Consider the following 56,517-nt stretch of genomic DNA (forward strand, 5'->3'; position numbering starts at 1 on the left):
GAGCTTAAAGTGGAGTCAGCCGAGGCCGATATGCGAATAAACCGACGGGTCAGTGAGTTACTGCGAAAAGGGCAGATTTCATCAATGATGGCGACTTCCTTACTGAATGACTCGAAATATGCACAGGATTCAGCAAATAAGTTGATTTCTATTACACAAACTTTGCTGACGACGCATAATGAAAGAGTCACTGAAGTGGTTCAGGAAGTGATGTTAAGCCCAGAGGAAGTTGAGGAGATCAGCCGCTCGCAGAAACCTTAAGGGAATACTATGAAGTTTAAACAACTCCGTGAAGCGTTTAATACCATGATGGATCGCCTGAATGATGAAGATGGCGAGCGCGTTGAAAAGTCAGAGCTGCGTAAGCTACGGATTGCGCTGGTTGAGAAAAAAGCGCATTACCATCGTAAGCTGAGAAAGAGTATTAATCTGGCGCGTCGCGATACGATCGAGGGCAAGCTGGAAGTGATTCGTGCGCAGCTAAAAAAGGTTAAAAAGCTGGAGCGCGAACTCAACTAGTTAGGCGTGTAACTGCGAGCAACCCGAAAGCCGAAGTTCGGACGACTGGTTGCTTTATCGGCGAACTCCCGGTTGGCGGAGCGAATATCTTGCCCACGGCTGTTCCAGGCACCACCCCGTAATACTCGCACATTAATATCTGCACAGAGCTCAGTCCATGCGCTGCCATCGTTTGGCGCAAATGTATACGTGCGGTGGGAGCAATCCTCTATCCACTCTGCCACATTGCCCGCCATATCATGCAGAGCGAATTCGTTTGCTGGATAGCTGCCAACTGGCGCGGTATGGGTCCAGTTATTGTATTTGGCTTCGGCGCTGTAATTGGCATGTTTCGGGTCTGGCTGGCCACCCCAATAAAAAGCTGTCGCTAGCCTGCCGCGTGCTGCATATTCCCATTCGGCTTCGCTGGGTAGCCGGTACTGTTCGCCCAGTTGCAGGCTTAGCCAGTCGATATAGGCATGCGCATCTTCCCAGCTAACACAAGTCACCGGAAACTGGCTTTCCTGAGTGAAGCCTGGTGTGCGCCAGTTAGTTTGGCGTTGTTCAATTGGATTTGGAGAGTGGTTGATGGCATTGATTTGGCCGCAACCCTGACCATTGGCTTCGGCGGTGGTTTTGTAATTAGTGCTTTCGACAAAGTATTCAAATTGGCTAACCGTGACTTCGTGCTGCGCAATATCAAAGGGCTCGATGGAAACATCATGCGGTGGGTATTCATCACGTTTACAACCAAGGCCATTATCCCAGCCGGCGCTGCAGCCCATGGTAAATCTGCCAGCAGGCATGGGGAGCATATTGGGGTATTTGTCGGGTGCTTCGCCTGGTTTTGCAATACGGTAATCGCCGTTGTTTAGCCGTGAGTTATCAAGGTTGGCCGTGGCTAAGGCCGTTGGCGAGTCTTGCTCATCGGCCACTAATAGGTAGGTAAAGATAACCACCGATGCACCAACTAGCGCGCCAAGTAGATAAGGCATGAGTTGCCCCAGTCTGTTTGGAGATGCGCGTTTATGGATAGCTTGGCTCGCTTGCCGGTAAATAAGCCTCGATTGCTCTGGAGAAATATCATTGCGAATATCATCCAGGGCCAGCGATTGAATCGCTTTATCCTGATCGCGTTTAATCAGATAGCTGCGAATCATGTCGGCTTCGCGTTGGGCATTATCGTTTTCTTCAGGTGTTAGCTCGCCGCGCAGAACTTTTTTCCAATGTTCCGCTTCTTCCTGCGTAATTAGCTCTTGTCTAACATCCTTATCGGTCATTACAGTCCTGAACTCGTCCTGAGAAAAGCGTTGTTAGCTTATATACCGCAGTAGCTTATCAGAACTCCTGTTCAAAAACCTTATGTTAGATTGTAATTAATTATTATTTTCGGGCTTGTTTTAGATGGTTCTGGAGAAGCGGAGCACCTGATTGTCTTTGTCCTGCAGTTGAATGGCTAAGTAGCGATCAAACGTCATGGCAATATTGCGTAAGAAATAACGTCCTGCATTGCTAATACTAAAGCGCTCCGCTTCCTGATGAATCAGGCCATCTTTTTCAAAATGAGAGAGCTTGTAGAGCTCATCATTAAAGTACTCAGCAAAGTCGATTCCAAACTCCGATTCAATCGGAGCATAGTCCACGGTTTGCTGGCACATAATCTGCTGAATCACGCGTGCGCGAATCATGTCATCCTTGCTTAGGCTGACGCCGCGTTGGATGGGTAATTCACCCGCATCAAGGTGCGCATAATACTCAGGCAATGAGCTGGAATTTTGGCTGTAAGCATTGCCCACTTTACTAATGGAGCTAACGCCAAGTCCGATTTGGTCACATTCGGAATGCGTGGCATAGCCTTGGAAATTGCGCTGCAGGCTGTGATTTTTCAGTGCGATTGACAGCGAGTCGCTGGGGCGCGCAAAGTGATCCATACCAATATGCACGTAGCCCGCATCGGTTAAAAACTCGATGGTGTCGCGGCTAATGGCTAAGCGCGTGTCACGGTCTGGCAGTGACTTAGGGTCAATCAGTTTTTGAGCGCGAATCCGGTTAGGCATAAAGGCAAAGCCGTAAATGGCAATGCGATCGGCGCCGGAGTCCACGACTTGTTGCAAGGTGTCACGGAAGCTTTCGCGGGTTTGGAAGGGTAGGCCTGCCACCAAATCTACTGAAATGGATTCCACACCGCTGGAGCGCGCAGCATCAAAGACGGTATCGACTTGTTCACGGCTTTGTACACGGTTAATGGCATGCTGCACTTCGGTGGTGTAATCCTGCACGCCAATGCTGATGCGGTTAAAGCCCAATGTCGCGAGCTCGTTAATATCGGTGTAGCTGGCAAAGCGCGGATCGATCTCAATACTGATTTCTAAGTCTTCCGGATAGCTTAAGTGGAAGTGGCGCGCGATCATGCTCAGCAATTCGCGGTGCTGTTCCGTGCTTAGGAAGTTCGGTGTGCCGCCGCCTAAATGAATTTGAGTGACTAAGCGGTCGGAGGCAAATAAGCGGCTTTGCATTTCGATTTCACGAAATAGGTATTCGAGGTATAGCTCGGCCTTATCCGGATTTTGCGTCACAATTTTGTTGCAGCCGCAGTAGTAGCAAAGCGAGTGACAAAAAGGAATGTGAATATAGAGCGATAGTGGCCGCGGAATCAGCTCGTCATTGCTGTTGCTGGCATGGCGAATGTAGTCCTGCTGACCGAAATTACCCACAAACTCGGGCGCAGTCGGGTAGGAGGTATACCGTGGACCTTGCGTATCGTATTTTTCTAGCAGATCAAGATTAAAGTCCAGTGACATTAGAAGTGCCCCTATGCGCTCAAAATAAAGGCTTATGCTACTGTTAAAGGGGATTGGCTGGCTTTGATGTAAATCAATTTGTTGGAGCTTGTCTGAAATGATTGCTTATTTTCTTGTCTACTTGTGCTGCTTGTGCGAATCTCAAGACTGATTACCTGAACTATGGAGCGAGATAAATGATGGCAAATTTCAAGACCCTATTGGCCTCCTTCGTATTGCTTTTCGTGTGTGTACTTAATGTACAGGCTGAAGATGCTGAAAGTGTTGTGGTAGTTGAGATTGTTGTCAGCGAGTTAGATGCCGATGCTGTGGCCAGTACGATTTCGGCGCCTGTCGAGGTCTTGATGCGCAGTTTGGATGGGGTGAAACTGATCTCCGCAAAATCCAGCGATGGCGAGGCGTCCATTAGTGTGAGTTTCGGGCCGACCGAGAACGCCACGAATGATGCCGTGGAACGGGTACGCAATGCCTTGGAGGGCAACCTTGGTCAATTGCCGGACAGCATTACCAGCTTTTCGGTTAGCTACTCAGCTGTAATTCAAAACCAGATTCGAGCCGTTCCGCCGCGCTCATTTGCCGGTCGATATTTAGGCAGAATTGAGAGTTCAAATGAGTTTTTGCCGATTATTACCGTCTTCAATAAGGCCTCTAACCCTGCGACGGGGACTTCTGCTGGCCTGTATTACATGAGTGAACCAACGCGTCTGATCAATGGCCGTTTGACTAACTGTACCGATAGCCGTGCGCGTGAAGTAAAGTGTCGCTGGCAAGACCGATACGGAAGCGGCGATGTAACATTCGGTTTTAACGGTAATTATTCAAGCTTTGAAGGACGTTGGACCGTGAAGGGTAGTGAAGGTGAGTTCGCCTGGAGTGGTTTTAGTGTGAAATTGCCGGCTGAGTAATTACCCGACAAAACAGTTTTGATTGGCGAAAAATTCATGTATTCGATATATAGTTGACTAGTAAATATAAGTATTCAAAATGTAGATAGATGGTATATTGTATCGCGAATATAAGATTAAGTTTATTACTCTACTTATTTGGAGATGGAAGTATGAAAAAACGTTTAACGCTGATTGCTAGCGCATTCCTGAGCATGGGGCTAATGGCTTCAGCTTCTGCTGAAACCCTGAAAATGGCCTACGATGCTGACCCAGTCAGTATGGACCCTCAAGAGCAGCTTTCAGGTGGAACTTTACAGCTTTCCCATATGACTTTTGATCCGTTGGTACGTTGGGCAAAAGACTTAAGCTTCGAGCCTCGCCTTGCTGAAAAGTGGGAGCAGGTTGACGACAACACTATGCGTTTCTTCCTGCGCAAGGGCGTAAAATTCCATTCTGGTAACGAGATGACAGCCAAAGACGTGCTGTTTACCTTTAACCGTTTGAAAGAATCCCCAGACTTCAAAGGTATCTTTAGCATCTTTAAAGAAGCTAAAGCGGTTGATGACTACACGGTTGATTTGGTTACCGATAAGCCATTCCCATTGGTACTAAACAACGCGACTTACATCTTCCCAATGGACAGTGCTTTCTACGAAGGCATGGATGAAAACGGTAAGCCGAAAGATGCCATCGTAAAAGCGGGTGATTCATTCGCATCACGTAACTCATCCGGTACTGGCCCATTCACGGTAACAAGCCGCGAGCAGGGTGTAAAAGTTGAGTTTGCTCGTAATCCGGATTACTGGGATACCGAGTCAAAAGGTAACGTGTCTAAAATCGTTCTGACACCGATCAAAGAAGATCCAACTCGTGTTGCAGCACTGCTGTCTGGCGATGTGGATTTCATTGCACCGGTTCCACCAAACGATCATGAGCGTATTAAGGCAAGTGATAAAGTTGATCTGATCACCATGGGTGGTACACGGATTATCACGTTCCAGATGAATCAGGAACGCGTTGAAGCATTTAAGAACCCTAAAGTTCGCTTAGCGGTTAACTATGCAATCAATCAAGTGGGTATCGTAGACAAAATCATGAAAGGTTTTGCGACGGCATCTGGCCAGTTGAGCCCTGCAGGTTACTTGGGTCACAACGAAGCATTGGTTCCACGTTATGATGTGGCTAAAGCGCAAGAGCTGATGAAAGAAGCAGGCTATGAAGATGGCTTTAGCGTGACGATGATGGCACCGAATAACCGCTACGTGAACGATGACAAAATCGCTCAGGCAGTGGCTTCTATGCTGGCAAAAATCAAGATCAAAGTTGAGCTGAAGACTCTGCCAAAAGCACAGTACTGGCCCGAGTTTGATGCGCGCGCTGCTGACATGATGATGATCGGCTGGCACTCAGATACTGAAGATAGTAATAACTTCTTCGAGTTCCTGACTGCATGTCCAAACAAAGAGACTGGTGCTGGTCAATACAACGCAGGTAACTACTGTAACCCTGAAGCTGACAAGATGATGGCTGAAGCGAATGCAATTGTTGATCCTGAAAAGCGTGCTGAGATCATGCAGAAGATCGAGCAAATGTTGTATGACGATGGTGCCTTCGTGCCGTTACATTGGCAGAACCTGGCATGGGCTGCGAACAAGAAAGTGGACATCGAGCCAGTGCTTAACGTAATGGATTTCCCATACTTGGGCGATCTGGTTATCAAAAAATAAGATAGCCACACAGTCAGTTGGGCTTGCCGTTATGACATGGCGGCAAGCCCTTCGATAATCGTTTGTTGTAACAACAGTGGCCTCACTACTCTGTGAGCGGCCTTCCCCAAATTCAAAAGATAGTATTTCAATGATTGCATTCTTGCTCAAGCGGTTGATGCAAGGACTGGTCGTGATGTTCGTTATCAGCGTGATCAGTTTTTCCATTCAAGATAATCTCGGTGACCCGCTCCGGGATCTGGTGGGACAGTCCGTCTCCGAAGAAGAACGTCAACTCATGCGCGATGATATGGGGCTTAACGACCCGTTTTTTGTGCAGTACTGGCGCTTTGCCAAAAAGGCCGTACAGGGCGACCTTGGCACCTCCTACTTTTTTAAAGAACCTGCTTTAGAAGTTATCGCGAAAAAGCTGCCGGCCACGCTGGAGTTGGTGTTTGGCGCGACAATTATTATTGTGTGTTTATCGGTGCCGCTCGGTGTGTTCACCGCCATTCACCCCAAACACTTCGCCTCCAAAATTATTATGGGGATCAGTACCGTCGGTATCTCTGTGCCGGTATTCCTGACCGCCATCGGACTCATATACTTATTCTCAGTTGAGCTAGGTTGGATGCCATCCTACGGGCGTGGTGAAACCTATCAGATCACTGAAAACTGGGACACGGTACTGCTGACGGCCGATGGCTTGAAGCATTTGGTGTTGCCATCCGTCACGCTGGCTTCGATTATGTTGCCGTTGTTTATTCGACTGATTCGCTCTGAAATGATGGAAGTGTTGCAGTCGGAATACGTGAAATTTGCCTGGGCTAAAGGGATTTCACCGAAGCGTATCTACTTTCTGCATGCTTTGAAAAACACCATGCTGCCGGTTATTACGGTGGGTGGGGTACAGATTGGAACCATGGTGGCTTACACCATTTTGACTGAGACCGTGTTTCAGTGGCCGGGTATGGGCTTCTTGTTCCTGGAAGCTGTTAACCGTGTCGATACCCCATTGATTGTGGCGTACCTGATTGTGGTCGGGGCTATTTTTGTGATTACCAATACCTTGGTTGATCTGATTTACGGTTTGGTTAATCCCACCGTCAAACTGATAAAGCGGTGAGGCGATGAATACTATGAGTGATAACACAACAAAGAAAGCGGCTAAGCGATTGGTCGGTGAACGCCCGAGCCGCATGAAGCGGTTCCTTGGCTCGCACTTTTGGCACAGTTTCAAAACTGACCGTGTGGCACAGATTAGCTTCCTGCTGTTTTTGACCGCCGTGATCATGGCGTTGTGCGCGCCGATTCTAGCGCCATTCGACCCTTATGATCTGGCTGCCATCGACATTATGGATTCGGAAATCCCGCCAAGTTGGAAAGAGGGCGGCGACTCACGATTCTGGCTCGGTACGGATGCCCAAGGCCGTGATATGTGGTCGACCATTTTATATGGCACGCGCCTCTCGCTAATGATTGGTATCTGTGCGGTAATGTTGCAGGCCTTTCTGGGCATCATTTTTGGCTTGGCCGCAGGCTATATCGGCGGTCGTGTCGATAGCGTGTTAATGCGTATGGCTGATATCCAATTATCGTTCTCTACTTTGATGGTAGCGATTATTGTCTTGGCGATTTTCCAAGCGAGTTTTGGGGCAGAGCTGTATCAGGAGCTGGCAGTAATTATGCTGGTACTGGTCATTGGTATTGCCGAGTGGCCGCAATATGCGCGCACCATTCGTGCCTCGGTATTGGCTGAAAAAGAGAAGGAATATGTGGATGCGGCACGCGTGATGGGTTTGCCATCGCCACGCATTATGTTCCGCCACATTTTGCCCAATACCTTGTCACCGATTTTGGTGATCTCCACGGTGCAGGTCGCGAATGCGATTATCTCTGAGGCGTCTTTGTCGTTCTTAGGCTTGGGTATGCCGGTGTCGCAGCCGTCATTAGGCTCGCTAATTTCCAGTGGTTTCGCGTATATCCTATCAGGCTCTTGGTGGATTTCAGTGATTCCCGGTGTGATTCTAATCGCCATTGTATTGGTCATGAATCTACTCGGTGACTGGCTGCGTGATGTGCTAAACCCCAAACTGTACAAAGGCTAGGAGAGACTTATGCCATTATTATCGGTCAATAATCTCGAAGTGCAGTTTGCCCTGAGACAGGGTGCAGTGACGGCACTGCGGGATATCTGTTTTAAACTGGAGCGCGGTGAGCGCTTGGGTGTGGTGGGAGAGTCAGGTGCCGGAAAGTCGGTACTGGGATTCTCGATTATTAACTTGATTAGTAAGCCCGGTGCGATCACGCATGGCGAAGTGGTTTACGAAGATCAAAACCTTGCAGTGATGGATAACAAGCAGCTGCGCAGCATTCGCGGTAATCGCATTGCCATGATCTTTCAGGACCCAATGATGACGCTGAACCCAGTGCTCACCATTGGTGCTCAGATGGTTGAGTGCTTACATGCGCATCGCAAGATTAGCAAAGCGGAAGCGCGTGCGATTGCTTTGGATAAGCTCAAGCAGGTGCAAATTCCCTCGCCGGAAACGCGTTTAGATCAGTATCCGCATGAGTTATCCGGTGGTATGCGCCAGCGTATTGTTATCGCGATTAGCTTGCTGCTCGACCCTGATTTGATCATTGCGGATGAGCCGACTACGGCACTGGATGTGACGATTCAGGCGGAGATCATGGATCTGATTCTCACTTTGTGCAAAGAGCACAATGTGGCGCTGATGCTGATTACGCATGACTTGGGCGTGGTGGCAGAAGTTACTCAACGCACCATGGTGATGTACGCCGGACGCATTATTGAGGAAGGCCCGACGCAGGAAATTATTCACAATGCGCGCCATCCTTATACCCACGGTTTGATCAATGCTTTGCCGGAAATGACAACGCCTGGCCAACGCTTGAATCAAATCCCGGGCTCTATGCCATCGCTGCAATCGATTCCTGATGGCTGTGCGTTTAGAGCGCGTTGCGATCGTGCGATTGAGGTTTGTAAAACGCAGGTGCCGGGCTTACAACTCCAGCAAGATGTCAAAGTAGCCTGTCATTTGTATAGTCCGGAGAATGAGGTGCCACATGGGTAATTCATCCGCGCCATTAGTTGAAATTAAAAATCTGCACAAACGTTTCTCAATCTCTGGTGACTTTTTAGATCAGATCAAGTTTCAGGGCGGGCGTCTCGTTCGTAAGCAGGAATTTGTACATGCCATCAACGGTGTGACCTTGGATGTTAAGCCCGGCGAAGCCTTGTGTATCGTGGGTGAGTCTGGCTGCGGAAAGTCGACTGTCGCGCGTAATGTGATGGGTTTGCTAACACCGAGCGAAGGTGAAATTCATTACCGTGGCGAGCGCATTGATCACTTAAGCGCTAAGGAACTGCTGCCGTATCGCCGGAAAATGCAGATGATTTTCCAGAACCCTTACGCCTCGCTCAACCCGCGGATGACCATTAACAAGACGCTGCAAGAGCCGATTCGTTTTCACAATCCTAGTTGGAGTGAAGATGAGGTTAAGGACAAAGTCGTCGAAGTCATGGAGTCGGTCGGAATTGACCCTGGCTGGGGCGTGCGTTTCTCGCATGAGTTCTCCGGTGGTCAGCGTCAGCGTATTAGTATTGCGCGGGCCTTAGCGGTCGACCCTGAGTTCATTATGGCTGATGAGCCGATTTCGGCGCTGGATGTGTCGATTCAGGCGCAAGTGCTGAACTTGCTGATGGAAGCGCAGGAAGCACGTAATCTTACCTATATGTTTATCACGCATGATTTGTCGGTGGTTGAGCACTTTGGAACACGGGTTGCTGTGATGTATCTCGGTACGGTGTGTGAAGTGGCGAAAACGGCTGACTTGTTTGCGACGCCAAAGCACCCTTACACGCAGGCGCTGTTATCGGCGATTCCACGTTTGGATGCGAAAAAGCGTCCGCACATTAAGCTGCACGGTGAAGTGCCAACGCCGGTAAATTTGCCGAGTGGTTGCGTATTCCACGGACGTTGCCCGCACGTTAACCAGCGCTGTAAGGAAGAGATTCCCTTAGTGCGTCAGGTGGATGGCGGCGGCGTGGCCTGCCATGCAGTAGAGGAAGGGCGTATTTAAGCTTAGTATGGGGATTGCCGGAGTCGTCTTATTAGCGATATAAAGACGACTCCAAACCCTCACTACAGGAAATGCCATGACACACGCCAAGCCTATGCGCGACTTTGGTCTCGAAGTCTTTTTCTCCCGCTGGGAATTCAACGCTAAACACCACATGACGGCTTCGGATTTGGAAAGCATGAGCTTATCTGAACTGCTTGCCATGGCATCACCGGAAGATAAATCCGCGTTTGAAAACCTATGGCTTGGCTACACCGAAACGTGGGGAGCGCCCGCGCTGCGAGTGGAAATCGCCAAAACCTATGAGTGCATGCAACCAGAGAATATTCTGTGTTTAGCTGGTGCGGGCGAAGGCTTGTATACCGTTGCCAAAGTGCTGTTGAGCGCCGATGATCATGTCATCGTACCCACCCCAAATTATCAAAGTGCCGAAACGGTGCCGTTATCAGTGTGTGAAGTGACCGGCGTACCGATGCACTATCAGCCGCCACAGCCTGATCAAAACGGCATTGCTAATGGCGGTTGGCGATTAGATCTTGATGATGTACGCGCGGCGATTCAGCCCAATACCAAACTGATTTCACTGAACTTCCCGCATAACCCAACCGGCATGTTGATGGGGCGTGAGGACTTAGATGCGCTGATTGCCTTATGCCGCGAGCATGGCTTGTATCTGCTGAGCGATGAGGTGTATTACGGCGTTGAGCTTGACCCTAGCAACCGCATGCCGCAAATCGCTGATATTTATGAGCGGGGTATTTCACTCAACGTGATGTCTAAAGCCTATGGCATGCCGGGCTTACGCGTGGGCTGGATTGCCAGTCAGGATAAAGCACTGCTGCAAAAAGTAGAGCGCTATAAGCATTATCTGTCGATTTGTAACTCGGCACCCTCTGAGCAATTATCACTGATTGCCCTTAAAAACCGTGAGCAGATACTGGGCCGCAACCACGCTATCATGCTGGACAATGTGGTGTTACTGGAGCAGTTATTTAATGACTTTCCGGGACTGGTTGAATGGCAACGCCCAATGGGTGGCTGTGTTGCATTTCCTAAATACACCGGCCCCGGAACCGGGGAAGAATTCTGCCGATTATTGATTGAGGAAAGTGGCGTGCTGCTACTGCCATCGTCGATTTATTCCTCCGAATTGACGGACGTACCGCAAGATCATTTCCGCATTGGTATTGGCCGCGATCAAGTGTTTAAAGACGGGCTGGCCGCAATGCGCACGCACTTTGAGACGCATTACTCCGATTGATGAAATAACGCTGGCCATGCACCGAGTCATTCGCTTAGAGTCGGGAGCTCATTAAGCAAGGTCAGTACTATGAATTTGGGATTTATGCAGGCCATTGGCGCCTTTTTCATCTGGGGATTATTCCCGCTGTATTGGAAGCTGTTGCAGTCAGTACCGGCCACGCAAATTGTGGCGCATCGCATTGCTTGGTCCTTTGTGATTCTGTTTATCGTGATCCTGCTCACCAAGCGCAGCAAAGAGCTAATGGCGGGCGTTCGCAATAAAACCACGGTCGGCATTTATGCGCTGGCTGCGGTGTTGGTCAGCATCAACTGGGTGGTTTATGTGTGGGCGGTGAATGCCGGTTTTGTGGTTGAAACCAGCTTGGGCTATTTCATTAATCCCCTAGTGAGTGTGTTGCTCGGTGTGGTGTTCTTGAAAGAGAGACTGCGTAAATTGCAATGGGTAGCGGTTGGCTCGGCATTTTGCGGCGTGCTATATCTGGCGCTAGTGTATGGTCAAGTTCCTTGGATTGCTTTAACGCTGGGCATCTCCTTTGGCTTTTATGGCTTGGTTAAAAAGAAAGCGCCGCTGGGGTCTATTTCTGGTTTGACCGTGGAAACCTGTGTGCTGTTTTTGCCAGCGCTTGGATTTTTGCTTTATAGCGAATGGCAGGGCGTGGGGAGCTTTGCACACTCCGGCCCGTTAGATATTGGGCTACTGATTGGGGCGGGTTTGATCACGACAGTACCTTTATTGTTATTTGCTTCTGCGACTAAGAATGTGCCGTTGAGCTTGGTGGGGATTTTTCAATATATCGCACCGACCATGCATTTAATGTTTGGGCTGTTCGTGTTTAAGGAAACGTTTACGTTCCATCAGTTTGTGGGTTATGGTTTTGTTTGGCTGGCGGTGTTGTTGTTTATTGTAGATGGGATTCGGCGGTATCGGGCTAATCAGAAGGTGGCGAAAAAGGTAAGTGGTATCAGTAAAGGCAGTCTTAACAACCTAAAGCCACAAACAGCGATAAGTGATGAGGAGTCAATGCTCAGTGCGATTAATGAACGTAATTAATGCTGTGGTTGCTTAAGGTTTACGAAGGTGGTTTAGAATAATGTTGCCACATCTAAATATGAGACAGCGTTGGTGCCATCACTGAACTCAATGCTGTCTCCGCTGTAAACCACATGGGACTGCGCCAATGCCGCGTTTTTTTCAGAAAAGTGCTGTAGGCCTTTTTTAAAGCGAGCATTCCAGGTAGATGCTGCTTTAATTTCCACACCTGATAGCTGGCTGCCGGACTTAAACAGCAAGTCAACTTCATGGCCAGCACCATCACGAAAGAAATACAAATTCGGCGATAAGCCATGGTTGTAGCGAGTTTTTAGCGCTTCCAGAATAACCAGATTTTCAAAGATATTTCCGATTAAGGGGTCTCTACGAACCTGATTGACTCGTTCAATATCGAGCAAGTAAGTCAACAATCCGGTATCCGTGAAATAATACTTTGGCGACTTAATCACGCGCTTCCCAAAATTCTCAAAGTAGGGCGGCAGCTTGAATACGACAAAAGAAGCTTCCAGAATGGATAACCAGTTTTTAATGGTTTTACTGTCCACGCCAACATCATTAGATAACGAATCGAAATTCACCAACTGGCCCACGCGACCGGCCAATAGCTTGATGAATTTTTCAAATAAAGTGACGTCTTTTAAGTTAATGATTTGGCGAACATCGCGCTCCAGATAAGTCTGGTAGTAGTTGGCGTAGGCAGTATGTGGGCGCTGTTTCTGATCGTAAATACGTGGCAAAAAACCCTGAAAGATGTACTCTTCGAATGTATCAAAACTGATTCCAGCCTCGCTGAGCTCCGCAATGCTGAGAGGTAGCAAATGCAGCATTCCGGTTCTGCCTGCCAGTGATTGCGTAATGGCTGCGCGCAATTCCAGTTGATGAGAGCCGGTTAATACAAACTGGCCATTCTCACCCGTCTCATCCACGATGCCCTGTAAATAGCTGAGTAAGTGCGGTGTGCGTTGGATTTCGTCGAAAATTACCTTGCCTGAGTACTGCTTGAGAAAAGCCTTGGGATCTTCTGTCGCGATAGCGCGGGTTTCCGGATTTTCCAGACTGACGTAGTCATAATCGGGTAAAGCATTACGGGTGAGCGTCGTTTTACCGGCTTGTCTTGGACCGAGTACGGTAACGATCGGGTACTCTTTAAGCTGTGTGAGCAGCTCTGATGTTAGGTGTCGTGGGATCATGTAACTAGAGTATATCCTGCAAATCCGGAGTTCAAGTCCGGATTTGCAGGATTTTTAGTATCCACGAGTAATCGTTCTATGGGTAACGTCACTATTCAAAGCGTAGGGTAGTCGGTATAGCCTTCTGGACCCGGCGTATAAAATGTACTCTGGTCCGGTGCATTCCATTCAATACCTTTAGCAATTCGCTCTGGCAAATCAGGGTTCGCTAAAAAGCCTGTTCCAAACGCAATCGTATCAGCCTTACCTTCGGCAATAGCCTGCTCCGCTTCTTCTGCGTTATAGCCCATATTGGCGATCAGTATGCCCTGATAGTTTTCACGAGCGGCAGTCATTACGTCGGCTTCCTGCTGGCCGAAGAAATCACTGCGCATCATGTGCAGATAAGCTAGATTCATTTTGTCCAAGCGAGTAGCCAGATAAGTCACCAAGCCAACCGGATCACTGTCTTTCATGCTGTTAAAGCTGTTGAGTGGGGATAAGCGCACACCAACACGCTCGCTGCCAATCGCATCCGTTACCGCGCTTAATACTTCAAATAAGAAACGTGCGCGATTTTCCATTGAGCCACCATAGGGTGCACTGCGCTGGTTTGCGCTTTCGCGTAGGAATTGGTCAATCAGGTAGCCGTTTGCACCGTGTACTTCCACGCCATCAAAGCCGGCAGCAATCGCATTTTTAGCGGCTTGTGCGAAGGCTTCAACAATGCCCGGAATCTCATCATCGCGAAGTGCGCGAGGGGTTGCATTTGGCACCATGCCATTCGGAGTATGAATTTCGCCATCAATCGCAATTGCGCTGGCCGAAACGGTCTCTGCGCCATTGTTTAAATCAGGGTGTGCTGCGCGTCCGGCATGCCAGATTTGCATAAAGATTTTGCCGCCAGCTTTATGTACTGCGTCGGTGGTTAGCTTCCAGCCTTCAATTTGCTTTTCAGAGTAAATACCTGGCTCAGTTCCAAATGCAGAGGTATTTTCCATCACCATGGTGCACTCGGTAATCAGCAGGCCAGCACTGGCGCGTTGCGAATAATATTCTGCCATCATGGCATTCGGTTGGTGTTCGAGACCCGCGCGGCAGCGTGTTAGTGGTGCCATAATCGTGCGGTTTTTTAGCGTCATTGCGCCAACTTTAATTGGATCTAATAACATGGAATAGTCCGTTTATTTGAATGCAAAAAGCCTGAGGCATCAGAGTCTGATGCAACGGTTTGCTGATAATTATTAAGAGTGTGTCTAAGCGGAAATGATGCGGGTGGTTTTGGCTAAAACAAGAGGCGTTACGGAATCGTAATTTTGCTTAACGGGAGTCCGCAGGCAGTAGCACAGGGCCGGAGTCCATAAACGAAAGGCCGACCTGATCACCATTATTCCAAGGTGTGTTTACTTTACCTGAAACGGCAAATAAATCGCCGAACTCGGTAGCAATACGATATTCCATATGGCTGCCCACATAGGTGGCTTTTTGGATGCTGGCTGGCAGGGTGTTGGCTGCGTCTGGAGCGGATAGCACGATGCGGCTTGGCCGTACGGCAATTACTGCGTCGCCCGTTAGTTGTGCTCTGGCGGGGAGTTCTAAGGTCAACGCGCCAACGCGAACCGTGGCAAGCTCTCCCTGTACCTGTTCAATGGTGCAATCAATCAGATTGGCTTCACCAATGAAGTCGGCAACAAAGGCATCTTGTGGTGCTTCATAAAGCTCTCTTGGTGTGCCGCTTTGAGCAATGCTGGCGTTACGCATCACGATAATACGATCTGATACGGCCAGCGCTTCTTCTTGATCATGCGTGACATAAACTACGGTTAATCCAAGCTTTTGTTGGATTTCCCGAATCTCTTCACGCACCTGGCGGCGCAATTTTGCATCCAGATTGGATAATGGCTCATCGAATAATAAAACCTGAGGCTCCAATACCAAGGCGCGAGCCACTGCTACCCGTTGCTGCTGACCTCCGGAAAGTTGGCTAGGTAAGCGCTTATCAAAACCGGCTAATCCAACCATTTCCAAACCGGCCAGCATGCGCTCGGTAACTTCCTGCTTTTTATAACCGCTGAGCTTCAGGCCATAAGCCACATTTTCACCAACCGTCATATGCGGGAATAGCGCATAGGATTGAAATACCATACTCACATCGCGATCGGTGGCAGGGAGTTGGGTAACATCCTGATCACCAATTAAAATGCGGCCTTCGGTAGCCATTTCGAGTCCGGCAATCATGCGTAAGGTGGTGGTTTTGCCGCAGCCAGAAGGCCCGAGTAAAGTCACCAGTGTGCCAGCAGCAATCTCCAGCGAGACATCATCCACCGCTTTAACAGTTTCACCATACAGCTTGGTCACATTTTTAAAGGTGACTGATGCGGCATTGCTTTTGATCTTGCTCATGGTGTTTTACCTATCATTGTCATGGGGCTAGCCGGGTTCCGGTGCGTTTTATGATTAGCCACTGGAACAGCGTAACCGCGATCAGCATCACCACAATTAGCGTGGTGGAGTAAGCAATAGCCAGTCCGTAGTCGTTGTTTTCAACGCGCCCGATAATGTAGCTGGTGGCCATATTGTATTCTGCACTGACTAAGAAAATCACCGCGCTAATCGCTGTCATGGCGCGTACGAAGCTATACACAATCGCAGCCAGAATCGCCGGACGCATGAGTGGCAATATGATTTTCCGGAAGGTTTGCCAGGCATTTGCACCCAAGGTAAGCGAGGCTTCATCCAAGCTCTTATCCAGTTGCGACATAGAGGCAACGCCAGCACGAACGCCCACTGGCATATTCCTGAAGATAAAGCTGAGTACCAAAATTGCACCGGTGCCGGTTAGCTCAATCGGTGGCACATTAAAGGCCAGAATATAACTTACACCGATTACGGTACCGGGAATGGCGAAGGACAACATGGTGCCAAATTCAAAAGCATTTTTACCGGCAAAGCGTTGGCGCACGAGTAAGTAAGCGGTAACTAAACCAATCATTGCCGTAAAGGGCGCGGCGATGGCAGAGATTTGTAGCGTGGTCCAGAAAGAGTCCCAAGCCGAGCCTTGCCAGAGGATGCCATTGTCATTCCAGCCAATGCCAAAGGCATCGATATAATGGCGGAAGGTGAGGGTGTTATTCAGGCCCCATAGCTCCACAAAACCACCGTAAACAATCATCGCGTAGATCACTAGCGTCATGCAGGTCCAAATTAAAGCGATGGTGTAAGCCGGCCATTTTATGCGACGTGGCAGCTTCGGATGCATGCCGCCATCGCCTTTTCCGGTTGTGGTGGTGTAAGACTTTTTACCCAGCCAGCGCCGTTGTGCAAAGAAGGCTAACAGGGTGAATGTGAGTAGCACGATGGCTAACACTGAGGCTTGCCCCTGATCGTTTTGCGCGCCAACAATGGCGAAGAAAATCTCGGTAGAGAGCACATCAAAATTGCCGCCAAGCACTAGGGGGTTACCAAAGTCGGCCATGCTTTCGATAAAGCCTAGCAAAAAAGCATTCGCTAAACCGGGTCTCATCAGTGGCAATGAAACCGTTCTAAAGGTATGCCATGGCGAGGCGCGTAAGGTTTGTGCAGCTTCTTCCATAGATGGGCTAATGCCTTCAACCACGCCGATCAGCACTAAAAATGCAATCGGGGTAAAGGCCAGCATTTGCGCAATCATAATGCCGGGCATGCCATAGACCCAGCGAGTGGCTTGTAAACCGAATAGATCAGCCACAAACGTGGTGACGCTACCGGAAAGCCCAAACAGCAAAATAATCGCCAAACCAATTACGAATGGTGGGGTGATAATCGGTAATACGGTGAGTGCGCGCAGTACTTTAACGTAGCGAAAGCCGGAGCGCGTGGCGACTAATGCAAAGATTAGTCCTAATAAAGTGGTCGATGCACCCACAACAACACCTAAAAACAGCGAGTTCCATGCTGCGCCACAGCCTCGACTGCCATCCAAGCAGCCCAAGCCCCAAATTTTTGTACTAAAGAATTTCTCTAAAAAGACCGTGATGGAGTAAAGCCCTGCATCATCACGAAATGCATAAGTCAGCATTTGCAGAATGGGATAGAAAATAAAGATCCCAACAATGGCGACTACAAAGCCGATTGCACTAACCACAAACACATCACCATTGACCGCGCCTTTTGCCGCCGCGCCATTGGTGATCATAAATAAGAAGGCGAGTCCTAGTAGTAGCGCGCCATAACCCAGCCCGAATTGCCGGTCGCCCAGTTCGCCGAATAGGGATTCGAAGGCATTTATTTGCCAACCTTGAATCCCAATGGCAAAGCCTTGGCCGAGTAAAAATGCTAAGCCCCCGATACCACAAATCAATAAGAGTCGGGCATAGATGGGGTTAGTTTTGTTTTTAAAGAGCAGTGTGACCGGTGCCAGTAGAAAGCCCACTAGCGGCCATAGCCAGAGTTTTTCACCCTGAGCCAGTAAAAAGGCCGCTGGGGCATAGTCCGAATCAAACGGGTAGCCATCCAGCAGCCATTCAAATGACCAGAAGCCATCCTCCTGAACATACCAAGGTAGCAGCATGAAACCGGCCGTGCCGAGCAGTAATAGCATCAGCACAGTTTTATTGAGGCGGTTGGTCACAGTTCGCTGGCCCTAGTGGTTATTGTGGAAGGTTGCTGACTTCGTCATCCCACTTCTTTAACAAGCGCTTGCGCTCATCAGAAGAGCCGTACTTCTTAAAGTCATAATCTATCAACTTAACCAGCGATAAGTCCGGTGCTTTCGGCGAGCTCTCCGCTGTTTTGTTAGACATCACCTGATAGGCCTTAACTTCCAGAGACCGTGTTTGAACGGGCGCGCTAAGTGCCCAATCATAGAACTTCTTAGCATTCTCAGGATTACGAGCGCCTTTAACGATGCTCATGGAGCCAATTTCATAGCCTGTGCCTTCACAAGGTGCCACCACTTTGATTGGGAAGCCGGAGACTGCCTGCTTCACCGCATCATGCATAAACACGATGCCGATGGTATTTTCACCGCGCGCCGCAGATTTGATTGGTGCCGAGCCTGACTTGGTGTATTGATTGATATTTTTGTGCAGGCCTTTCATAAACTCAAAGCCTTCTTCTTCACCAAATAACTGCACCATGGTGGCGAGTGTGGTGTAAGCGGTTCCGGATGAATTTGGGTTAGCCATTTGCACATGGCCTTTGTATTCTGGTTTAAGCAAGTCTTTCCAGCAGGCAGGGACGGGCAGGTTGTTCTTTGCTAAGAGCTCTTCGTTGTAGCCATAGCCCAATCCACCGAAGTAAATACCAATGGTTTTGTCATCGGCTGAGGTCGCTTGCTTGACGGCCCAGTCGTGCAGCTCTTCGCGCATAGGGGATACATAAGGTTCGGTCAGGCCTTCTTCGGCCGCTTGTAGGTGTGGGTCACCAGTGCCGCCCCACCAAATATCACCTTTAGGGTTACTGGCTTCTGCTTTGAGCTGCGCCATGGTTTCGCCAGAGCTTTTGCGAGTCATGCTAACTTTGATGCCAGTGGCTTCTTCAAAGCCTTTGGCCATGAGTTGGCACCATTCTTCTTGGGCGCTGCAATAGTATGTGAGTTTTTCAGCGGCAAAGGCATTGCCGGTCAGGCAGGAAACAATCAGCCCTGTAGCGGCTAGTCGCGAATACGTAATCATTATTCCTCCTCAGAAATAGTCGTACCGAGCCTTATTGGTACTCCTTGTAGCTAATAAATGCAAATTTTGTTGTTTGTCGAATGTTCGGTGTATGCTGTTCTGGCCAATAGAGGAGGTAGTAAATGAGTGACATTAAGCACGTGGTTTTTGATATCGGGCAGGTGTTTTTACATTGGGATCCAGAGGTGCCATATCGCAGATTGATTCCGAATGTGCAGGAGCGTCAGTGGTTTTTAAGCGAGGTGTGCACACCGGCTTGGAATCGTGAACAAGACCGCGGCCGTGAATGGGTGGATGCGGAAGAGCTGTTAGTCAGAGACTTCCCAGAGCAAGAAGAATTGATTCGGGCTTACCGTCGCGATTGGATTCAAATGCTGACCCACACTATTGATGGCAGCGTGGAGTTGCTACAGCAGGTGATGGATGCTGGTTGGGATGTCACATTACTCACTAACTGGCATCAGGATACTTTTCGTGAAGCGGGCAAAGTACACAGTTTCTTAAGCTCTACGCGCGGTGTAACAGTCTCGGGTGAGGTTAAGTTGATCAAGCCAGACCCTGCCATTTACGAGTTACATGCCACAAACTTTGATTTGGAGCCTACTGCCACCTTGTTCTTCGATGACAGTCCAAATAATGTAAAAGGCGCGCAAGATTCTGGTTGGATAGCTGAGTTATTTACCACGCCAGAGCAAATGCGAGCGGACTTGCAAAAGCACGGCATCCTGTAAGGCAACCTTATAACAGGAGTGAAACCTAGTTCATCCGCAGGGTTGAAGCCTGACCTTTCGGAAGGAGGCTGAAACTTGGCTTAGCGACAATGTCTAAGCTCGTTTTAAGAGCAGGACTCAGTCGCAAGATCACTAATCGCCTGCTCACACTCAGAAATAGCGACCTTCTCTGGCGAGGGCGGAACGGCTTTAATGATTTTACAAGCCGCTGCCTTCGCCCCTGTGTTGCCAGTTTCCTCCAGCTCAAACAGGCCTTCCACCGCTCGCTGCATATGGCAGCCTCGGCGGTTTTCGGTGCTCATGGCAGTGATATAAGCTTCCATGGCTTTGTCCGCTTGCTCGGTTTCCTGATAGCGGTTAGCGATCTCGATATAGAATAATTTGTCGTACAAGGCTTCGCTGATTGGCTCGATTAAACGCGCCTCGCGGCAGCTGGCATTCGCTAAATAACGCTCCAGATCCTTGTCATCAGCATAGGCTTCGGCAACGCATAAACTGTGATGTATCCAGCCCAAGCGCCCATTGAGTTTTATCGCTCGTTTCAGCGCAACTTGTGCCTGATCGGTATTGCGCACTTTGGATTCTAAGCTGGCGGTACTCAGTAAAATACCCATATTGGCCCACGCCACTGCATTCATGCAGTTGTGGGTAATGGCTTCCTGAAACTTCACCAGCGAGTCCTGATACAGGCCGTTATTGAATAACTGCGTGGCATCGCTCTCCAGTTGATTGGCTTGCCGCGAGTCCAGCGTGCTGGCCAGTACTACCATTTGATAGCTTTCTTTGTTCGCTGGAAAACAGTATTTCTCCAGCTTCTCAGCAACGCCCGGCTCTTTTTTGGTTTGCTCATTCCCCTCATCAACTGGAGTGGCGACGGGGTCAGGTGCCAGTACTGGCGCAGGCGCTAAAACTCCCGGATCAACCAGTAAGTCACTCACTTTCGGTTCGGGTAAAATAGATGCCGACGCGCTGACAATGGGATCAATATATGGCGCTCGCGACGGGCTGTATTGCATCGATTTAGCCAGCAGGGAAACATCCTGACAGGCCGCGGAGGCAATAGAGCGCTGAGACTGGCAAAGTTGCGCTAACTTCTTTCCGCTTTCATCACGCAAAAAGGCCAGCACCGGGCCGATGACGCTGCGGGTGTATAAAGTATCCGGATGCTTGGCGAGATCATTACGGAGCTCCTGTAACTTCTGCGGCGTGATATTGCCGTCTTGTAGTTGGCTGCAGTAGTCAAAAAATTCGCTGTGTTTACCTGTTTTATATTCAATCTTGTCGGTATTGCGGGTGCAGAAATAGTAGAGGTTATGGTCTTCGGAGGCGATGCTGAGGATTTCTTTGCTTTTGGCTTCCAGCATCGCAGAAATTAGTTGCAGGTTTAGCCCGTCGCGGCTGGTAGGTGGCAACTGTTTACGTCGCTCAAGGCCAATATCATCTTCATTGAAATTGATAATCCGGCCTTTTAAAGTGATTTGCAGATACAGTTTATTGAGGTTTGGCTGAGTCGTACCAGCTTCTAGATACACCGCGCCATTGAGATTCTTGCGGCCAAATAGCCCCGAAATAAACTCGATGACATTATCGACTGAGATACCGGTTTCCGGCAGCTTAATACTTTCTCCCTCAATCAGAATTTGCTCATTCGAAGTCACTGGCTGACTGATGATGACGCCACCATTACCACGACCCCGGTTAATCTCATCCTGAAAGGTGTTCTCAGCTTGCAGCAAATGGTCTTTGAGAATATTGGCGATAATGCGGCCGGAGTGTGCGTGGTTACCTTGCTCCATGGCGATGGGTACATCAAAAGGTTTGACGACCACCGTATTGCGGCTGGCGTAGGCGTTGTAGAAGATAAAAGCGACCATGGTAAACATCGCCACGGTGGCAGTCAGGCGCAATAAACCAATAAAACGCTCAGTTAACCAGTGCAGGCCTTCAAATAGCTTGCGCAACAGATTCCATACCCGATGCTTTAGAGATCGGGGAGTGGGCTTCTTGCTTGTATCCTCTGTTTGATCGTCAGCCATAGTGGTTTAGCCTGTATCACGTGGTCTTCTTAGTATAGGAAAGAAAATAGAGAATATTTTACTGTTTTTTGTACAGACTGGAGGGCGGTGCGGAATTTAGCAGTAAATCAGTCCACAGCAAGGCATAACCATGCTGCGGACACTTTGCTTATCGCCGACGTATTACAACTGATGAAATAATATCGTTAAAGCGATTATCCACTAAGCAATTATCATTGCCTCGGAAGGTCAATGCACGACCACCGAAGTTATCATGCTCGTAGACGATCATTTCCAGACCATTAGGCACTCTGAGCGCAGATAGGTCATCATTACGAATACCTAAGCGAGTTAACGCACCTAAGTTATAACGCCCTGGTGCCAGATTGCGGGCATATCCTGCAAAATTACAATGTTGATACACCGTCGCCACTGGCGGTGGAGTCGCTCGACGCACGCGAATCGATGAAATCGTGTCGTTGAATTGGTTATCAACCAAGCAATTATCATTGCCCCTGAATATCAGTGCTTTACCACCAAAGTGATGGTGCTGATAGGCGACAATTTCATAACCGGCTTTCACTTTAAGTGCCGACAAATCATCATTGCGAATGCCCAAACGGTTTAGGTCAGCCAGATCATAATTCCCAGGCTGTAGATTGATACCGTATCCGCCGTAGTTGCAGTGCTGGTAAACCGTGGCAACGCCGGGTCTTGGTGGTGGTTGAATCTTGCGAATTTTCAGCGATGATAAGGTGTCATTAAAACGGTCATTCACTAAGCAAGAGTCGTTACCGGAGAAGGTCAGGGAGCGACCCCCGAAGCGATGATGTTCATAAATAGTGATTCGATAACCGGGGTTTAATGAGAGTGATGAGATGTCATCATTGCGAATACCACGGGCATTCAGCGCGGGTAGATCGTAGTCACCGGGGCCGAGTGTGACACGTGCGCCACCGAAGTCGCAGTGCTGATAGAGTGTGGCATTGGCAAAGGCAGAAGCTGGCAAATAAGCGGCGATGGATAACACGCTTAAGGCTGCCAGCCTCTTGATTGAGAGAGTCTTCATATTGGATTTCCTCACAGCGTCAGATTTAGTTCTGACTTCTCTAAAGCGTAGTACAGTCTCTGAGTTTTGCAGGGAATCCTTTGATTTTTATGCAGTTTGCGTCAGGCGCGCATCCTCCAAAATCATATCCGCACCTTTCTCAGCAATCATAATCGCCGGTGCATTGGTATTGCCTGAAACAATTTCCGGCATGATCGAGGCATCAATCACGCGCAAGCCGGTAATGCCATGCACTTGCAGGCGATCATTCACTACGGCCATTTCATCATGTCCCATTTTGCAGGTGCTGGTTGGGTGGTAAATGGTTTGGCTAAAGCGGCGCGCGGCATCCAGTAATTCTTCATCGGTTTGGAATTGGCGGCCGGGAACATACTCATCAATAATGTGTGGCTTGAGCGCTGGCGCGTCGGCAATCTTACGAGCAATTTTCACGCTCTCTACCGCCACTTTTAGATCGCGCTCATCCGATAAGTAATTGGGATGAATCGCCGGATGCTCAAAAGGGTCACTGGATTTAATCTCAATATAACCACGGCTGTGCGGGCGCAGCTGACACACCGACGCAGTAAAGGCCGAGAAAGGGTGCACGCCATCACCCGGTTTATCAGCACTCAGCGGCTGCATATGAAATTGAATATCAGGGCGGTCAAGACTGGGATCTGTTTTGGTGAATGCGGCAATCTGGCTAGCGGCTAAAGTCAGCGGCCCAGTGCGCTTCAGTATGTATTGCAAGCCAACCTTAAACTGTTTGAAGTAACTATTAAGCTCGTCATTCAAGGTGCTTTCACTGGTTTTAAATACCAAGCGAATTTGCAGATGGTCTTGCAGGTTTTGCCCAACGCCCGGCAAATCTTTGACTACCGGAATCTGATGTTTATCTAACAATGCTTTAGAGCCGACTCCTGATAATTGCAGAATCTGTGGCGAACCAATCGCGCCCGCCGAGAGAATCACTTCCTTATTGGCATGCACCTGTTGCAGCTTTTCACCTTTGTAAAATTCAACACCCACTGCCCGAGTGCCACTAAATAAAACACGACCAATGTGCGCACGGGTTTTGACGGTGAGGTTGGGGCGCTTACGAGCTGGCTTTAAAAAGCCTTTCGCGGTACTCCAGCGAAACCCCTTATAGGCTGTCTGTTGAAAATAGCCAACGCCTTCCTGGGTTTCACCATTGTAATCATGATTGCGGGGAATGCCGGCTTGAATTGCCGCTTCGATAAAATGATCAGCAATCGGGCGTCTTAAGCGCAAATCGGACACCTTTAATGGGCCACCGACGCCGTGATATTTATTCTCGCCACGCTCCTGATCTTCAGACTTTTTGAAATAGGGAAGCACGTTTTCGTAAGACCAGCCTTTATTGCCAAGCGCTTCCCAGCGATCATAATCCTCAGCTTGTCCGCGTACATACAGCAAGCCGTTTAGCGAGCTGGAGCCCCCCAGTACTTTACCGCGTGGCCATTGCAGGCGACGTTGGTTAATACCGGTATCCGGCTCGGTCATATAGCACCAATCGGTACCGGGGTTGTGCATGGTTTTGAAGTAACCGACGGGAACATGAATCCACGGATTAACATCCGCCCCTCCAGCTTCCAGTAGCAAAACACGATTATTGGGATCGGCTGACAACCTGTTGGCCAGTACACAGCCAGATGAGCCAGCACCAATAATGATGTAGTCATAAGCGTCCTGTTGCGGACCTTGGTCAGGGGATTGTGGCATTCAGATTTTCTCCTCGTAAGTCTCGATAAACTATCGATTGCTACAGTTTTTAAACTGATATTTCAAATAATGAGATCATTCGTATCAAAAAACAATAAGAATATTTGATTTTTAGTATTGTTTATGATCTTATGAATTCAAGCCGGACTAATCGTTTGGCTGTCTCAATAGGAGGAGATCGATGTACAAAGATGACTCAACTGGCGTCTCTCGCCGTGATTTTATGCGTGTTTCCGGACGTTATGGTATGACGTCAACCCTGCTTGCTGCAGGTGCTCTGGGAACTACCGCCTCTCTGTCTCAACTGGCTCGTGCTGCTGAAGAAACTGATAAGCAGCGCTACGCTGTAGAACCTAAATTCAAACTCAAATTCGGCGCGTCTGGCTTTAATGACGCCAATCTGGATATCCAAAAATCAGGCCAGCTGTTTTTTGCTCGTGATATCGAAGAGCGTACTAATGGTGCGATTCGTGTCGAGTTTATTGGTAGCAACCAAATCTGTGGGCAAGTCGACTGTGTTAAGAAAACACAGCAGGGTATTGTCGATATGTATTCCGCATCCACCCAAAACTCAGCCGGTGGCGCACCGTATCTGAATGTGCTGGATTATGCCTACATGTTCCCATCCCGCGCGGCGCAATATCACTTCCTGTACAGCCATAAGAGTGAAGCGCTGCTGCGTGAACCGCTGCGTCAAAAGCACAAGTTACAATTCCTGTTCTCTCACTGTGAGTTGCGTGGCCTGCAGCTTGGTTTGAAGTGGGCAGATAAGCCATTAGTGCAGTCCGTTAAAGAGTTAGCGGGGACCAAGAACCGCGTAACCGGCACGCAGTTAGGGCGTATCGCCATGCAATTGATGGATCTGAATCCGGTACCAGTGGCTTGGTCTGAGACGTTGGATGCCTTGAAAACCGGTTTGATTGATGGGGCTGAGACTTGGGCTGGTGCGGTGGCTTATGCCGGTATGTCTCCAGTGGTGTCTCAGTCGGTTGATCTGAAATTCTTCTGCGGTACTGAGCACACGTCAATGAGTTTGCCAGTGTTCGATAAGTTGGGTTCTGCACTGCAAGAGGCGGTGATGGAGTCTTCTTATACCGCGCAGATCTTCACGCAAGGCATGAACGAAGCAGCATTATTCGACATCGTGGGTGGTACAACGCCACAGAAGCCAGGCACAGTATTTGCTCAAAATGGTACCCGTGTGGCAACCCTGTCGGATGCGGCGATCAAAGAAGCGGAAGAAATGTGTTCACCAGAGTTTGTGCCAGAGCCCTGGGAGCAGTGGCGTGAGCGTTTGAACAAATGGTCCGGCGGGCACGATACGTACAAAGAAATCTACGACATCGCGCGTGAGATTCCAAAGGACATGTCCGCAGTCAATGTTAAACCGAATCGCTGGTGGAGAGGCTGATCCTGTCAGCGCCACTGGTTTAAACGTGTTCTAAGTATGGGCAGGTGCCGAGGGGTGCCTGTTCATGCTTTGACTAATGAGGGGAAATTATCGCATGGTCGTACTTCGCTTTCTATTAAGATGGCTGGATAATAATGCCGAAAAAGTCGTTATTATCATTGCCTATACCGCGATGGCCGGCATTATCTTTGTTGAGGTAATCCGACGATTTGTCTTTAGTGTGCAAGCTCCCTGGAGTACCACCATCCCGGTTCTGCTGTTCTTATGGCTGACGTGGTTTGGTGCCTCGTACAACATCAAAAAACGCACCCATCTTGCGCTGTCGGAAGTGCGCAGCCGGATGCCCGCTAAGATGCAATTATATTGTCTTGGCTTGGATGCGATTTTATGGATTGTGTTTGCGTCCATCGTTATCTACTACACCACCATTCAGGTCTACATCTCCTATGATAACTTCGCGATTGTCGGTGGTACCGATGATGTCATGGAGTGGTGGTTCTATCTGGCGACGCCGTTGGCCTGGAGCCTGCTGGTGATTCGCGTTATTCAGAATTTCATTGAAGATCTTGGCAAGTATAAACGCGGCGAGCCGTTTATCTTACAAGGCCTGTTAAACGACGATTAGGAGATAATTCATGGATCAGAACCTATGGGTGACGGTTATCTCCGTCGCAGTGACACTCTTGTTCATTATCGGAGTGCCAATCTTTTTGGTAATCGGATTTTGGGTCGTCGGTGTCAGTATTGTTATTGATTTTACCTTGGCCAATGTGGGCGTTACGCTGTTTGAAGGCTTGAGCTTCTTTGGTCTTCTGGCGCTGCCGCTGTTTATTATGACAGGTGACCTGATTAATGCCGCCGGTATCGCTAAACGCTTATCCGACTTTGCTTATTCGCTATTGGGCTTTGCCCGTGGTGGTTTGGGTATGGCGGCCATCAGCGCCTGCGGCATGTTCGCGGCCATTTCCGGTTCAAACTCAGGGACTACGGCCACTATCGGAAGCATTATGCATCCGGAGATGACGAAAGGTGGCTACGATAAAACCTTTGCGGCAGCGACGATTGCCGCCGGTGGTACGGTGGGGATTATCATTCCGCCCAGTATTATTTTTATTGTGTATGGCTTCCTGCTAAACCTGCCGATTAGTGAGTTGTTTATTGCTGGGATGTTGCCGGGCTTACTTATGGTTGTGGCGATGATGTTCACCTGCTGGGTGATCAGCCGACGCAACGGTTGGGGCCATATTATTAAGTTTGAACCTAAGCGGATTCTGCGTACCGGTTTACGCGCCTACCTTGGTTTCCTTGCGATTATTATCGTGGTTTACGGGATTTACTCCGGTACTTTCTCACCTACAGAAGCGGCCAGTGTCACGGTGGGTTTTAGTGTGTTAGCCGGTATCTTGGTCACTCGTGAAATTAAGATTCGTAACTTGCCTGCGATCTTAATGCGCTCCGGTCACATCACCGGAATGCTCGCGCCGTTAATTGCAGTGTCGGTCGTTATGCAGCAGATTTTGTCATTGCTGGGTGCGGGTGAATACGTGGGCGGGTTGATCTCTGGCTTAGGCGATCCATTCTGGATTCTGATTGCTTGCATGATGTTGGTACTGGCAGCGGGAACGGTGTTGGAGAGCTTGCCTAACACCATTATCTTAGCGCCGATTTTGGCACCAATTGCCTATACCGCCGGTGTTGACCCGATTCACTTCGCGGTAATCTTCTTAGTGGGTGATGCAATCGGCTTTATTACACCACCTTATGGGTTGAATCTGTATGTTGCCAGTGGCATCACCGGTATCCCTTATTTGCAGATCGTAAAGCACGTGATTCCATACCTCGTTGCACTCATGGCTGCTTGGTTCCTGGTGGCGTTTTGGCCTCCGCTTTCACTGTTCTTACTACAGTTCGGAGGGCTTAACTAAGGCTCGATTTATTTGATGTTAAGAAGGAGTCTGATAAGCTGCACGACAGCCCGATAAATTATCAACAGGACGCCATGTCAAAAACAGTCAGTTCGAGTTCAACATTACTTCGTGGCCTCGCAATATTGGAAAATATTGCTGAGGCTCCACGGGGGCTTTCGACCGCTGAGTTAGTGGAGATTTTGGGGCTGCCAAAGCCAACCGTCCACCGTATTGCTCAGCAGCTTGAAGATGAAGGGTATCTGCAACGGACCCCGACCGACCGCCGTTTTGTGGTGGGGCATCTGCTTAAGAAATTTTCCATTAATATCATTTCAAACGACACTGTTGGCGCACCGCGTCATGCCATTCTTGAGGCGTTATCTGAAGAGATTGGCGAGACTTGCAACTGCACCATGCTGGACGGCAATCACACTTTGTATTTCGATCGGGTGGAATGCAATTGGCCGATCAAGGTTGACCTGCATCCCGGCTCACGACTGCCGTTACATGCCACTGCCAGTGGTAAGTTGTTTTTGGCGCATATGAAGCCGCAGGAACGTAAGCGTTTATTGAATGCTGCGCCACTTTCCCGCAATACCGTACGTACTATTGTGTCTCCAGAGCTGTTGGAAGTGGAGCTTAAAAAGATCAAAGAAGAAGGCATTGGCTACGATAATGAAGAGCTGCTGGATGGCATGGTCGCTGTTGCGGTGCCGGTTTTTGATAGCGCCAATCGGGTTTCTTTTACGTTGGCCGTGCATGCACCGACAACCCGACGTAAAATAGAGGACTTACGCCAGTATATTCCTTCGCTCAGGCGCGCCGCAGCTGCTTTGGCGGCCTGCTATTGCGATCCTGAAGAGTCTGTTTAACTTATTTGCAACCGGGAACCACCATTTTGCATACCCTCGCCGACCTTAAAGCCGGGCTGCTAAAGCATGCCACGCGCCTGCAGCTGTCAGAAAACCTGACTGAATTCCCCACTGAAATTTTTGATCTGGCGGATACGCTGGAAACCTTAGATCTATCTGGCAATGCGCTCACTAGCCTGCCGGATGATTTCGCGCGTTTAACACAGTTAAAAGTGCTATTTCTATCCAATAACCAGTTTGAAGTGCTGCCGGACGTACTGGCCGAGTGCCCGAAGCTGGAGATGATTGGGTTTAAAGCCAACCGCATTCACACCGTTGCTGAAAATGCCTTACCCAAAGCCACGCGCTGGTTGATTTTAACCGATAACCAAATTGGGCAACTGCCAGACTCTATGGGGCAATTAGCATCCTTGCAAAAGCTGATGCTGGCGGGTAATAAGCTGACCAGTTTGCCAGAGTCGATGGCCAATTGCCGTGCGCTGCAGTTATTGCGCATCTCGGCCAACGAGCTAACAGCCTTGCCTGAGTTTTTACTGCAATTACCCAAGCTGGCTTGGCTGGCTTATTCTGGTAATCCCTTTTGTGGTGAGTTTGCAGCCGACCCAGCCGCTTTTGTGAATGTGAGCTTTGATGATATCGAGCAGCATGAAGTCTTAGGGCAGGGCGCATCCGGTGTGATTTATCGGGCATCTTGGGTGAAATCACCAGCCGAGTTAGCAGATGCTGAGCAGCCAATTGCCGTTAAAGTTTTTAAGTCGAATGTGACTAGCGATGGCTATCCGGTGGATGAGTTACACGCTTGTTTAGCCGCGGGTAATCACGATAACTTAGTGCAGTTGCTGGCGCGTGTTGAGCAGCCGGAGCAGTTGGGCTTGGTAATGGGTTTGATCCCGGAAAGCTTTGATAACTTGGGCGAGCCACCGACCTTTGCCAGCTGTACCCGCGACCATTTTGATGATGACTTTATGTTATCGACCGAAGCGGTCAGCCTGATTGCTAATCAGATGGCTGGCGTGCTGGTATATCTTTGGGAGCAGGGGATTTGCCATGGCGACTTGTACGCGCACAACATCCTGATTAATCCGGAGGCCGAAGTATTATTCGGTGATTTCGGAGCGGCGTCATCGTTAGCGGGTTTAAGTGCGGGGCAGCGTAGCGGTCTGGAAAAACTAGAAGTGCGCGCATTTGGTTGTTTGCTGGAGGATTTGCTAGGTAGTAGCTATGATGGCGATGATTTCCCTGATTTATTTGAGCCGCTGATTATGCTGAAAAACCGTTGTATGCATCCAAAGCCTGCGGCGCGTCCTAGCTTGGCGGACATTAAAGCCGAATTACAAAAGTTATAAGAGACTATTATGGAAGAGTTTAAATTAGATGACCGTGGTTATATCGAGTTGAATAGCTTGTTAAAAGTCACGGGCATGATTGATAGCGGCGGATTGGCTAAAAGCCTGATCGCAGACGGACATGTCACCGTGAATGGTGAAGTGGAGTTGCGTAAGCGCTGTAAAATCTACACGGATACGATTGTTGAGTTTGATGGGCAGAAGGTGCACGTCGTTTAATCGCACACCTTGCCAAGTCCTGCCTAAGTTGCTGATTAGCAGTTAGGCAGGGTACAGATTGGCTTAGTCGTAAGACTGAAAATATTCTAAGTGACACGTATAGCCGCCCGGATTCTTCTCCAAATAATCCTGATGATAGTCTTCCGCATCGTAAAACACGTCAAAGGCTTCCAACGACGTTGCTACTGGTGCAGGCCATTTGCCTGACTCATCCACAAACTTAATCATGGCTGCTGCTTCGGCTTTCTCTTCTTCATTCTGATAGAAAATCGCTGAGCGATAAGATGTACCAATGTCATTACCCTGACGGTTACGCGTGGTCGGGTTATGAATGCGGAAGAAGTATTCCAGCAACTCGCGATAGCTCATGATCTCATCGTCGTATTCGATCAGCATCGCTTCGGCGTGGCCTTCATGGCTTTTATAAGTCGGGTTTGGGGCAACGCCACCGGTGTAGCCAACTTCAGTGTTAATAATGCCGTCTTGCTTTCGGATCAGGTCTTCCATTCCCCAAAAACAGCCGCCGGCCAAATAGGCTTTCTTAATCATTTTACGCTCCGTGTTTGTCTGTGTGATTTCGCTAACAGTATCCATACCGCGAGCGGGATGCAATATTCAGGAGTGCGCTAATGATATTAAAAAATGTCTGGAAACAAAAATTGCCGACCTCTAGCTAAAGGATAGTAGAGTGGTCGGCAATTAGTGCGATTTATTCTGCTGTGCAGAAAAACTTATAACTCAGCGTTGTGATAAACGTTCTGAACATCGTCCAGCTCGTTCAACATATCCATGAATTTTTCAAACATTGCGGTATCGTCTTCGCCACTGATCTGCGTCATCACTTGTGGCAGGAACTGAATCTCATCCACTTCAAAATCAGCATCCGGCACCACACTTAAAATGGCTTGTCTGGTTTTACCGTACTGATCGTGCGGTGCAAACACAGAGATCATGCCATCTTCGTTTTCGATATCAGTGACATCAACATCCGCTTCCATCAGCGCATCTAGTACCGCTTCTTCGTCATCGCCGGCAAATTTGAAAATCGCCAGATGATCGAACATGTGAGTCACTGAGCCCTGAGTACCGATTTTGCAATTGGTCTTCGTGAAGCACAGGCGAACATCACCAAAGGTACGGTTCGGGTTATCCGTTAGCGTATCGATAATCGCCATGCAGTTGCCAGGGCCGTAGCCTTCGTAGCGAGCAGGGTAGTAATCTTCACCACCGCCGCCTTTGGCTTTCTCGATACCTTTTTCAATAACGTGAGTAGGAACCTGGTCCTTTTTTGCGCGCTCAATTAAGCTGCGAAGCGCAAGGTTACCCTCAGGGTCAACACCTCCTGCTTTGGCGCAAACATAGATTTCGCGTCCGTACTTACTGTAAACCTTGGCCTTCATATTTGAAGTCTTGGCCATGGATTCTTTGCGGTTTTGGTACGCTCTTCCCATTACGCGGCTGCTCCGTAGAAACTGTTAAAGAGGCGAATTCTAACGCTTTTGAGGCAGCTTAGGAAACGTTTAGTTCGGCTGAGCCCTTACATTAACAATCTGTTACTTGACCTAGGTCAAAGATGATTTTCAGCCCGTCATTGATAATTCGCAATGAATTTTATGAGTGATGCTTGCGTAAGGAGCGATGCATGAGTGAGTTAGCCTACAATGATAAAGTAGTGCGCCAGTTCTCGATTATGACCATTATCTGGGGCATAGTCGGGATGAGTGTTGGCGTACTCATCGCTGCGCAATTAGCGTGGCCAGCCCTGAATTTCGACGTCTCGTTTTTGACATTCAGCCGATTAAGACCCTTGCACACCAATGCGGTTATTTTTGCATTTGGCGGAAGCGCATTGTTCGCGACCTCCTACTACATCGTGCAGCGCACCTGTCAGGTTCCCTTATTTGCGCCTAAGTTGGCGGCTTTCACCTTTTGGGGTTGGAATCTGGTCATCGTATTAGCCGCGCTGACACTGCCATTCGGCTTCACCCAATCTAAAGAATACGCTGAGCTGATCTGGCCCATCGATATTCTGATTACGATTGTTTGGGTGGCTTACGGCGTGGTGTTCTTCGGAACATTGGTCAAACGTAAAGTCTCACATATCTATGTGGCTAACTGGTTCTTTGCCGCTTACATCATCACCATTGCGGTACTGCACATCGTCAATAACTTGGCTGTACCGGTGAGTTTGACTGAGTCCTACCCTGTATTCTCTGGCGCGGTCGATGCCATGAGCCAGTGGTGGTATGGTCATAACGCCGTAGGTTTCTTCCTAACGGCTGCCTTCTTGGGAATGATGTATTACTTCGTGCCTAAGCAAGCAAACCGTCCGGTTTATTCTTATCGCTTATCCGTGGTTCACTTCTGGGCGCTGATCTCTGTATACATGTGGGCTGGCCCGCATCACTTGCACTACACCGCATTACCCGATTGGGCGCAGTCATTAGGCATGGTGTTCTCACTCATCCTGCTCGCGCCATCTTGGGGTGGAATGATCAACGGTATCATGACCATGTCCGGTGCTTGGCATAAGCTGCGCTCCGATCCGATTCTGAAGTTCATGATCGTCTCCCTGTCATTCTACGGAATGTCTACCTTTGAAGGCCCGATGATGTCGATTAAGACGGTTAACGCCTTGTCACATTACACCGACTGGACCATTGGCCACGTGCATTCCGGTGCGCTGGGTTGGGTTGCCTTTATCGTTATCGGTTCGATCTATGCCTTGATTCCAAAGCTGTACGGCAAAGCGGAAATGTACAGCACTTCCTTAATTAACACGCACTTCTGGCTGGCCACCATTGGCGTACTGCTATACATCGCAGCGATGTGGATTGCGGGCGTTATGCAAGGTCTGATGTGGAATGCAGTAAACGATGACGGCACCTTAACGTATGCCTTTATCGAGAGTATTAAAGCGACCTTCCCGTACTACGTGGTGCGTTTCTTAGGTGGCCTGATGTTCCTCGGCGGCATGTTTATGATGGCGTACAACGTGTACAAAACCATCTACCAAGTGAAGCCAGTCGTCATCAGCATTAAACCCGCTGTTGCAGTGCAAGGAGCATAAGTCATGAAACACGATTTTATTGAAAGAAATGTCGGCGTGATGGGTGTGTTAATTGCGCTTGTCATCAGTGTGGCCGGTTTGGCGGAGATTGTGCCGCTCATGTATCAGGCACAGACCACCAAGCCAGCGCCTGGCGTGGTGCCCTATCCTCCGGTGGAATTAGCCGGTCGCGATGTGTATGTGAGTGAAGGTTGCTACAACTGCCATTCTCAAATGATTCGTCCGTTTGTATCTGAGAGCTTGCGTTACGGACCAGCATCGGTGGCGGGTGAGTCAGTGTATGACCGTCCGTTCCAGTGGGGCTCCAAGCGTACCGGGCCTGATCTGGCGCGGGTTGGTGGTCGTTACACCGATGAATGGCACCGCATGCACTTGATGAATCCACGTGATTTGGTACCTGAGTCCAATATGCCGGGCTTCCCTTGGTTGGCAGAGCGCACGGTTGATCCTGAGCTGATCACTACCAAGATGAATGTGCTGACCATGCTGGGCCATCCTTATACCCAAGAGCAAATCGACGGTGCGGCTGAAAAAGTGAAAGGCGTTACCGAGATGGATGCCCTGATTGCGTATCTGCAATTCCTTGGCGTAGCCAATAACGGGAGGGCGAAGCAATGAGCGGAACCTTTAGTGGAGTGATGACGGCGATCTTAATCGTCGTGTTTCTCGGCATCGTATTTTGGGCTTATAGCAAACGCAACAAAGCAACATTCGAGAAGATGGCGCACATGCCATTAGAGGATGATGCACCGGTTAAAAAGGAGAGCAGCCATGAGTGACGGTTGGAGTTGGTACATCATCATTTTGGTGATTGGAAATATTGTTGGGGTGTCTTGGTTATTGTTTGTCACCGCACGACCTAATGGTAAAGACGAAGAGTCGACCACTGGCCACGTGTGGGATGAAACACTGGAAGAATATAACAACCCACTACCGAGCTGGTGGCTGTGGTTGTTCGTGATCACCATCGTGTTTGCCCTGATTTACCTGTACTGGTATCCCGGTTTAGGTAACTACAAAGGCGCATTGAAGTGGACTCAAACCTCACAGTTTGAAGAAGCACGTGAGGAGATGATTGATCGCCAAAAGTTGGCGTTTGAGAAGTTTGCAGACCTGGATATTACAGAGTTAGCAAAGAATCCTGCGGCAATGCAAACGGCTGAGCGCTTGTTCTCCAATAACTGCGCAAGCTGCCATGGTTCGGCGGCGCAGGGTGCGAAAGGCTTCCCGAATCTGACGGATAACGATTGGCTGTACGGCAACTCACCTGAGCAAATCGAGCACTCGATTGTAAAAGGGCGTGCTGGCGTGATGCCAAAGCTGGGCTTAAACGAAGTACAGGTGGCGCAAGTCTCCAATTACGTACTGACTTTGGGTAGCCGCGCGGCAGAAGCCGATGCTGAGGAAGCGAAGAAAGGTGAGGCTTTATTTGCAACCTGCATGGCGTGTCATGGGCCAGATGCTAAAGGGAACATCCTAATGGGTGCGCCTAATCTAACCGATGATATCTGGCTGCATGGCTCTGAGTTGGCACAAATTCAGGATGTTATTCTGAATGGCCGTCAAAGCCAGATGCCCGCGCATGAGACCTTGCTGACTAAAGCCGAAACCAAGCTTTTGACAGCTTACGTCACATCCTTATCCAAGTAATTTAAGGAGGACACTATGAACCCTTTGCCTGAAACACATCCGCCGGAATATGAGCTCTATCGCAGTATCGGCGTGGTGGTGTGGGTATCGTTTGTTACGGCAGCGATCGCCACCGCCCTGTTCTTTGCTATTTTTGATCCGCTAGTGATTATGGGGCAGGCGACCTATCCCTTGGACTGGAGTCGCACGGCAAGTTACAGCGTTGGGTTCTTTTTGTTCTGGCTATTGACCAGTGCCACCGGTGCAATGGTGGCCTGGTTATTGGCAACACCGATCCGTTCGGTTAACCATTTACGTCAGGCTTACGAGCCAGATGAAGACGATGAGGAGGGCAAGTCATGAGTAACAATGCGAGCCCACAACCCATCCAGTTTTATAAGCAACATGAAAAAGTCTACCCGCGTGAAACTAAAGGCTTTTTCCAGCGCTTGCGCAATATCACGTTGCTGGTATTGCTGGGTATTTACTATTTCACGCCTTGGATTATGTGGAATGGTCGTCAGGCAATTTTGTTTGATCTGCCTGCGCGTAAATTCCATATTTTTGGCCTTACCATGTGGCCACAGGATTTCTTCTTTTTAACCCTGCTGCTGATTATGGCAGGGCTATCGTTATTCTTTTTTACCGCCTTAGCCGGTCGCTTATGGTGTGGTTACGCCTGCCCACAAACGGTTTGGACCGATGCTTTTATCTGGATGGAGCGCTTAGTCGAAGGCTCGCGCGCCCAGCAGATGAAACTGACCAAGTCGCCATGGACGCCGGAGAAAATCCGCAAGCGCGTGCTCAAGCAAGTGATGTGGGTGAGTTTTTCGCTGTGGACCGGCTTCACCTTTGTGGGTTACTTCACACCGATCAAAGAGTTAGCCAGTGTACTGTGGGCCTTTGATGCCTCATTCTGGCAGCTGTTTTGGGTGCTGTTTTACGGCTTTGCGACCTATGGCAATGCCGGCTTTTTGCGTGAGCAAGTATGCCAATACATGTGCCCGTATGCGCGATTCCAAAGTGCCATGTTTGATAAAGACACACTGGTTATTGCCTATGATGAGGCGCGTGGTGAGCCACGCATGAAAGGCAAAAAGCGTAATGAAAATGCCGATAAAGCCGGTGACTGTATCGACTGCGGCCTGTGTGTGCAGGTGTGCCCAACCGGTATCGATATTCGTAATGGCCTGCAATATGAGTGCATCGCCTGTGCTGCTTGTATCGATGTGTGTAATGAGGTCATGGATAGCGTCGGTAAGCCGCACAATTTGGTGCAATACACTACCGAGGCAACCACCGAAGGGCGCAAGACTAAAATACTGCGACTGCGCATTGTGATTTATGCCTCCTTACTCGGTGCGCTGGCGATTGGCTTTTTGATTGCCTTGATGATGCGCAGTAGCGTGCAGATGGACATTCTGCGGGACCGCAATGCGCTGTATAAAGTGATCTCGGGTAATCAGATTGAAAACACTTATAACCTGAAAGTCATGAACAAAAGCCACGTGGATCAACGTTATCAGCTGGTGATCGAAGGCTTGCGAGATGCCAAGGTTGAGATGGTAAATGATCGTGTGGTGAAGGCAGGGGAAATTGCTAATATTACCGTGCAGGTGACTGTACCGAAGGATAAATTGGTAGCCGCTAGCCAGACAGTGCACTTGAAACTGAGTGAGCTGGAAGGGGATTCACCGGATTCTATTACTGAGGAAACGCGGTTTTTTGGGCCGAGTCAGTAACGGCTCTGAGCCTAAATAGTTAGTTTAAATAGCCCGGTTTTCCGGGCTATTTTTGGTTATGGGTTTTGTAATATCAGAGACTGCCTAGCCCAAGCACTCAGATAAATGTGCCACTTTAATTCACTGGCTGCATTAAAGTGGCACATCTTAGTACTTCCATTGCATTAAAATGAGGGATTTATTTGGTTTGATGCATTACGAGTGGAAGTCTAAATAATCTAATTTTCACTATAATCCTATCTCATTAATGTCATGCTAAACTCAAACAAACGACTTGGAAGGTGGCCCAGTGTCAGTCATCAAAAATAAAGCAACCCGCGATGAGTATCTTGAGCTAGATGACATTTCTCCAGAGAAGCATGAATTCTTTCAAGGTGATATTTTTGCAATGGCAGGTGGGTCTTTCAATCACTCCACTATTGGACTGAATATCGCCACGACGTTGCGCAATGCATTACGTGGAAAACCTTGTCAGCCGATGAATAGCGATATGCGTATCCACACGCCCTCTGGCCTTGATACGTATCCTGATATTTCAGTGTTTTGTGGTGAGCCTGAGCTGACGGACAAGCAGGGGACGTTACATAATCCGGTATTGATTATCGAGGTGCTGTCGCCATCAACTCGCAGCTATGACAGGGGTGATAAGTTTTGGCATTACCGCTCAATTCCAACGCTGGAAGAATATCTGCTGGTGGACTCTGAGTCTGTCCATGTTGAACACCATCAGCGTAAAAGTAAAGATGAGTGGCTGCTGCATGAGTATCGGGATTTGGAAAATACGCTACAGCTGAAGTCTATTGGTGTGACTTTATCTGTGGCGGTTTTGTATGAGGATACTTTGTTTGATTGATTAATTACTCAAATTTATACGGCTAAACAAAGGCATAACTACCTTGCCCTTTTGTAAAAAGACATAAATTGAATTTGTTTCCTTCTCTGGAGGGAAACGATGCCTTCATTATTTCAGGGGCTAGACCGTTTAACCGTAAGTTTATGTGCCTTTGATTCAATTGCAGGATGACAGGGAGTGGTTATTAAATTACTTAATAATCAAGTTCACGCTGATGCTTGATGGCTAGTATAACGACAGTATTTTCATCTGAATCAAAGCGGTAGCGTGCCAAGTAACCGTCTTTACCAAAATCAATGACAACCTCGCGATACTCCTCCGGCATATCCTCAATGACACGCCCAATTTCGGGATTATCAGCAAGTAGCTTTAGTGTTTTCTTGATCGCTTGTGCTGCACGGCGCGTTGCGGCAGGGTTCTTTGGTCTAAGGAACTCAAGCAAATGGTCTAAGTTACGTAGTGCGTTGGCTGATAATGTTACTTGTGGCATATAGGTGCTTCAGTTTCTTTATCGGTTCCCCAAGTATCTAGCCAATCAGAGGCTTCATCCGCCGTCACATGCAAACCTGTTTCTTGGTAGTCATTCCATGCCGCTATTGTTTCCTTTCGGAATTGATCACGCTTTTCTTCACGATCTAAGTATTGCTGAATAGCTTGCTGCATGACCCAGTGAGCGGTGCGGTCTCTGGAGTCTGCGAGTTGTTTAATTCTATTTTTGGTATCGACATCCAGCTTTACCGATGTCGGTTTTATTGCTGCTTGTGACATAAGGTTCGCCTAAGTATTACGAGGTATTACCTCTGACTATATCAAATGATGAACGAGTTCTAAAGAGATTGCTTCAACTATCCATCCCAAACTGCTTCTGTATCCGAAGCCGTTCACAATCTCCCTAAGCTTTGGCTGTAGTCCAAGGGTTTGGTGAGGTGTTTACTGCAAGACTAGTGGCTTGGCGTAAATCATGTGAGGCTGGCTTTCAGTACGATAGAACTAAGTCACAGGACTCGAATGAAGAAAGGAGGATTAAAAGTGAATATCGTGCTTCTAGATCATCTTTTCTGACTGAATTGCGATCAGGTTATAGAGTCTTACAGGGGTTTAGTATTTCTACACTAATACAAGAGGCTAAGCGGGATGCTGCTTTAATGCAGGCTTTGAAAAGTAGGGCTGTGATACGAGGTGATTTAAAAGCTCTGGGAGTATTCTTACCTGAGTCTTCATTAGTTCTTCCTGGAAAGTTAAAAGTAAACTTTCCTCGGATTACTAGTAATACGGCGAGGCATACCTCTGCACCAAAAGTTAATATGAGTACACCCAAATGTCCAAACTGTGGCTCGCATATGATAAAAAGAACGCCTAGAGGTTCTGGAAGAAGGATGCGTTATTTCTGGGGGGGGGCAGCCGCTATCCAAAATGTCACGGAACTCGTAATTACTGAGCGTTACTTTTAGTTACACTTTCAATGCACAGAATAGAGCAAACACCCATGACTAAGCCAAAAGGCTTCAGCAATTTATCCGCTGTTTTAATCGTTGGGCTCACTCTGCCAGCTTCAATATTTTGAATAGTACGCGTCGCCACTCCAGTCATTTTTGAGTACTCGGCAACGGTTAGGCGGGTACGAGTGCGTAGCGTTCGTAGTGTGCTCATTAAAGGCATCCCGGGCTGTTCGCGAATCTCACCAAGTAGCTCTTTTCGCATCGCAATTTCTTCGAATGGAGGGAGTGGGTTGTAACGTTTATCCATTTTCTGTGGCGCCTAAAGAGTGAGATAGATGGAGCCATAGAAACCATCGGCTCTCTAATAAGGTATTATAATAGCAAGATTAGCAGAAAATTTAGTGGTATTTACGCATTATAATAACCATATTAGTTTCTAAGCCGATCACTCAGCTAACACCTCAACTATCCATCCCAAACTGCTGCTGTATCCGAAACCGTATTTCCTCAACAGTCTCATAAGCTCCCAACAGCAAGCGCTTTCGCGTCTCCCCAACCTCACTAATCGGTATCAAATCACTAGGCTGCTCGCCACGAACAACCTGCTCCATATGCCAGTCAAACCTCAAATCCGAAAACACGCTATTAGCCACCACCGCCTCATTCGCAGTCTCTTTCAGCTCCGGCACATTCTCCGCCAAATAAGCCAAGCGCCCCAGCGTGTCAGTCTGCTCTAACCAGCCAGCATCCAAGCAAAATAGCCGTGCGGCATTGGTAATTAAGCGGGTGCCTTCATTCTTCGCATCCAACACTTCAACGCCATCGTGCTTCGAGCCTTTTACCCGTCGTCCAAGAAAGCGGCGAACCGGCAAAGGTGGCTCAAGTGCCGCCAAGGCTAGCGTACGAGGAAAGCCCCGTTTCACCTGTAAATTCTCAAGAAGCAGTCTTTTAAAAGCCGAACATAAAAACAGATCGCCATGCACAGCGCGGCAATCAATCAAGGCCGAGAGCCAGAGTTGCCGCTCCTCTACCGGATCAGCCAGCCACTCTGTAATGGAGCTGCGCCAAGATGATAGCGTCTGGCGCATGGGGTCTTCACGCGCCATCAAGCCACCGTCGCAGAGCTCGATGCCTGCCTTTGCCAGCTTGTCGTTTACGGTGGTAGCCAGTGCTTTTAGCCATTGATCTGCAGCTTGCTCATCTTCGGCTTCATAGATAATCGCGTTATCCTGATCGGTACGCAGCCCCATCTCACCGCGCCCTTCAGAGCCTAGCGACAACCAACACCAACGCATTTTGTCCGGCGGTGGTGGCATGCTAGCGCTAACGATTTCGATAATGCGTACCGTCAGCGCATCGTTAAAGCCGGTATTCATACGCAGTAAATCGCGGGTTCGTACCCCACGGCGATGCATGGTGATTAACGAGGCATTGGCTATTTGGCGCAGTTCCAATAAACCCTCATCAGTACTTTCCTGAGTGAGTCGTCGGCGTAGTGCGGTCGGGCTTGCCAGCAGGGTACGTGCCAGATCGGCTTCGCTGACTACGCCGCAAAACTCACCTTCTTTATCCAGTAGAATTAAATGCCGCCAACCGTGTTGCTCCATGAGCATCATGCCATCAAAGACTGGCGCATTGGCAGGCGAGGTGTGCAGTTCGGTGGTCATAATGGTGGTGATCGGCTCTTCGGCAGAGATGCCTTGTCCCACGACTTTATTGCGAAAATCCGTATCGGAGACGAGTCCGATGGGCTTGTCATCTTTGAGTACTACCACGCAATCACAGTCTTCGCGTGTCATCAATTGCGCGACTAAGCGAATCGAGCAGTGGTAGCGACAGGTGAGGGTGGACGCTTTTGGTAGCTCATATAAGCGCTGGCCAAACAGAAAGCGGCTACCGGCGACATCATCAAATGCGCCTAGCTCGCGTTCAAAACGGCGCAGATCTGCTTGAAACCAGCTACCTAAAAAGGGGTGTAGAGTGAATAGCTCGCGAATTACTTCATTAGGGATTTCGAGAATCTCGCCTTCTTCGGTGATCTCTACGCGATAGGGTAATGGCATATTTCGGATTAAGGAAAAATGCCCGAAAATTTCACCACTGCCAAGGTGGCGGATAGTGGCGTGTTGATCGTGATCGATGATTTTTAAGCGTCCGGAGAGCACCACATAGATCACGGACAGGGTGACATCTTCGTCACCTTCAAACACCAAGCTTCCGGCTTGCAGCGAGCGCTTAACCGCGACCGCACGAATCTTTGCCAGAGAGGTTTCAGGTAATTTAGAAAACGGCTTTATTTTGCTTAACATGAGCGAACTCCCCGTATTCGTGTCATCGATTATACCAGCCTGTTGAGAGGTGTCACAGGAGCCGAATGAGTGTCGACTCCTGTGAGTGCCGGTTTTAGAGACCGGATTCTAGCGTGTTGCGAGTTGCTGCTTAGTGACTGCTGGATGGCTTTTCACGAGCTGACCATTTAAGCAAACAACCGATTCCCAGTACGATACCACCGGTCATCACAAAGCCCAATACCGCGCCTGTGCTGCCTTCTGGTTGTGGCACTAACAGCAACAGGAATAGGCAAGCACCATAAACCATGGCGAGAATACCTAGCTTGTTACGTTGCTCCAAGTCAGATGCGGTTGCACCTTTCTCTTCTGCAACCACTGGCGTATTAATATCATCAAAGAAGGCTGCCATTTCTTTTTCACGCTCAGCCGAGGCTGGCTTGTAGAAGCGACGCGTGTAGAAGAAGAAGCCCATAGTAATGATCAAGTGTAGCAACATTGAAACAACAAACAACAGATCAGCACCTTCACGCTTACTGAAGACCACACCGAACAGGTCCGCAAACATGTCTGGAGTCAGCACAAACTTACTCAGCATGGATACACATAAACCAACCAGTACGGTTGCCCAAGGTGCCCAGTCAGGAACCTTCTTTACAAAGACCGCTAAGAACAACGGAATCAGAATCGGCATCTGAATTAAACTACCGGTTTGCAGCATGATATCGAACAGGCTTAAGCCTTTCAGCGATGAGATAAATAAGCCGACTAGCACGATCACTAAACCAAAGCAGAAAGTCAGGATTTTACTTACGCGCATTAATTCTGCGTTACTGGCTTTGCCCTTCTTGATCACTGGGTTATAGAAGTTCAGCACCATAATACCGGCGCTGCGGTTCAGCCCTGAATCCATTGATGACATGGTCGCTGAGAACAGAGCAGCCATCATGATACCGACCATACCGACCGGCATAACGACATCAACAAAGGCTAGGTAGGAGGCATCTGCCGCTTTAGAGCCAAGTGATGGGTACTGCGCAGCAAGGTCGATGCCCATTACCGCGGTTGCCATTGGAGGTAGGAACCATACAAAGGTACCGGCAAACATCAAAATAGCAGCCAGTAGCGCGGCTTTTTTGGCGTTGATACTGTCTTTAGCGACTAAGTAACGCGAGGCATCAAACAGGTTATTGGTACTGAATATCTGCTTGGTAATCGACATCATACACCAGACAAAGAATAGCCCGACGTAACTCATGTCATTGGTAAACAGGTCTTTCGGGAACTCCGTGACCACATTCACGATACCGACTTCCATGCCCACAAATACAGTGGCCGTAATGGAAATGGCCATAATGACCAGCATCTGGATGTAATCACTGGCGACCACCGCCCAGGAGCCACCGGTGAGCGAGACGAACATTACGATTAGACCGGTAATCACGATGGTCCACTCGATGCTGATATCAAATACAGCAGAGGTGAAAATCGCCAAACCATTTAGCCAGATACCGGCTTGGATTACGCCAAGTGGCACTTGAGCCCACGTAAAGAATTGCTCATTCACCGGGCCATAACGGCGGCGAATGGCATCAACAGGGGTGATACAGCGGGTTTGCCTGAACATCTCGGCGACCAGCAGGAAGGATACGAAATACCCGACTGCGTTTCCGATGAAGATGGCGGCGACAGATAAGCCGTCGTTGTAGGCTTTACCGGCTGCACCGGTAAATGTCCATGCACTGAACTGCACCATAAAGGCGCTGGCACCGGTCATCCACCAAAGCATTTTACCGCCGCCACGGAAGTAGTTGCTAGGGTCTGTGGATTTTCCGCTGAATAAAACGCCGATGGCGACAATGAATACCAGATACAGCGTAATGAGCGCTATGTCGACACGACGCTCGAATATCATCGAGCTTAATTCTAACTCCATTATGAGTTCCTCCTTCCGATTACCAAGTAGATTGGACGCTTGATATGCTACAAGCGTAAACTAACATATCAGATGTGGAGGCGTTTCGATAATGAAATAATCCAATACTTACAGATTTGCGCATAATTTATACGCAAATCATGGGTTATTTTGAATTAAGTACGCTCAACTACCTCACAGCGGCTTGCGCCAGTGGGTTGTGAATTGGCAAGGTAGCGCTCGTACATCAGCTCGCTACGCTCAATGCCACAGGCCTCTGCGACGGTAGAAATGCCTTCAATCAAGCCTGGTGAACCACAGATGTACACATCGGGTTTGGTGGCTTCGGCTTTTAATGCCGCTTCAAATGCGGAGACCACCGAGCCTTTGTAACCTTGCCAACTTTCAGACGGCTCTGTTACGCAAATCTGATATTCTAGTTTGGGATACTCAGCGGCGAGGGCTTCAATTTCTTGCTGGAAGAACACCTCATTTTCCGACCATACGCCAAAAAATAACTTCACAGGATGTGGCTCTTCCCACTCAGCCATACGGCGTAGCATCGACATGACTGAGGCCAAACCACAGCCACCGGCCACAAAAAACCGAGGACGTAATCCGCGATCTTGCAGCATAAACGTGCCCATTGGTCCATCTAAGCGCAGCTTCATACCGGCTTCAGCGGTAGTTTCTAAGAAGGTTGAGAACTGGCCGTTTTTACGCAGCTTGATTAAAAACTCCAGACTGCCATCCCAGTTTGGTGCATTCGCCAGAGAATAAGCGCGCTTAGCGCCATCCTCATCACCCGGAATATGGAATTCCATGAACTGGCCGGGCTCAAAGTCCAAACTGAGGCTGTCGTCTTCATCTGGTAATAATTGTAGGTCGAGTTTTACCGTATCTTCGGTGAGGAAAGTCTTGGCGACGATCTCTGCTTCGCGCTCTGGCATTTTCTCAAAGCGCACCACGCTATAGGCGTAGGGCAGCGTCATGGTCAGGTCGCTGTTTGGATAAGTACGGCAGAGTAAGACTTGCTGATTGGCAATATCAGTTTTGGTCAACGCATCGGTACTGCACTCGCCTAAGCGATAATCACCGCTTTCATGGTGGGCAATACACGCACCACAAGAACCGGCATGGCACTGTGCAGCCAGAAAGATATTCTCTTTTTCAGCGGCTGAAACCAAATCTTCTTCGGGCTCGCAAGCAAACGACAGCGTTTGGCCATCATTGGTATTTAATTGAATTTGAAAAGCTGACATCGTAATTTTCCATGTAAAAAGCCGGAGCGATTAACTCCGGCTTGTATTTAACAATAGCTCACGATTTAACCGCGCGAGCTATTCAGCCATTTAGCTAAACTTAGGCAACTGCATGGCCTAACGCGCGCTCCAAGTCAGCTTCTGCTGTGCCATTGATGCGTAAGTCAAAGCGCTCAGACAGAACAGCCAACAGGTTTGGCGTGAGGTATGGCGGCAAGCTAGGGCCGAGATGGATACCCTTTACGCCAGCTGCCAACAGGGCTAACAATACCGCTGTCGCTTTCTGCTCAAACCAGGACACCATCAGCGATAATGGCAATTCATTGACGCCACACTCAAAGGCATTGGCCAGCTCAGTCGCCACTTTAATTGCGGAGAATGCATCGTTACATTGGCCCATATCCAATAGACGTGGAATGCCGCCGATGTCGCCAAATTCTTTATCATTAAAGCGGAATTTGTTGCAGCCCAAGGTCATCATAATGGTGTTATCAGGCGTCTTTTCAGCAAGCTCGGTGTAGTAGTTACGGCCCGGTTTTGCACCGTCACAACCACCAATCATAAAGAAGTGTTTAATGTCGCCAGATTTCACGGCATCGATCACTTTGTCAGCCACGCCCAATACCGTGTGATGGCCAAAGCCTGTGGTAATGGTTTTCTCTTCAGCGTCTACCTTGAAGCCAGGAAGCGCTTTAGCCGCCTGAATTAACGGCTTGTAGTTACCATTTTCGATATGACGCACACCCGGCCAGCCGACTGGGCCTGTGGTGAAAATCCGCTGACGGTAGTTTTTAGCCGGCTCAATAATGCAGTTAGAGGTCAATACGATAGGGCCAGGGAATTCAGCAAATTCACGTTGCTGATCCTGCCATGCGCCACCGTAGTTACCGACTAAGTGTGGGTATTTTTTCAGACCAGGGTAGGCGTGTGCTGGCAACATTTCGCCATGCGTATACACGTTGATGCCCATGTCTTTGGTTTGCTCCAAAATCTGGTGCATATCATGTAAATCGTGACCACTGACCAGTAAGCACTTGCCCGCAACCGGTGTTACACGAACTTGCGTTGGCTCTTGGTTACCGAAGGTTTCGTTATTGGCGCGATCTAATAAATCCATGACTTTCAGGTTCAAATGACCGGCTGATAAGGCTTGGTTTAACAGGTCTTCGATATCCGTTGGGTTGCTAGTCAGGTAGGTAAGAATGCGCTCAACTTCAGCATCAATTTCATCGTTGCGGTAGTTCAACATGCGAGCGTGATGTGAGTAAGCGCAGATGCCTTTCATTCCGTAAAGGATCAGCATTTTCAAGCCGTTAGCGTCTTCGCCAATGATCTTATGATCTTTATTAACGATCGCAACCGACTCTTGCTTCAGGATGTTATCCATATCAGCGGCTGGATCAAACTGTGCTGGACCCGCTGGAGCTTGGGCTTCTACGCCTTTTAATAACGCCGCTGCAATGTACTTTTCTTTAATGCTGTCACGTGTTTCAGCGGCTTGCTGAATCAGGCTAACAAAGCGCGTTGATGCGAAGTTCACATTGGTGAGTGTGGTGAAAAATGCATATTGGATGAAGTCATCAACCGCAACATCGACCACGCCTAAAGTGCGTGCCAGTTGTGCATATTGAGCAATGCCTTTCACTTGATAAATCAGGATGTCTTGCAGGTCAGACGTTTCAGCAGTTTTCCCGCAAACGCCCTGATCCGTTGAACAGCCATCTTCCTGAACATCGCTACGCATTGTTTGTTCACATTGATAACAAAACATGTTTCTCTCCACATCAAATTCGGTAAGTAATGCGGCGCAGGGTACGGAGTTGTTGAGCGGCCCGCCTTGACCACGGTCAAGTGCCAAATTTTATTTGCCTGCTGAGCGATTGTGGTAGGCTTTTATGACTCCCCAAATCAAGGCGTCACTATGGAACAATTTCTACGCACCGCCGCTATTTTCCAAAGCCTCAGCCAAACCGATCTGATGCCTATCGCCAACGCTTCGAAAAAAGTGAGCTATCCTGCGAATGAGTTATTATTTTCAGAGCAGGACCCTGCCGCGCACTTTTTTCTGGTGATTAAAGGCAGTGTGCGCTTGTACAGGCTGACGCCAGATGGCAAAGAAAAGGTGATTGAAATTATTCGCGCTGGTGAAACTTTTGCCGAGTCTGTTGCGCTGCTCGATAAGCCTTATCCAGTGTTTGCCAGCACCATTGAAGCAACTGAAATGGTGAAGATTCCGGCGGCGGTGATTCGCAGTTTAATGATGCAAAATACCGGACTAGCCTTAAAGATGTTGGCGAGTTTAAGTTTGCGGGTGCATAAGTTTATTAATGATATTCACACGCTGAGTATGTCGTCGGCACAGCAAAAAGTGGCGGGGTATTTTCTGGCGTTTTTATCGGATGAGACGACTGAACAACGGATACAGTTGCCATCGAAAAAAGCGATAGTGGCATCGCGCTTGGGGCTGCAACCGGAGACTTTTTCACGGGTACTGGGAAAGATGAAAGAGCGTGGAGTGATTTTAGAGGAAGGGGCTGAGATTGTGGTGTTGCAGCCAGAGAAATTAAGGGAATTGCGGGATTCGGCTTAGTTTGGTTGTGCCAATTTGAGAAGAGGGCTGTTTTTTGTATTGTCTGCAAGCTCGAATGTTACTCGGCAATCGCCCCGAATATCTGCTATCTTTTGTTGTATTAAGCCGTTGATAATCAATAGTAATAAGGTCTTCGATTTTTGCAGCGACTCATGGGCATTTTTAATCACTTGGGCACAGTAGAATTATAATGAGCAATAAAAACTATCAGCTTAAATTCATTATTCCTTTCCTCGCATTATTCCTAATGACTCAGGCCTTTGCCGATACGGAGTCCAGCCAGCCGGTAGAGGAGACTGCCGCAATCGAAAGTGCTGAGCCGCAAGTCGCCGCTGAGCCAACCACCATCGACACGCTAACCTCGTTGATCGCTCAGCAATTACTGATTGATAAAGACATTGAAGAGCTCAGTGCCGCATTCAAAAAAACCACCTCCGATGCAGAAAAAGCGCAGATCAATCTGGATTTAGATGTTAAGAGCAAAGAAGCGCAGGATGTTGCCCGAAACATCGAAAACCTAGCTGCTAACACGGACATCAGTGTGCTACGGGCAGTGAAGGAGGAGTCTTTCAACTTTGAAAGAGAGTTCTTTGCCTTGCTGGAGCCTACGCTTAAAGAAATGAATCACTTAACCAGTGATGTCAGAGCGAAAGCGGACTTGCGTGAGCGAATCGAGTTTGCCAATAAACGCATTCCGATTGTGCAGACTGCGCTGACGAATATTTCTAACCTTGAAGAAAATGCCAGCAATGAAACCCTAAGGAAGCATCTTGAAAAATTAAAGACGCGCTGGCAGCAAAAGTTAGATGGCTATCAAACCGAGCTCAACGCCGCGACCTTACAGCTTGAAAAATATGAGCTGGATGAGCGCCTTCGTGAAGAAAATGCGCCGAGCTATATCAAAACCTTCTTCCAAAAACGCGTTTGGGTCTTGTTAAAAGCGCTGGGCGCTTTGACGCTGGTATTACTAGCGTCGAGATTACTGCACCGGATGCTGACCTTCGTAATTAAGGGCTACCAAAAAGAAAACCGCAGCGTGCGCTTGCGGATTATCGATTTGGTACACCGCACAGTCACCACCGTTTTGATGATTGTTGGGCCGATGCTGGTGTTCTATCTGTCGGAAGATTGGGTGCTATTTACTTTAAGTATCCTGCTTTTGATCGGTATTGCCTTTAGTTTGCGCGAAGCGATTCCAAAATACTGGCATCAGATTGAGATTTTCCTGAATATCGGCTCAGTACGCGAGGGCGAGCGGCTGTTGATGGATGGCATCCCGTGGGAAGTCAAAAACATCAATCTGTTCACCACCTTATATAACCCCAGAGCCGACCTGACTAAGCGCGTAAAGCTGCGTGAATTAACCGGCCTTAACTCCCGCCCTTGCCATAAAAGTGAGCCGTGGTTTCCTTGTGAGCGTGGGGATTGGGTGATTTTATCTGATGGTACTCGCGGCAAAGTGATCGGTATTTCTTTGGAGTTGATTGAGTTAATCCAGCGTGGTGGCGCGCGTTGTACCTATACGCTGAGCGATTTCTTATCCGCCTCGCCGCAAAATCTCTCATTGAATTTCCGCTTGAAAGAGTTGTTAGGTATTAGCTATAGCTATCAGAAATTAGCAACCACCGAAGCGCCAGCCATGTTGAAAGCGTACCTAGAAAAGCGCTTACTGGCCGATAACTACGACAAGATTCTACTAAACCTCAATGTGGAATTTGAAAAGGCGAATGACTCATCGTTGGACTTGGTGGTAATCGCTGACTTTAAGGGCGAAGCCGCTGATTTATACAACCGCTTAAGACGCGCGCTGCAGCGTTATTGCGTGGATGCCTCGACTGAATTCAATTGGGAAATTCCATTCCCACAGGTGACTTACCACCGTCCTGCATAATTTATTTCAGGGAGTCGTATCCCCAAAAAATTGACTCAAATCAATCCCTTTCGTTGCTCGCCTTGTTAGACTTCACACTCAAACAAGGCAGCCTATCAGAGGGCAGAAAATGGATATTGTTCAAAACACTCAGGAAATTGAATTGCCATGGTACCGTTACGGCATGGTTTGGATGGTGATTCTCCTACCACTGATGGTAGTGGCGGCCAGCAGCGTGACGATTTATATCGCTTACGATAATGCGCCTGAAATTGTTCCACCTGCCATTACTCAAACGCGCTAAGCGGCTTAAGCGATGCCTCTTGCTATCCCAGCCTCCGGCCATGCGCATTCTCATGACGAACTGAGCTGCTATCACTGTGGCTTGGATGTTCCTGCCCATACTAATTATCGCCTATCGATTAAAGGGATTGAGCAGCCTATGTGTTGTTTGGGGTGCTTGGCGGCAGCGGATTTTATCCAGCAAAATGGCATGGGCGATTTTTATCAGCACCGTGGGAATCAATTGCCGGAGTCGGCAGTTTCGGGTCAGTACGGCGACCGCAAAAGCTGGGAATATTATGACCAGCCTGAAGTACGCCTCCAATATCAAAAAGAGCAAGATGGCGAAACCTGTGCACGCATTTATGTGCAAGGCATGTATTGCAGCAGTTGTGCCTGGTTAATTGATAGCTCCTTATCGCAGCTGCCGGGTGTGGAGCGTGTACAGCTAAACCCCGATACCCATCAAGTGCAGTTATTTTGGAAGCCGGAGCAAAGCCGGCTAAGCGATATTTTAAGCACCATCTCCAAACTTGGTTATCAGCCACGCCCGCTTAATGAAAGCGAAACCGGTGTAGATAAGCGTGAATTTGAAAACCGTCAATCCTTAAAGCGCCTTGCGGTGGCTGGCTTTGGGATGATGCAGGTGATGACTTACGCAATTGGCGTGTATCTGGGTGACTATCAGGGCATGGACGAGGGGATTCGTCAGTTTCTGAATTTGGTTAGCTTGTTGGTGGCGACTGTCGTTGTGTTTTATTCCGGTGCGCCATTTTTCAAACACGCTTGGTTTGATCTGAAAAATCGTCATTTAGGTATGGATGTGCCCGTGGCGCTGGCGATTGGTGGTGCTTACAGCGCAAGCCTCTGGCAGGTTCTGATCGACCATACGCTCGGTGCCGAAGTCTATTTTGATTCTGCGGTGATGTTTGTATTTTTCCTATCGCTGGGGCGATTTCTGGAAATGCGGGCGCGTTACAGTGCGGCTTCCAGTGCAGATGCTTTACGGCAATTACTGCCACCATTAGTCACTGTTTGGCGTAATGGCGAAAGCTTGGTGATCAGCCCGCAGCAGTTAGAAAAGAGCGATGAAGTTGATGTATTAGCAGGCGAAACCATTCCTTGTGATGGCCGCGTATTAAATGGCGAAGCGCAGTTGGATGAGTCTTTACTGACTGGCGAGGCGCGGGCAGTGGCTTGCGCAAAAGATAGCTTGGTTACTGGTGGTACCAAGCTGCAATCCGGCCGTTTAAGGTTGGTGGTGACGCAAGCTTGGGAGCAATCTGCGGTCGCATCCATCAAGCAATTACTGGATCGGGCACAATCGCAGCGCCCACAACGAGTGCGCTTAGCCGATGCCATGGCGCGTTACTTTGTGGCTGGCTTATTGGTGCTGGCATTTGCCGTGGGATTATTTTGGTATATCGTCGCGCCAGATCGGGTATTTGGCATTGTGTTATCCGTATTAATTGCCAGTTGCCCTTGTGCCTTTTCATTGGCAACGCCTGCTGTGCTAACCGTCGCCAGTCATTTTTTAAGCCGACATGGCGTACTGCTCAGTAATGCCGATGCTTGCGAATCGTTACTCAGTGTTAATCACTGGTGTTTTGATAAAACCGGTACGCTCAGTACCGCAGAATTGGTGGTTGAACATGCTGAATTATTTGCTGACATGCCGGAAGCGGACTGCTTAGCGGTTATCGGAGCCATTGAGCGACAAACCGATCATGTACTGGCGAGTGCCTTTTCAAGTAATAACACGCTGCAAGCCACCGATGTGCAAGTGGTACACGGCTCCGGTGTGTATGGCCAAGTTAGCGGAAAACAGTATTTTATTGGAAACCCTAGCTGGATTGAGGCGCAATGCAGCATTGCTAATATGCCATCACTGCAAGATCAACACAGCGTTATACTGCTAGCTGAAGCAGGCAAACTTCTAGCCGCCGTCTATTTATCCGATAAAATCCGACGCGATGCCGCTCCAGTTTTGCAGTCTCTCAAGCAACAAGGCGATCAAATCAGCATATTAAGTGGCGACCGTCAGGGTGTAGTATCACGATTTGCGCAAAGTTTGCCGGTAGATAAAGCCTTGGGTGACTTGCTGCCTGCCGATAAAGTCGCCTATTTACGCGAGCTACAAGCTCAAGGCCAGCACGTTGCCATGATTGGCGATGGGGTCAATGATGCGCCGGTACTCGGTCAGGCGAATGTCAGTATTGCCATGGCGAGCGGCAGCCAGCTTAGCCAAAGTCAGGCAGATGTGATTTTGCTCGGTGGTCGTTTGCAGGGATTAGGCATTGCACAGCAGGTTGCCAAGCGTGCTCAATACATTATCCGGCAAAATCTGACTTGGGCCATATTGTATAATTTAACCGTATTACCGCTGGCAGCGACGGGCGTACTTGCACCGTGGATGGCGGCGATTGGTATGTCATTGAGTTCTTTGGCGGTGGTGGTTAATGCCCGCCGTTTGAATCGTTTAACCTTTTAAGTGTGCGCGGCAATGCGCCCAATCACACAGGCTACGGCTTATGAACATTATTTATCTGCTAATTCCCCTAAGTTTAGTGTTGGTTGCCTGCGCGATTGGGGCCTTTTTCTGGGCGGTTCGCTCGGGGCAATTCGATGATTTGCACACGCCAGCGCTAAAAGTGTTGGATGATGATAAAATTCCGGCACCTCAACCGCGCACTACCTCGCAAGAGTCAGATAAACGGCAGGCGGATAACCGCAACGGACAGTCATAAGTTATGGGATTTGTATCAGCAATATTATTGGGTTTACTCGCGAGCCTGCACTGCGCAGGCATGTGCGGTGGGCTGCAAGCGGCGCTAAACCGTCCGCAAGCCCTGCGCAAACCCATCGAAAATCAACTGCATTTGCTGTCGATGAATTTGGGGCGAGTGGCTTTGTATACCATGGCTGGCGCGATCATTGGCTTTATCGGGGCCGAAGTGGGTACGGTACTCAACTTACCGGATTGGTCGACCTGGCTACGCCGCTTTGCCGCCATTATGATTATTGTGATTGGCTTCCAGCTACTGTTTCGTATCGAAAAACCGTTTAGTTTTCTGGAAAAGTTTGGCTATGCCTTTTGGCAGCGCATCAAGCCGTATCTGAATTTAGGCGCGCCCGTGACTTATGCGCAGTCGTTTCGCCAAGGCTTAGTGTGGGGATTCCTGCCCTGCGGACTGGTGTATTCGGTATTGTCGGTCGCCAGCGTGAGTGGCTCGGCATGGGGTGGTGGACTAACAATGTTGGGTTTTGGTGTCGGAACCTTGCCAGCAATGTTGCTAACCGGTCAGGTGTTTTGGGCATTTAAAGGGTTTTTGCAGAAACGTGCAGTACAACAGAGTGGAGGCGTGTTCTTTATTCTGATTGGTACGTTGATTTTTCTAGCGCCGCAATTGGCGAGCCATGAAGCCATTCAACAGCATCCGCTGTTTTATAATCTGGCACGTTGTATTTTGTAAGGCTTGTTTGACTGATTCCAAAAGGTTTGGCTAATCAGTATCGAGTCAATCCAGTGTTGGATGAATCAGGATATGGATCAATTAACTGTTGGGAGGGGGGGGGTAAAACTAACCTCCGCCAGCAGACCGGCAAGCCATTTCTAGCTTGCCAATCTAGCAGACGGGGATATTAGCCAGCATGATTAAGCTGCCTGTGTGCTATCAATTCCTGCACGACCTTTAGTAACGGCATCACGGATTTGACCGCGAGAAATACCTAAATCAGCCAGCTCAGTATCGTTGTAAGCAGTCAATTCTTTGATAGCGGCTTCGATTGCTGAAGCGTCTTGAGCTTTGCTGGTTGGGCTGCGGAATTCTTCAGTTCTCCAAGGCCATCCTTCAACGCCTTGACTTAATAGAGCGCGAGAGAAACCCAGATCATCCAATGTGCGATCGCTAAGAGTGTTTAAGTAATTCAATGTCTTATGACGACCGTAAGATTCGATAGCTGAAGACAAAGTGTTTTTTAGATTTTTAAAGTATGACATTTTATATGTTCCATGTGTGTTGTTCATGGAGCGCATAATAGTCTTTTTGCTGCGACGCACAAGAGACAAGAATTTGATGTTCGGGTTACTAAATTTATCCAGAAAATATGAACCAAATTCAGCTTAGGTTGTATTGGCGCTAAAACTGTGGCGTGGCGGAGGGAGAGCTCTGAAAGGAGGGCGACAAGCGGTCATAGAGTAATCGCTTGTCTGCTAAATACTTAGCCTTTGTGCAGTTTTGAGGTGTCGATATTTTGTGTTTGTACTTCGCAACCGGTGAGTATTAGCAGTTGCTCAGGGTTCAAAATCTTCACTTCGCGGTGATTAATCTTAAGCACACCTTTGTCCTGAAAGCGCTTTAATAAGCGGCTCACGGTTTCAGCGGCCATACCTAAGTGATTAGCAATATCTTGTCGGGTCATTGCCAAAATCAATTCACTGCCAGAATAGCCACGTGTTTCGTAGCGAATTGCAAGGTTGCGAATAAAGGAGGCGAGCTTTTGCTCAGCACTTAACTCCGACAATAAGGCGTTGGAGTTATTAATCTCTTTACTAATTAGGCGGATAAGCTGTTTTTGCAATGCAGGAATGTGCGCCGATAGGTCAGTCAGTTGGTCATAATCCAGTTGGCATAGCGCTGAGGTGGTCAGGGCTGTCGTGCTACTGGTGTATTCCATGGGATAAATCGCATCCAAGCCGATCAACTCACCGGGCAGGTGAAAGCCTGTGATAGTCTCGTGACCATCAGCATTGAGCTTAGTGGATTTATACATGCCGGATTTTACGGCGAAGATTTTGGTGAATGGTGTGCCTTGTTGAATGACAACATCACCATCGTGTTGAATGTGTGAGCCTTGAACCAATTTCTCTAAACGATCCAAGTCATTTTTATCTATCCCAAGCGGCAGACAAATATCGCTCAGTGAGCAATGGCTGCAGGAATGAGCTTCATGTTTAGGGTTGGCCATATCTTAATGATACTAGTTACGTGTGATGGCCTTTAGACTAAACCTCCGCCAATAGGCTGGCAAGCTAATTTAAAACTTACCAGACTAGTTGGCGAGGTTGTTAGTCAGCATTATTAAGCTGCCTTTGAGTTTTCAATTCCTACGCGACCGTTCAGTACGGCTTCACGGATTTGACCGCGAGAGATCCCTAAATCAGCCAGCTCAGCATCGTTATAAGCTGTTAGCTCTTCGATAGCTGCAGTGATTGAAGTGCTGTCTTGGTTACGGTTTGCAGCGTTGCGAACTTCATCTGTTCTCCAAGGCCATGCATCGACACCTTGGCTTAGCAAAGCGCGTGAGAAACCCAGGTCGTCTAGTGTACGATCGCCAAGATTGTTCAAGTAACTCAAAGTCTTATAACGACCATAAGATTCGATAGTTGAAGACAGTGAGTTCTTTAGATTTTTTAGAAATGACATTTTATGTGCTCCATGTGTGTTGTTCATGGTTACAATAATAGTCATTTTGTTGCGACGCACAAGAGACAAGATTTTGGCTTCGGGTTTATTAAAACTAACCTTTATCGAGTCGGGCCTTAATTTTCGCCAGATCCGCCGCTGATGCGTGCCCCTGTTCGCGGGCTAACGGTATTGATAGATCGCCAAGTAGCCGATATAGATTTCCATAGTCTTTATTCCATGCACTGATAGTGTCTAGTTGATTATTAACCACTTCGTGATCGCCGCGGGCAATTGGGCCGGTGAGTGCTTCACTAGTACCCAAGCGAAACACGTTTTCAACGGTGCCTGAAACAATGGGTTTTAAGACAGCCATGGCTTGTTCGCGTTCAATGCCGGCTTCTGCAAAGGTTTGAATGCTGAGCTCTTGCAGCGCCACCAAATAGTTACAGGCGATAACACTGGCCGCGTGATAAAGCGTTTTATGCTCTGCATGAATTGGTAACAGGTGAGCACCCAACTGACTAAATAGAGGACCCGCTAAAGACAAAGCTGCTGCATCGCCTTCAACGCCACAATAAGTACCAGCAAAGCTATCGGCAGCCAGCTGTGGATTGGCAAAGCTCTTAATTGGGTGGATGCTGGCAATGTACGCGCCTTTCTCCCGACAATTGGCAAGCAGGGCAGATGACTGCGCTCCACTGCAATGAAACACTACATCGCCATCGCGCAGCACGCCGCTATCGGCCAGCATCTGACTGCAGTCAGCAATCGCATCATCGCCACAGGCTACAATTGTTAGCTCAGCGGCTTGCATCTGTGCAATATCATCAATGGCGCGGCCTGCGCCAATGGCGGCTACCGCCGACTCAGCGCTGTCTAGCGAGCGGTTCAGGATATCGCCAATGACAACGGTGTGCTCCCGCTGCCATAACAAGCCCAGTGTGCGGCCAAGCTGCCCGCAGCCGATAAAGTTAATGCGATATGCCATAACGGTGGTCTTTGATTAATGAGGCTCAAATCATCCGTAAGCGACGATCTAAAGTCAAACCATGAAATCGTTCTAATGATGAGTTGGCACCTGTAAAAAAGCCAGACACCGTTTCCAGTGTCTGGCTTGATAACGTAAGGCTTATGCCTGATCAGATGGCTGGCTTGAGCACCGGCTCAGGTTTGCCTGTTAGCATCTTGCCATTCAATTTAAACAGCACCCGAATGGTCAGGATTTGTAGCAATACGATAGGAACTAGCAAGATAAAATACGGCGCAGACCATATCGCGACAATGCCATTAGCAACCAAACCTTTATGCAGGAAGAAGAATGCCATGACTGTACCTGCTACTCCGGGGCAAATCAGCGCATACGACACAGCATGTTTATCATCGCCATGAATAAAGCGTTTAAAGTACTCGGTATCTTTCATCACACGATAGCCCAGCAAGCCAAACATGACCTGCAAGCTGGCGAGAATCGAGAACAAAATCAGTACGCCAGCATTCGAGCTAGGCATCGCAAAGTTATGATGTAAGCCCATATTAATGCGGTAAATCGCAATGCCCATTACCGTGATAATTGGCACCATAATCCACAGCGAAACGGCTGCATCCCGATCAATACCGTTGGATAACATATCGCGAAAGCCCAATACCAGCGAGATCACTGCCATTACGGTGGCGATAGTCAGAAATAAAATCGCGAAAATAATGCCGATGCCTGAGGTAACAAGCGTATGGCTCATCG

54 protein-coding genes (2 of these 54 only partly in view) are annotated in these 56,517 nt (G+C 48.7%); 30 read left to right on the forward strand and 24 right to left on the reverse strand.

What is annotated here, in order from left to right:
* Positions 1 to 261 carry the final stretch of a Na/Pi cotransporter family protein gene (locus LEUMU_RS0120985; RefSeq protein ID WP_022954274.1) on the forward strand. 1,551 nt of this gene lie to the left of the window's left edge, so 261 of the gene's 1,812 nt are visible here — the last part of the coding sequence; the start codon falls outside the window, past its left edge; its stop codon occupies positions 259 to 261.
* Between the two features lie 9 nt (positions 262 to 270).
* Entirely contained in the window at positions 271 to 519 is a 249-nt protein-coding gene (locus tag LEUMU_RS0120990) for a hypothetical protein (protein WP_022954275.1), read from the forward strand.
* Here the strand turns inward: LEUMU_RS0120990 and LEUMU_RS0120995 are convergent.
* Both LEUMU_RS0120995 and hemN read right to left on the reverse strand, forming a co-directional pair.
* Positions 516 to 1,778, reverse strand: a complete 1,263-nt coding sequence (locus tag LEUMU_RS0120995) for a formylglycine-generating enzyme family protein (RefSeq protein ID WP_022954276.1) — start codon at positions 1,776 to 1,778, stop codon at positions 516 to 518. The two genes, LEUMU_RS0120990 and LEUMU_RS0120995, sit on opposite strands and share 4 nt — an antisense overlap.
* A gap of 120 nt (positions 1,779 to 1,898) precedes the next feature.
* Positions 1,899 to 3,299: an oxygen-independent coproporphyrinogen III oxidase gene (hemN, locus tag LEUMU_RS0121000; protein ID WP_022954277.1), complete on the reverse strand. Its 1,401-nt coding sequence runs from the start codon at positions 3,297 to 3,299 to the stop codon at positions 1,899 to 1,901.
* A 176-nt stretch (positions 3,300 to 3,475) separates the two neighbouring features.
* Between hemN and LEUMU_RS0121005 the strand changes: the two genes are divergently transcribed.
* From LEUMU_RS0121005 to rarD, 8 genes are all read left to right on the forward strand, one after another.
* Entirely contained in the window at positions 3,476 to 4,204 is a 729-nt protein-coding gene (locus LEUMU_RS0121005; protein ID WP_022954278.1) for an efflux RND transporter permease subunit, read from the forward strand.
* A 152-nt stretch (positions 4,205 to 4,356) separates the two neighbouring features.
* Entirely contained in the window at positions 4,357 to 5,913 is a 1,557-nt protein-coding gene (locus LEUMU_RS0121010) for an ABC transporter substrate-binding protein (RefSeq protein ID WP_022954279.1), read from the forward strand.
* 130 nt (positions 5,914 to 6,043) lie between these two features.
* Positions 6,044 to 7,018, forward strand: coding sequence for an ABC transporter permease (locus LEUMU_RS0121015; RefSeq protein WP_022954280.1), 975 nt, complete (start codon positions 6,044 to 6,046; stop codon positions 7,016 to 7,018).
* 13 nt (positions 7,019 to 7,031) lie between these two features.
* Positions 7,032 to 8,000, forward strand: coding sequence for an ABC transporter permease (locus tag LEUMU_RS0121020; RefSeq protein ID WP_022954281.1), 969 nt, complete (start codon positions 7,032 to 7,034; stop codon positions 7,998 to 8,000).
* 9 nt (positions 8,001 to 8,009) lie between these two features.
* Positions 8,010 to 8,990, forward strand: a complete 981-nt coding sequence (locus LEUMU_RS0121025; protein WP_022954282.1) for an ABC transporter ATP-binding protein — start codon at positions 8,010 to 8,012, stop codon at positions 8,988 to 8,990.
* The gene (locus LEUMU_RS0121030) at positions 8,983 to 9,999 is read left to right on the forward strand and encodes an ABC transporter ATP-binding protein (RefSeq protein ID WP_022954283.1); all 1,017 of its coding nucleotides are present in this window, start codon (positions 8,983 to 8,985) and stop codon (positions 9,997 to 9,999) included. Before LEUMU_RS0121025 ends, LEUMU_RS0121030 begins: the two co-directional genes overlap by 8 nt.
* A gap of 76 nt (positions 10,000 to 10,075) precedes the next feature.
* Entirely contained in the window at positions 10,076 to 11,260 is a 1,185-nt protein-coding gene (locus tag LEUMU_RS0121035; RefSeq protein WP_022954284.1) for an aminotransferase class I/II-fold pyridoxal phosphate-dependent enzyme, read from the forward strand.
* A gap of 69 nt (positions 11,261 to 11,329) precedes the next feature.
* Entirely contained in the window at positions 11,330 to 12,313 is a 984-nt protein-coding gene (gene rarD / locus LEUMU_RS27190; RefSeq protein WP_022954285.1) for an EamA family transporter RarD, read from the forward strand.
* A 32-nt stretch (positions 12,314 to 12,345) separates the two neighbouring features.
* On the opposite strand, the gene LEUMU_RS0121045 is transcribed toward rarD, so the two are convergent.
* From LEUMU_RS0121045 to LEUMU_RS0121065, 5 genes are all read right to left on the reverse strand, one after another.
* A complete protein-coding gene (locus LEUMU_RS0121045; RefSeq protein WP_022954286.1) occupies positions 12,346 to 13,503 on the reverse strand; it encodes an ATP-binding protein in 1,158 nt (385 codons plus the stop codon).
* Between the two features lie 95 nt (positions 13,504 to 13,598).
* Positions 13,599 to 14,654 (reverse strand): alkene reductase, encoded by a 1,056-nt coding sequence (locus LEUMU_RS0121050; RefSeq protein WP_022954287.1) that lies wholly within the window; start codon positions 14,652 to 14,654, stop codon positions 13,599 to 13,601.
* A 148-nt stretch (positions 14,655 to 14,802) separates the two neighbouring features.
* Positions 14,803 to 15,885, reverse strand: coding sequence for an ABC transporter ATP-binding protein (locus LEUMU_RS0121055; RefSeq protein WP_022954288.1), 1,083 nt, complete (start codon positions 15,883 to 15,885; stop codon positions 14,803 to 14,805).
* A gap of 19 nt (positions 15,886 to 15,904) precedes the next feature.
* On the reverse strand, positions 15,905 to 18,091 hold the full coding sequence (locus tag LEUMU_RS0121060) for an ABC transporter permease (RefSeq protein ID WP_022954289.1): 2,187 nt from the start codon (positions 18,089 to 18,091) through the stop codon (positions 15,905 to 15,907).
* 19 nt (positions 18,092 to 18,110) lie between these two features.
* Complete coding sequence (locus LEUMU_RS0121065; RefSeq protein WP_022954290.1) at positions 18,111 to 19,136, reverse strand: ABC transporter substrate-binding protein; 1,026 nt, start codon at positions 19,134 to 19,136, stop codon at positions 18,111 to 18,113.
* Positions 19,137 to 19,258: 122 nt separating this feature from the next.
* Here LEUMU_RS0121065 and LEUMU_RS0121070 point away from each other — a divergent pair, with 122 nt between their 5' ends.
* Positions 19,259 to 19,867 carry an HAD family hydrolase gene (locus LEUMU_RS0121070; protein ID WP_022954291.1) on the forward strand — a complete coding sequence of 203 codons (609 nt, stop codon included), beginning with the start codon at positions 19,259 to 19,261 and terminating at the stop codon, positions 19,865 to 19,867.
* Positions 19,868 to 19,971: 104 nt separating this feature from the next.
* Here LEUMU_RS0121070 and LEUMU_RS0121075 read toward each other — a convergent pair whose 3' ends face one another.
* The 3 genes from LEUMU_RS0121075 to LEUMU_RS0121085 all read right to left on the reverse strand — a co-directional run bounded on the left by LEUMU_RS0121075 (position 19,972) and on the right by LEUMU_RS0121085 (position 24,676).
* The gene (locus LEUMU_RS0121075; protein ID WP_040504001.1) at positions 19,972 to 21,903 is read right to left on the reverse strand and encodes a hypothetical protein; all 1,932 of its coding nucleotides are present in this window, start codon (positions 21,901 to 21,903) and stop codon (positions 19,972 to 19,974) included.
* Between the two features lie 148 nt (positions 21,904 to 22,051).
* Positions 22,052 to 22,951, reverse strand: a complete 900-nt coding sequence (locus tag LEUMU_RS28375; RefSeq protein WP_022954293.1) for a beta/gamma crystallin-related protein — start codon at positions 22,949 to 22,951, stop codon at positions 22,052 to 22,054.
* A gap of 87 nt (positions 22,952 to 23,038) precedes the next feature.
* The gene (locus LEUMU_RS0121085) at positions 23,039 to 24,676 is read right to left on the reverse strand and encodes a GMC family oxidoreductase (RefSeq protein WP_022954294.1); all 1,638 of its coding nucleotides are present in this window, start codon (positions 24,674 to 24,676) and stop codon (positions 23,039 to 23,041) included.
* Between the two features lie 181 nt (positions 24,677 to 24,857).
* Between LEUMU_RS0121085 and LEUMU_RS0121090 the strand changes: the two genes are divergently transcribed.
* The 6 genes from LEUMU_RS0121090 to LEUMU_RS0121115 all read left to right on the forward strand — a co-directional run bounded on the left by LEUMU_RS0121090 (position 24,858) and on the right by LEUMU_RS0121115 (position 30,431).
* Entirely contained in the window at positions 24,858 to 26,087 is a 1,230-nt protein-coding gene (locus LEUMU_RS0121090) for a TRAP transporter substrate-binding protein (RefSeq protein ID WP_022954295.1), read from the forward strand.
* Between the two features lie 94 nt (positions 26,088 to 26,181).
* The gene (locus LEUMU_RS0121095; RefSeq protein ID WP_022954296.1) at positions 26,182 to 26,712 is read left to right on the forward strand and encodes a TRAP transporter small permease; all 531 of its coding nucleotides are present in this window, start codon (positions 26,182 to 26,184) and stop codon (positions 26,710 to 26,712) included.
* A gap of 10 nt (positions 26,713 to 26,722) precedes the next feature.
* Positions 26,723 to 28,012 carry a TRAP transporter large permease gene (locus tag LEUMU_RS0121100; protein ID WP_022954297.1) on the forward strand — a complete coding sequence of 430 codons (1,290 nt, stop codon included), beginning with the start codon at positions 26,723 to 26,725 and terminating at the stop codon, positions 28,010 to 28,012.
* Between the two features lie 74 nt (positions 28,013 to 28,086).
* Positions 28,087 to 28,866, forward strand: a complete 780-nt coding sequence (locus tag LEUMU_RS0121105) for an IclR family transcriptional regulator (RefSeq protein WP_022954298.1) — start codon at positions 28,087 to 28,089, stop codon at positions 28,864 to 28,866.
* A gap of 26 nt (positions 28,867 to 28,892) precedes the next feature.
* A complete protein-coding gene (locus LEUMU_RS0121110; protein WP_022954299.1) occupies positions 28,893 to 30,212 on the forward strand; it encodes a leucine-rich repeat-containing protein kinase family protein in 1,320 nt (439 codons plus the stop codon).
* A gap of 9 nt (positions 30,213 to 30,221) precedes the next feature.
* Positions 30,222 to 30,431: an RNA-binding S4 domain-containing protein gene (locus LEUMU_RS0121115; RefSeq protein ID WP_022954300.1), complete on the forward strand. Its 210-nt coding sequence runs from the start codon at positions 30,222 to 30,224 to the stop codon at positions 30,429 to 30,431.
* Between the two features lie 63 nt (positions 30,432 to 30,494).
* On the opposite strand, the gene msrA is transcribed toward LEUMU_RS0121115, so the two are convergent.
* Together msrA and LEUMU_RS0121125 are read right to left on the reverse strand one after the other, a co-directional pair.
* Positions 30,495 to 30,980, reverse strand: coding sequence for a peptide-methionine (S)-S-oxide reductase MsrA (msrA, locus tag LEUMU_RS0121120; protein WP_022954301.1), 486 nt, complete (start codon positions 30,978 to 30,980; stop codon positions 30,495 to 30,497).
* A gap of 182 nt (positions 30,981 to 31,162) precedes the next feature.
* Positions 31,163 to 31,882, reverse strand: a complete 720-nt coding sequence (locus tag LEUMU_RS0121125; RefSeq protein WP_022954302.1) for a YebC/PmpR family DNA-binding transcriptional regulator — start codon at positions 31,880 to 31,882, stop codon at positions 31,163 to 31,165.
* A 191-nt stretch (positions 31,883 to 32,073) separates the two neighbouring features.
* On the opposite strand from LEUMU_RS0121125, the gene ccoN reads away from it, so the two are divergent.
* The 7 genes from ccoN to LEUMU_RS0121160 all read left to right on the forward strand — a co-directional run bounded on the left by ccoN (position 32,074) and on the right by LEUMU_RS0121160 (position 37,725).
* The gene (ccoN, locus tag LEUMU_RS0121130; RefSeq protein ID WP_022954303.1) at positions 32,074 to 33,501 is read left to right on the forward strand and encodes a cytochrome-c oxidase, cbb3-type subunit I; all 1,428 of its coding nucleotides are present in this window, start codon (positions 32,074 to 32,076) and stop codon (positions 33,499 to 33,501) included.
* A gap of 3 nt (positions 33,502 to 33,504) precedes the next feature.
* Complete coding sequence (gene ccoO / locus LEUMU_RS0121135) at positions 33,505 to 34,119, forward strand: cytochrome-c oxidase, cbb3-type subunit II (RefSeq protein ID WP_022954304.1); 615 nt, start codon at positions 33,505 to 33,507, stop codon at positions 34,117 to 34,119.
* Positions 34,116 to 34,280 (forward strand): cbb3-type cytochrome oxidase subunit 3, encoded by a 165-nt coding sequence (locus LEUMU_RS0121140; RefSeq protein ID WP_022954305.1) that lies wholly within the window; start codon positions 34,116 to 34,118, stop codon positions 34,278 to 34,280. Before ccoO ends, LEUMU_RS0121140 begins: the two co-directional genes overlap by 4 nt.
* On the forward strand, positions 34,273 to 35,151 hold the full coding sequence (ccoP, locus tag LEUMU_RS0121145; RefSeq protein WP_022954306.1) for a cytochrome-c oxidase, cbb3-type subunit III: 879 nt from the start codon (positions 34,273 to 34,275) through the stop codon (positions 35,149 to 35,151). Before LEUMU_RS0121140 ends, ccoP begins: the two co-directional genes overlap by 8 nt.
* A gap of 15 nt (positions 35,152 to 35,166) precedes the next feature.
* Positions 35,167 to 35,493, forward strand: coding sequence for a hypothetical protein (locus tag LEUMU_RS27200; RefSeq protein ID WP_022954307.1), 327 nt, complete (start codon positions 35,167 to 35,169; stop codon positions 35,491 to 35,493).
* Entirely contained in the window at positions 35,490 to 36,872 is a 1,383-nt protein-coding gene (gene ccoG, locus LEUMU_RS0121155; RefSeq protein WP_022954308.1) for a cytochrome c oxidase accessory protein CcoG, read from the forward strand. The genes LEUMU_RS27200 and ccoG overlap by 4 nt, the downstream gene beginning before the upstream one ends.
* A gap of 289 nt (positions 36,873 to 37,161) precedes the next feature.
* The gene (locus LEUMU_RS0121160) at positions 37,162 to 37,725 is read left to right on the forward strand and encodes a Uma2 family endonuclease (RefSeq protein WP_022954309.1); all 564 of its coding nucleotides are present in this window, start codon (positions 37,162 to 37,164) and stop codon (positions 37,723 to 37,725) included.
* Between the two features lie 193 nt (positions 37,726 to 37,918).
* On the opposite strand, the gene LEUMU_RS0121165 is transcribed toward LEUMU_RS0121160, so the two are convergent.
* The 7 genes from LEUMU_RS0121165 to hcp all read right to left on the reverse strand — a co-directional run bounded on the left by LEUMU_RS0121165 (position 37,919) and on the right by hcp (position 46,400).
* Positions 37,919 to 38,215, reverse strand: coding sequence for a type II toxin-antitoxin system RelE/ParE family toxin (locus LEUMU_RS0121165; protein WP_022954310.1), 297 nt, complete (start codon positions 38,213 to 38,215; stop codon positions 37,919 to 37,921).
* Positions 38,203 to 38,493, reverse strand: coding sequence for a CopG family ribbon-helix-helix protein (locus tag LEUMU_RS0121170; RefSeq protein ID WP_022954311.1), 291 nt, complete (start codon positions 38,491 to 38,493; stop codon positions 38,203 to 38,205). Before LEUMU_RS0121170 ends, LEUMU_RS0121165 begins: the two co-directional genes overlap by 13 nt.
* Before the next feature lie 663 nt (positions 38,494 to 39,156).
* Positions 39,157 to 39,471: a helix-turn-helix domain-containing protein gene (locus LEUMU_RS27205; RefSeq protein ID WP_022954312.1), complete on the reverse strand. Its 315-nt coding sequence runs from the start codon at positions 39,469 to 39,471 to the stop codon at positions 39,157 to 39,159.
* Between the two features lie 154 nt (positions 39,472 to 39,625).
* On the reverse strand, positions 39,626 to 41,473 hold the full coding sequence (locus tag LEUMU_RS0121180; protein WP_022954313.1) for a DUF294 nucleotidyltransferase-like domain-containing protein: 1,848 nt from the start codon (positions 41,471 to 41,473) through the stop codon (positions 39,626 to 39,628).
* A gap of 130 nt (positions 41,474 to 41,603) precedes the next feature.
* The gene (locus LEUMU_RS0121185) at positions 41,604 to 43,388 is read right to left on the reverse strand and encodes a sodium:solute symporter family transporter (protein WP_022954314.1); all 1,785 of its coding nucleotides are present in this window, start codon (positions 43,386 to 43,388) and stop codon (positions 41,604 to 41,606) included.
* A gap of 155 nt (positions 43,389 to 43,543) precedes the next feature.
* Positions 43,544 to 44,629, reverse strand: coding sequence for a 2Fe-2S iron-sulfur cluster binding domain-containing protein (locus LEUMU_RS0121190; protein ID WP_022954315.1), 1,086 nt, complete (start codon positions 44,627 to 44,629; stop codon positions 43,544 to 43,546).
* Between the two features lie 100 nt (positions 44,630 to 44,729).
* Positions 44,730 to 46,400, reverse strand: a complete 1,671-nt coding sequence (gene hcp / locus LEUMU_RS0121195; protein WP_022954316.1) for a hydroxylamine reductase — start codon at positions 46,398 to 46,400, stop codon at positions 44,730 to 44,732.
* Between the two features lie 150 nt (positions 46,401 to 46,550).
* On the opposite strand from hcp, the gene LEUMU_RS0121200 reads away from it, so the two are divergent.
* The 6 genes from LEUMU_RS0121200 to LEUMU_RS27215 all read left to right on the forward strand — a co-directional run bounded on the left by LEUMU_RS0121200 (position 46,551) and on the right by LEUMU_RS27215 (position 52,844).
* Positions 46,551 to 47,219, forward strand: coding sequence for a Crp/Fnr family transcriptional regulator (locus LEUMU_RS0121200; protein ID WP_022954317.1), 669 nt, complete (start codon positions 46,551 to 46,553; stop codon positions 47,217 to 47,219).
* A 190-nt stretch (positions 47,220 to 47,409) separates the two neighbouring features.
* Positions 47,410 to 49,110, forward strand: coding sequence for a coiled-coil domain-containing protein (locus LEUMU_RS27210; RefSeq protein WP_022954318.1), 1,701 nt, complete (start codon positions 47,410 to 47,412; stop codon positions 49,108 to 49,110).
* Between the two features lie 109 nt (positions 49,111 to 49,219).
* Positions 49,220 to 49,393 carry a hypothetical protein gene (locus LEUMU_RS28895; RefSeq protein ID WP_022954319.1) on the forward strand — a complete coding sequence of 58 codons (174 nt, stop codon included), beginning with the start codon at positions 49,220 to 49,222 and terminating at the stop codon, positions 49,391 to 49,393.
* A 12-nt stretch (positions 49,394 to 49,405) separates the two neighbouring features.
* Positions 49,406 to 51,862, forward strand: coding sequence for a heavy metal translocating P-type ATPase (locus LEUMU_RS0121215; protein WP_022954320.1), 2,457 nt, complete (start codon positions 49,406 to 49,408; stop codon positions 51,860 to 51,862).
* A gap of 40 nt (positions 51,863 to 51,902) precedes the next feature.
* The gene (gene ccoS / locus LEUMU_RS0121220; protein ID WP_022954321.1) at positions 51,903 to 52,118 is read left to right on the forward strand and encodes a cbb3-type cytochrome oxidase assembly protein CcoS; all 216 of its coding nucleotides are present in this window, start codon (positions 51,903 to 51,905) and stop codon (positions 52,116 to 52,118) included.
* 3 nt (positions 52,119 to 52,121) lie between these two features.
* On the forward strand, positions 52,122 to 52,844 hold the full coding sequence (locus tag LEUMU_RS27215; RefSeq protein WP_022954322.1) for a sulfite exporter TauE/SafE family protein: 723 nt from the start codon (positions 52,122 to 52,124) through the stop codon (positions 52,842 to 52,844).
* 182 nt (positions 52,845 to 53,026) lie between these two features.
* Here the strand turns inward: LEUMU_RS27215 and LEUMU_RS27220 are convergent, their stop codons facing one another.
* The 5 genes from LEUMU_RS27220 to LEUMU_RS0121250 form a co-directional block, all read right to left on the reverse strand.
* Entirely contained in the window at positions 53,027 to 53,371 is a 345-nt protein-coding gene (locus tag LEUMU_RS27220; protein ID WP_022954323.1) for a YjiS-like domain-containing protein, read from the reverse strand.
* A gap of 221 nt (positions 53,372 to 53,592) precedes the next feature.
* Positions 53,593 to 54,339, reverse strand: coding sequence for a helix-turn-helix domain-containing protein (locus LEUMU_RS0121235; RefSeq protein ID WP_022954324.1), 747 nt, complete (start codon positions 54,337 to 54,339; stop codon positions 53,593 to 53,595).
* A gap of 113 nt (positions 54,340 to 54,452) precedes the next feature.
* A complete protein-coding gene (locus LEUMU_RS0121240; protein ID WP_022954325.1) occupies positions 54,453 to 54,797 on the reverse strand; it encodes a DUF1127 domain-containing protein in 345 nt (114 codons plus the stop codon).
* 94 nt (positions 54,798 to 54,891) lie between these two features.
* Positions 54,892 to 55,767, reverse strand: coding sequence for a Rossmann-like and DUF2520 domain-containing protein (locus LEUMU_RS0121245; protein WP_022954326.1), 876 nt, complete (start codon positions 55,765 to 55,767; stop codon positions 54,892 to 54,894).
* Positions 55,768 to 55,918: 151 nt separating this feature from the next.
* Positions 55,919 to 56,517 carry the end of a TsoY family (seleno)protein gene (locus LEUMU_RS0121250; protein WP_022954327.1) on the reverse strand. Its footprint extends 613 nt past the window's final position, so only the last 599 of its 1,212 coding nucleotides appear in the window; its start codon lies off the right edge, out of view — the gene reads right to left on this strand; its stop codon occupies positions 55,919 to 55,921.

Source organism: Leucothrix mucor DSM 2157 (assembly GCF_000419525.1).
Taxonomy (GTDB): Bacteria; Pseudomonadota; Gammaproteobacteria; order Thiotrichales; family Thiotrichaceae; genus Leucothrix; species Leucothrix mucor.

What these genes read in the sequence shown, in the direction of transcription:
- LEUMU_RS0120990 (WP_022954275.1), top strand. Translation starts at nt 271, where the DNA reads ATGAAGTTTAAACAACTCCGTGAAGCGTTTAATACCATGATGGATCGC.
- LEUMU_RS0120995 (WP_022954276.1), bottom strand. Translation starts at nt 1,778, where the DNA reads ATGACCGATAAGGATGTTAGACAAGAGCTAATTACGCAGGAAGAAGCG.
- hemN (WP_022954277.1), bottom strand. Translation starts at nt 3,299, where the DNA reads ATGTCACTGGACTTTAATCTTGATCTGCTAGAAAAATACGATACGCAA.
- LEUMU_RS0121005 (WP_022954278.1), top strand. Translation starts at nt 3,476, where the DNA reads ATGATGGCAAATTTCAAGACCCTATTGGCCTCCTTCGTATTGCTTTTC.
- LEUMU_RS0121010 (WP_022954279.1), top strand. Translation starts at nt 4,357, where the DNA reads ATGAAAAAACGTTTAACGCTGATTGCTAGCGCATTCCTGAGCATGGGG.
- LEUMU_RS0121015 (WP_022954280.1), top strand. Translation starts at nt 6,044, where the DNA reads ATGATTGCATTCTTGCTCAAGCGGTTGATGCAAGGACTGGTCGTGATG.
- LEUMU_RS0121020 (WP_022954281.1), top strand. Translation starts at nt 7,032, where the DNA reads ATGAGTGATAACACAACAAAGAAAGCGGCTAAGCGATTGGTCGGTGAA.
- LEUMU_RS0121025 (WP_022954282.1), top strand. Translation starts at nt 8,010, where the DNA reads ATGCCATTATTATCGGTCAATAATCTCGAAGTGCAGTTTGCCCTGAGA.
- LEUMU_RS0121030 (WP_022954283.1), top strand. Translation starts at nt 8,983, where the DNA reads ATGGGTAATTCATCCGCGCCATTAGTTGAAATTAAAAATCTGCACAAA.
- LEUMU_RS0121035 (WP_022954284.1), top strand. Translation starts at nt 10,076, where the DNA reads ATGACACACGCCAAGCCTATGCGCGACTTTGGTCTCGAAGTCTTTTTC.
- rarD (WP_022954285.1), top strand. Translation starts at nt 11,330, where the DNA reads ATGAATTTGGGATTTATGCAGGCCATTGGCGCCTTTTTCATCTGGGGA.
- LEUMU_RS0121045 (WP_022954286.1), bottom strand. Translation starts at nt 13,503, where the DNA reads ATGATCCCACGACACCTAACATCAGAGCTGCTCACACAGCTTAAAGAG.
- LEUMU_RS0121050 (WP_022954287.1), bottom strand. Translation starts at nt 14,654, where the DNA reads ATGTTATTAGATCCAATTAAAGTTGGCGCAATGACGCTAAAAAACCGC.
- LEUMU_RS0121055 (WP_022954288.1), bottom strand. Translation starts at nt 15,885, where the DNA reads ATGAGCAAGATCAAAAGCAATGCCGCATCAGTCACCTTTAAAAATGTG.
- LEUMU_RS0121065 (WP_022954290.1), bottom strand. Translation starts at nt 19,136, where the DNA reads ATGATTACGTATTCGCGACTAGCCGCTACAGGGCTGATTGTTTCCTGC.
- LEUMU_RS0121070 (WP_022954291.1), top strand. Translation starts at nt 19,259, where the DNA reads ATGAGTGACATTAAGCACGTGGTTTTTGATATCGGGCAGGTGTTTTTA.
- LEUMU_RS0121075 (WP_040504001.1), bottom strand. Translation starts at nt 21,903, where the DNA reads ATGGCTGACGATCAAACAGAGGATACAAGCAAGAAGCCCACTCCCCGA.
- LEUMU_RS28375 (WP_022954293.1), bottom strand. Translation starts at nt 22,951, where the DNA reads ATGAAGACTCTCTCAATCAAGAGGCTGGCAGCCTTAAGCGTGTTATCC.
- LEUMU_RS0121085 (WP_022954294.1), bottom strand. Translation starts at nt 24,676, where the DNA reads ATGCCACAATCCCCTGACCAAGGTCCGCAACAGGACGCTTATGACTAC.
- LEUMU_RS0121090 (WP_022954295.1), top strand. Translation starts at nt 24,858, where the DNA reads ATGTACAAAGATGACTCAACTGGCGTCTCTCGCCGTGATTTTATGCGT.
- LEUMU_RS0121095 (WP_022954296.1), top strand. Translation starts at nt 26,182, where the DNA reads ATGGTCGTACTTCGCTTTCTATTAAGATGGCTGGATAATAATGCCGAA.
- LEUMU_RS0121100 (WP_022954297.1), top strand. Translation starts at nt 26,723, where the DNA reads ATGGATCAGAACCTATGGGTGACGGTTATCTCCGTCGCAGTGACACTC.
- LEUMU_RS0121105 (WP_022954298.1), top strand. Translation starts at nt 28,087, where the DNA reads ATGTCAAAAACAGTCAGTTCGAGTTCAACATTACTTCGTGGCCTCGCA.
- LEUMU_RS0121115 (WP_022954300.1), top strand. Translation starts at nt 30,222, where the DNA reads ATGGAAGAGTTTAAATTAGATGACCGTGGTTATATCGAGTTGAATAGC.
- msrA (WP_022954301.1), bottom strand. Translation starts at nt 30,980, where the DNA reads ATGATTAAGAAAGCCTATTTGGCCGGCGGCTGTTTTTGGGGAATGGAA.
- LEUMU_RS0121125 (WP_022954302.1), bottom strand. Translation starts at nt 31,882, where the DNA reads ATGGGAAGAGCGTACCAAAACCGCAAAGAATCCATGGCCAAGACTTCA.
- ccoN (WP_022954303.1), top strand. Translation starts at nt 32,074, where the DNA reads ATGAGTGAGTTAGCCTACAATGATAAAGTAGTGCGCCAGTTCTCGATT.
- ccoO (WP_022954304.1), top strand. Translation starts at nt 33,505, where the DNA reads ATGAAACACGATTTTATTGAAAGAAATGTCGGCGTGATGGGTGTGTTA.
- LEUMU_RS0121140 (WP_022954305.1), top strand. Translation starts at nt 34,116, where the DNA reads ATGAGCGGAACCTTTAGTGGAGTGATGACGGCGATCTTAATCGTCGTG.
- ccoP (WP_022954306.1), top strand. Translation starts at nt 34,273, where the DNA reads ATGAGTGACGGTTGGAGTTGGTACATCATCATTTTGGTGATTGGAAAT.
- LEUMU_RS27200 (WP_022954307.1), top strand. Translation starts at nt 35,167, where the DNA reads ATGAACCCTTTGCCTGAAACACATCCGCCGGAATATGAGCTCTATCGC.
- ccoG (WP_022954308.1), top strand. Translation starts at nt 35,490, where the DNA reads ATGAGTAACAATGCGAGCCCACAACCCATCCAGTTTTATAAGCAACAT.
- LEUMU_RS0121165 (WP_022954310.1), bottom strand. Translation starts at nt 38,215, where the DNA reads ATGCCACAAGTAACATTATCAGCCAACGCACTACGTAACTTAGACCAT.
- LEUMU_RS0121170 (WP_022954311.1), bottom strand. Translation starts at nt 38,493, where the DNA reads ATGTCACAAGCAGCAATAAAACCGACATCGGTAAAGCTGGATGTCGAT.
- LEUMU_RS27205 (WP_022954312.1), bottom strand. Translation starts at nt 39,471, where the DNA reads ATGGATAAACGTTACAACCCACTCCCTCCATTCGAAGAAATTGCGATG.
- LEUMU_RS0121180 (WP_022954313.1), bottom strand. Translation starts at nt 41,473, where the DNA reads ATGTTAAGCAAAATAAAGCCGTTTTCTAAATTACCTGAAACCTCTCTG.
- LEUMU_RS0121185 (WP_022954314.1), bottom strand. Translation starts at nt 43,388, where the DNA reads ATGGAGTTAGAATTAAGCTCGATGATATTCGAGCGTCGTGTCGACATA.
- LEUMU_RS0121190 (WP_022954315.1), bottom strand. Translation starts at nt 44,629, where the DNA reads ATGTCAGCTTTTCAAATTCAATTAAATACCAATGATGGCCAAACGCTG.
- hcp (WP_022954316.1), bottom strand. Translation starts at nt 46,400, where the DNA reads ATGTTTTGTTATCAATGTGAACAAACAATGCGTAGCGATGTTCAGGAA.
- LEUMU_RS0121200 (WP_022954317.1), top strand. Translation starts at nt 46,551, where the DNA reads ATGGAACAATTTCTACGCACCGCCGCTATTTTCCAAAGCCTCAGCCAA.
- LEUMU_RS27210 (WP_022954318.1), top strand. Translation starts at nt 47,410, where the DNA reads ATGAGCAATAAAAACTATCAGCTTAAATTCATTATTCCTTTCCTCGCA.
- LEUMU_RS28895 (WP_022954319.1), top strand. Translation starts at nt 49,220, where the DNA reads ATGGATATTGTTCAAAACACTCAGGAAATTGAATTGCCATGGTACCGT.
- LEUMU_RS0121215 (WP_022954320.1), top strand. Translation starts at nt 49,406, where the DNA reads ATGCCTCTTGCTATCCCAGCCTCCGGCCATGCGCATTCTCATGACGAA.
- ccoS (WP_022954321.1), top strand. Translation starts at nt 51,903, where the DNA reads ATGAACATTATTTATCTGCTAATTCCCCTAAGTTTAGTGTTGGTTGCC.
- LEUMU_RS27215 (WP_022954322.1), top strand. Translation starts at nt 52,122, where the DNA reads ATGGGATTTGTATCAGCAATATTATTGGGTTTACTCGCGAGCCTGCAC.
- LEUMU_RS27220 (WP_022954323.1), bottom strand. Translation starts at nt 53,371, where the DNA reads ATGTCATACTTTAAAAATCTAAAAAACACTTTGTCTTCAGCTATCGAA.
- LEUMU_RS0121235 (WP_022954324.1), bottom strand. Translation starts at nt 54,339, where the DNA reads ATGGCCAACCCTAAACATGAAGCTCATTCCTGCAGCCATTGCTCACTG.
- LEUMU_RS0121240 (WP_022954325.1), bottom strand. Translation starts at nt 54,797, where the DNA reads ATGTCATTTCTAAAAAATCTAAAGAACTCACTGTCTTCAACTATCGAA.
- LEUMU_RS0121245 (WP_022954326.1), bottom strand. Translation starts at nt 55,767, where the DNA reads ATGGCATATCGCATTAACTTTATCGGCTGCGGGCAGCTTGGCCGCACA.